48 protein-coding genes, 2 tRNA genes and 3 rRNA genes (2 of these 53 only partly in view) are annotated in these 57,671 nt (G+C 70.5%); 32 read left to right on the plus strand and 21 right to left on the minus strand.

Going from position 1 to position 57,671, the window contains the following annotated elements:
* The 3 genes from NOCA_RS11360 to NOCA_RS11370 all read left to right on the plus strand — a co-directional run.
* Positions 1-263 carry the 3' portion of a hypothetical protein gene (locus NOCA_RS11360; protein WP_011755421.1) on the plus strand. The gene continues 760 nt to the left of window position 1, outside the view, so 263 of the gene's 1,023 nt are visible here — the last part of the coding sequence; the start codon falls outside the window, past its left edge; the stop codon is at positions 261-263.
* Positions 264-294: 31 nt separating this feature from the next.
* On the plus strand, positions 295-1,143 hold the full coding sequence (locus NOCA_RS11365) for a DUF72 domain-containing protein (protein ID WP_011755422.1): 849 nt from the start codon (positions 295-297) through the stop codon (positions 1,141-1,143).
* A 37-nt stretch (positions 1,144-1,180) separates the two neighbouring features.
* Positions 1,181-1,257: transfer RNA gene (locus NOCA_RS11370), tRNA-Ile, on the plus strand.
* A gap of 100 nt (positions 1,258-1,357) precedes the next feature.
* On the opposite strand, the gene NOCA_RS11375 is transcribed toward NOCA_RS11370, so the two are convergent.
* Both NOCA_RS11375 and NOCA_RS11380 read right to left on the minus strand, forming a co-directional pair.
* Positions 1,358-2,569: a tyrosine-type recombinase/integrase gene (locus NOCA_RS11375; protein ID WP_011755423.1), complete on the minus strand. Its 1,212-nt coding sequence runs from the start codon at positions 2,567-2,569 to the stop codon at positions 1,358-1,360.
* Entirely contained in the window at positions 2,569-3,201 is a 633-nt protein-coding gene (locus tag NOCA_RS11380; RefSeq protein WP_011755424.1) for a hypothetical protein, read from the minus strand. The genes NOCA_RS11375 and NOCA_RS11380 overlap by 1 nt, the downstream gene beginning before the upstream one ends.
* Before the next feature lie 135 nt (positions 3,202-3,336).
* On the opposite strand from NOCA_RS11380, the gene NOCA_RS28655 reads away from it, so the two are divergent.
* The 6 genes from NOCA_RS28655 to NOCA_RS27060 all read left to right on the plus strand — a co-directional run bounded on the left by NOCA_RS28655 (position 3,337) and on the right by NOCA_RS27060 (position 8,055).
* The gene (locus tag NOCA_RS28655; protein WP_086000407.1) at positions 3,337-3,582 is read left to right on the plus strand and encodes a helix-turn-helix domain-containing protein; all 246 of its coding nucleotides are present in this window, start codon (positions 3,337-3,339) and stop codon (positions 3,580-3,582) included.
* Positions 3,579-3,863 (plus strand): hypothetical protein, encoded by a 285-nt coding sequence (locus tag NOCA_RS27055; RefSeq protein WP_041546479.1) that lies wholly within the window; start codon positions 3,579-3,581, stop codon positions 3,861-3,863. Before NOCA_RS28655 ends, NOCA_RS27055 begins: the two co-directional genes overlap by 4 nt.
* A complete protein-coding gene (locus tag NOCA_RS11395) occupies positions 3,860-4,894 on the plus strand; it encodes a phage/plasmid replication domain-containing protein (protein WP_011755426.1) in 1,035 nt (344 codons plus the stop codon). The genes NOCA_RS27055 and NOCA_RS11395 overlap by 4 nt, the downstream gene beginning before the upstream one ends.
* A 170-nt stretch (positions 4,895-5,064) precedes the next feature.
* Positions 5,065-6,015 (plus strand): hypothetical protein, encoded by a 951-nt coding sequence (locus NOCA_RS11400; RefSeq protein ID WP_011755427.1) that lies wholly within the window; start codon positions 5,065-5,067, stop codon positions 6,013-6,015.
* Between the two features lie 70 nt (positions 6,016-6,085).
* Positions 6,086-6,514, plus strand: a complete 429-nt coding sequence (locus NOCA_RS11405; protein ID WP_011755428.1) for a hypothetical protein — start codon at positions 6,086-6,088, stop codon at positions 6,512-6,514.
* Positions 6,515-6,672: 158 nt separating this feature from the next.
* A complete protein-coding gene (locus tag NOCA_RS27060; RefSeq protein WP_140403866.1) occupies positions 6,673-8,055 on the plus strand; it encodes a hypothetical protein in 1,383 nt (460 codons plus the stop codon).
* 665 nt (positions 8,056-8,720) lie between these two features.
* On the opposite strand, the gene NOCA_RS11415 is transcribed toward NOCA_RS27060, so the two are convergent.
* Entirely contained in the window at positions 8,721-10,328 is a 1,608-nt protein-coding gene (locus NOCA_RS11415; protein WP_011755431.1) for a methyl-accepting chemotaxis protein, read from the minus strand.
* Between the two features lie 111 nt (positions 10,329-10,439).
* On the opposite strand from NOCA_RS11415, the gene NOCA_RS11420 reads away from it, so the two are divergent.
* Positions 10,440-10,670 carry a DUF3099 domain-containing protein gene (locus tag NOCA_RS11420; protein WP_011755432.1) on the plus strand — a complete coding sequence of 77 codons (231 nt, stop codon included), beginning with the start codon at positions 10,440-10,442 and terminating at the stop codon, positions 10,668-10,670.
* A 40-nt stretch (positions 10,671-10,710) separates the two neighbouring features.
* Here NOCA_RS11420 and NOCA_RS11425 read toward each other — a convergent pair whose 3' ends face one another.
* From NOCA_RS11425 to NOCA_RS11435, 3 genes are all read right to left on the minus strand, one after another.
* The gene (locus tag NOCA_RS11425; protein WP_011755433.1) at positions 10,711-10,926 is read right to left on the minus strand and encodes a hypothetical protein; all 216 of its coding nucleotides are present in this window, start codon (positions 10,924-10,926) and stop codon (positions 10,711-10,713) included.
* An 83-nt stretch (positions 10,927-11,009) separates the two neighbouring features.
* The gene (locus NOCA_RS25765; protein ID WP_011755434.1) at positions 11,010-14,228 is read right to left on the minus strand and encodes a response regulator; all 3,219 of its coding nucleotides are present in this window, start codon (positions 14,226-14,228) and stop codon (positions 11,010-11,012) included.
* A gap of 35 nt (positions 14,229-14,263) precedes the next feature.
* Positions 14,264-15,712, minus strand: a complete 1,449-nt coding sequence (locus tag NOCA_RS11435; RefSeq protein ID WP_011755435.1) for a serine/threonine-protein kinase — start codon at positions 15,710-15,712, stop codon at positions 14,264-14,266.
* 165 nt (positions 15,713-15,877) lie between these two features.
* On the opposite strand from NOCA_RS11435, the gene tyrS reads away from it, so the two are divergent.
* The 9 genes from tyrS to NOCA_RS11480 all read left to right on the plus strand — a co-directional run bounded on the left by tyrS (position 15,878) and on the right by NOCA_RS11480 (position 27,579).
* Entirely contained in the window at positions 15,878-17,149 is a 1,272-nt protein-coding gene (gene tyrS, locus NOCA_RS11440) for a tyrosine--tRNA ligase (protein ID WP_011755436.1), read from the plus strand.
* A 2-nt stretch (positions 17,150-17,151) separates the two neighbouring features.
* The gene (locus tag NOCA_RS11445; RefSeq protein WP_011755437.1) at positions 17,152-18,222 is read left to right on the plus strand and encodes an alpha-hydroxy acid oxidase; all 1,071 of its coding nucleotides are present in this window, start codon (positions 17,152-17,154) and stop codon (positions 18,220-18,222) included.
* A gap of 514 nt (positions 18,223-18,736) precedes the next feature.
* Positions 18,737-20,263 (plus strand): 16S ribosomal RNA (locus tag NOCA_RS11450).
* A gap of 438 nt (positions 20,264-20,701) precedes the next feature.
* Positions 20,702-23,830, plus strand: a 23S ribosomal RNA gene (locus NOCA_RS11455).
* Between the two features lie 130 nt (positions 23,831-23,960).
* Positions 23,961-24,077: ribosomal RNA gene (gene rrf / locus NOCA_RS11460) — 5S ribosomal RNA — on the plus strand.
* Together the 16S, 23S and 5S rRNA genes form the textbook arrangement of a ribosomal RNA operon.
* Positions 24,078-24,176: 99 nt before the next feature.
* Positions 24,177-25,142 carry a hypothetical protein gene (locus NOCA_RS11465; protein ID WP_011755438.1) on the plus strand — a complete coding sequence of 322 codons (966 nt, stop codon included), beginning with the start codon at positions 24,177-24,179 and terminating at the stop codon, positions 25,140-25,142.
* A gap of 32 nt (positions 25,143-25,174) precedes the next feature.
* Entirely contained in the window at positions 25,175-25,981 is an 807-nt protein-coding gene (locus tag NOCA_RS11470) for a PP2C family protein-serine/threonine phosphatase (RefSeq protein ID WP_011755439.1), read from the plus strand.
* Positions 25,982-25,999: 18 nt separating this feature from the next.
* Positions 26,000-26,932: an alpha/beta fold hydrolase gene (locus NOCA_RS11475; protein ID WP_011755440.1), complete on the plus strand. Its 933-nt coding sequence runs from the start codon at positions 26,000-26,002 to the stop codon at positions 26,930-26,932.
* A 113-nt stretch (positions 26,933-27,045) separates the two neighbouring features.
* Positions 27,046-27,579, plus strand: coding sequence for a DUF3145 domain-containing protein (locus tag NOCA_RS11480; protein WP_049774565.1), 534 nt, complete (start codon positions 27,046-27,048; stop codon positions 27,577-27,579).
* A gap of 2 nt (positions 27,580-27,581) precedes the next feature.
* On the opposite strand, the gene NOCA_RS11485 is transcribed toward NOCA_RS11480, so the two are convergent.
* The 7 genes from NOCA_RS11485 to NOCA_RS11515 all read right to left on the minus strand — a co-directional run bounded on the left by NOCA_RS11485 (position 27,582) and on the right by NOCA_RS11515 (position 34,623).
* Entirely contained in the window at positions 27,582-28,067 is a 486-nt protein-coding gene (locus NOCA_RS11485) for a hypothetical protein (RefSeq protein ID WP_011755442.1), read from the minus strand.
* A 50-nt stretch (positions 28,068-28,117) separates the two neighbouring features.
* Positions 28,118-29,548: an acyl-CoA carboxylase subunit beta gene (locus tag NOCA_RS11490; protein ID WP_011755443.1), complete on the minus strand. Its 1,431-nt coding sequence runs from the start codon at positions 29,546-29,548 to the stop codon at positions 28,118-28,120.
* Between the two features lie 26 nt (positions 29,549-29,574).
* Positions 29,575-30,825 (minus strand): beta-ketoacyl-ACP synthase II, encoded by a 1,251-nt coding sequence (fabF, locus tag NOCA_RS11495; protein ID WP_011755444.1) that lies wholly within the window; start codon positions 30,823-30,825, stop codon positions 29,575-29,577.
* A 25-nt stretch (positions 30,826-30,850) separates the two neighbouring features.
* Positions 30,851-31,096, minus strand: a complete 246-nt coding sequence (locus NOCA_RS11500; RefSeq protein ID WP_011755445.1) for an acyl carrier protein — start codon at positions 31,094-31,096, stop codon at positions 30,851-30,853.
* A gap of 33 nt (positions 31,097-31,129) precedes the next feature.
* A complete protein-coding gene (locus NOCA_RS11505) occupies positions 31,130-32,134 on the minus strand; it encodes a beta-ketoacyl-ACP synthase III (RefSeq protein ID WP_011755446.1) in 1,005 nt (334 codons plus the stop codon).
* On the minus strand, positions 32,134-33,333 hold the full coding sequence (locus tag NOCA_RS11510; protein ID WP_011755447.1) for an acyltransferase domain-containing protein: 1,200 nt from the start codon (positions 33,331-33,333) through the stop codon (positions 32,134-32,136). Before NOCA_RS11510 ends, NOCA_RS11505 begins: the two co-directional genes overlap by 1 nt.
* Before the next feature lie 78 nt (positions 33,334-33,411).
* On the minus strand, positions 33,412-34,623 hold the full coding sequence (locus tag NOCA_RS11515; RefSeq protein WP_011755448.1) for a PucR family transcriptional regulator: 1,212 nt from the start codon (positions 34,621-34,623) through the stop codon (positions 33,412-33,414).
* A 133-nt stretch (positions 34,624-34,756) separates the two neighbouring features.
* On the opposite strand from NOCA_RS11515, the gene NOCA_RS11520 reads away from it, so the two are divergent.
* Entirely contained in the window at positions 34,757-35,698 is a 942-nt protein-coding gene (locus tag NOCA_RS11520) for an alpha/beta fold hydrolase (protein WP_238383460.1), read from the plus strand.
* 113 nt (positions 35,699-35,811) lie between these two features.
* Here the strand turns inward: NOCA_RS11520 and aceE are convergent, their stop codons facing one another.
* The gene (gene aceE / locus NOCA_RS11525) at positions 35,812-38,610 is read right to left on the minus strand and encodes a pyruvate dehydrogenase (acetyl-transferring), homodimeric type (protein WP_011755450.1); all 2,799 of its coding nucleotides are present in this window, start codon (positions 38,608-38,610) and stop codon (positions 35,812-35,814) included.
* 175 nt (positions 38,611-38,785) lie between these two features.
* On the opposite strand from aceE, the gene NOCA_RS11530 reads away from it, so the two are divergent.
* From NOCA_RS11530 to NOCA_RS11570, 9 genes are all read left to right on the plus strand, one after another.
* Entirely contained in the window at positions 38,786-39,229 is a 444-nt protein-coding gene (locus tag NOCA_RS11530; RefSeq protein WP_011755451.1) for a DUF3052 domain-containing protein, read from the plus strand.
* A 118-nt stretch (positions 39,230-39,347) separates the two neighbouring features.
* Entirely contained in the window at positions 39,348-40,973 is a 1,626-nt protein-coding gene (locus tag NOCA_RS11535) for an AMP-binding protein (RefSeq protein ID WP_011755452.1), read from the plus strand.
* A 33-nt stretch (positions 40,974-41,006) separates the two neighbouring features.
* Positions 41,007-41,471, plus strand: coding sequence for a peroxiredoxin (locus NOCA_RS11540; RefSeq protein WP_011755453.1), 465 nt, complete (start codon positions 41,007-41,009; stop codon positions 41,469-41,471).
* A gap of 237 nt (positions 41,472-41,708) precedes the next feature.
* Positions 41,709-41,780: transfer RNA gene (locus NOCA_RS11545), tRNA-Val, on the plus strand.
* 154 nt (positions 41,781-41,934) lie between these two features.
* A complete protein-coding gene (locus tag NOCA_RS11550; protein WP_011755454.1) occupies positions 41,935-43,095 on the plus strand; it encodes a universal stress protein in 1,161 nt (386 codons plus the stop codon).
* 63 nt (positions 43,096-43,158) lie between these two features.
* Positions 43,159-45,573, plus strand: coding sequence for an HAD-IB family hydrolase (locus tag NOCA_RS28260; RefSeq protein WP_238383461.1), 2,415 nt, complete (start codon positions 43,159-43,161; stop codon positions 45,571-45,573).
* A gap of 13 nt (positions 45,574-45,586) precedes the next feature.
* The gene (locus NOCA_RS11560) at positions 45,587-46,774 is read left to right on the plus strand and encodes a zinc-dependent alcohol dehydrogenase (protein WP_011755456.1); all 1,188 of its coding nucleotides are present in this window, start codon (positions 45,587-45,589) and stop codon (positions 46,772-46,774) included.
* Between the two features lie 10 nt (positions 46,775-46,784).
* The gene (locus NOCA_RS11565) at positions 46,785-48,365 is read left to right on the plus strand and encodes a lactate racemase domain-containing protein (RefSeq protein WP_011755457.1); all 1,581 of its coding nucleotides are present in this window, start codon (positions 46,785-46,787) and stop codon (positions 48,363-48,365) included.
* A 4-nt stretch (positions 48,366-48,369) separates the two neighbouring features.
* Positions 48,370-49,296 (plus strand): lysophospholipid acyltransferase family protein, encoded by a 927-nt coding sequence (locus tag NOCA_RS11570; protein WP_011755458.1) that lies wholly within the window; start codon positions 48,370-48,372, stop codon positions 49,294-49,296.
* Between the two features lie 10 nt (positions 49,297-49,306).
* Here NOCA_RS11570 and NOCA_RS11575 read toward each other — a convergent pair whose 3' ends face one another.
* From NOCA_RS11575 to NOCA_RS25770, 3 genes are all read right to left on the minus strand, one after another.
* Positions 49,307-50,452 carry a Dyp-type peroxidase gene (locus NOCA_RS11575; RefSeq protein WP_011755459.1) on the minus strand — a complete coding sequence of 382 codons (1,146 nt, stop codon included), beginning with the start codon at positions 50,450-50,452 and terminating at the stop codon, positions 49,307-49,309.
* Positions 50,452-51,000 (minus strand): copper chaperone PCu(A)C, encoded by a 549-nt coding sequence (locus tag NOCA_RS11580; protein ID WP_011755460.1) that lies wholly within the window; start codon positions 50,998-51,000, stop codon positions 50,452-50,454. The genes NOCA_RS11575 and NOCA_RS11580 overlap by 1 nt, the downstream gene beginning before the upstream one ends.
* Before the next feature lie 104 nt (positions 51,001-51,104).
* Complete coding sequence (locus tag NOCA_RS25770; RefSeq protein ID WP_011755461.1) at positions 51,105-51,809, minus strand: hypothetical protein; 705 nt, start codon at positions 51,807-51,809, stop codon at positions 51,105-51,107.
* Between the two features lie 220 nt (positions 51,810-52,029).
* On the opposite strand from NOCA_RS25770, the gene NOCA_RS11590 reads away from it, so the two are divergent.
* Entirely contained in the window at positions 52,030-52,440 is a 411-nt protein-coding gene (locus tag NOCA_RS11590) for a hypothetical protein (protein WP_140404198.1), read from the plus strand.
* A gap of 4 nt (positions 52,441-52,444) precedes the next feature.
* Positions 52,445-53,296: a serine/threonine-protein kinase gene (locus NOCA_RS11595; protein WP_011755462.1), complete on the plus strand. Its 852-nt coding sequence runs from the start codon at positions 52,445-52,447 to the stop codon at positions 53,294-53,296.
* Positions 53,297-53,303: 7 nt separating this feature from the next.
* Here NOCA_RS11595 and NOCA_RS11600 read toward each other — a convergent pair whose 3' ends face one another.
* From NOCA_RS11600 to NOCA_RS11610, 3 genes are read right to left on the minus strand one after another with little or no spacing between them, the layout of a single operon-like run.
* Positions 53,304-53,975 carry a response regulator transcription factor gene (locus NOCA_RS11600; RefSeq protein ID WP_011755463.1) on the minus strand — a complete coding sequence of 224 codons (672 nt, stop codon included), beginning with the start codon at positions 53,973-53,975 and terminating at the stop codon, positions 53,304-53,306.
* Positions 53,960-55,486, minus strand: a complete 1,527-nt coding sequence (locus NOCA_RS11605) for a sensor histidine kinase (RefSeq protein ID WP_011755464.1) — start codon at positions 55,484-55,486, stop codon at positions 53,960-53,962. Before NOCA_RS11605 ends, NOCA_RS11600 begins: the two co-directional genes overlap by 16 nt.
* Entirely contained in the window at positions 55,431-55,808 is a 378-nt protein-coding gene (locus NOCA_RS11610) for a hypothetical protein (RefSeq protein ID WP_011755465.1), read from the minus strand. The genes NOCA_RS11605 and NOCA_RS11610 overlap by 56 nt, the downstream gene beginning before the upstream one ends.
* Before the next feature lie 164 nt (positions 55,809-55,972).
* Between NOCA_RS11610 and NOCA_RS11615 the strand changes: the two genes are divergently transcribed.
* Positions 55,973-57,538, plus strand: a complete 1,566-nt coding sequence (locus NOCA_RS11615) for an AMP-binding protein (protein ID WP_011755466.1) — start codon at positions 55,973-55,975, stop codon at positions 57,536-57,538.
* Here NOCA_RS11615 and NOCA_RS11620 read toward each other — a convergent pair.
* A protein-coding gene (locus tag NOCA_RS11620; protein WP_011755467.1) for a NifU family protein crosses the window boundary here: on the minus strand, positions 57,535-57,671 show its end. It continues 409 nt past the right edge of the window; the window shows 137 of its 546 coding nt (coding positions 410-546); its start codon lies off the right edge, out of view; the stop codon is at positions 57,535-57,537. The two genes, NOCA_RS11615 and NOCA_RS11620, sit on opposite strands and share 4 nt — an antisense overlap.

The raw sequence follows: 57,671 nt of genomic DNA on the forward strand, positions 1-57,671 counted from the left end.
CCCGCGGGCGCGGACTGCCGCCGGACGACCCGCAGCTGGCGCGGGTCGCCGACGCGGCGCTCGAGGTGTGGAGCGAGCACGCCCCGATGGCCGAGCTGCGCGCGGCCCTGCCTGCGGCGCTCCAGCTCGCCCGGCTGGCCCGCACCGAGTCCTGGATCCGCTGCCTCGCCCCGATGGACGACGCGGAGCTGGCCGAGTGGGGCGACTCCGCGGCGTCCTGGTTGGGGTCGATCACGCAGGACTCGCCGTACCGGCCGAGGTGAGCTCCCGCCACCGGAGGGGTACCCACCGCGCATGGGTCGACAGCCGGGCGGGTCGGGTGACATCCGGGTCGGCATCTCCGGCTGGAGCTACGCCGGCTGGCGCGGCGACTTCTACCCGCGCGGCCTGCCCCAGCGCCAGGAGCTCGCCTACGCGGCCGAGCGGATGGGCTCGGTGGAGATCAACGGCTCGTTCTACAGCCTGCAGCGGCCGACGTCGTACGCAGCCTGGCGCGAGCAGACGCCCGAGGACTTCGTCTTCGCGGTCAAGGGCGGCCGGTACGTCACCCACATGAAACGGCTGCGCGACGTCGAGGGCCCGCTGGCGAACTTCTTCGCCTCCGGCGTGCTCGCCCTCGGACCCAAGCTGGGCCCGGTGCTCTGGCAGCTCCCGGAGCGGCTCCGGTTCGACGCCGACCTGCTCGCGTCGTTCTTCCGGCTGCTGCCCCGGACCCTGGGCGAGGTGGCCGCCCTGGCGGAGCGGCACGACGCCAAGGTGCCGGAGGACCGCGCCCTGACCAGCGTCCCGGACGGCCTCGAGGCCCAGCGGGTCCGGCACGCCCTGGAGTTCCGGAGTCCCTCGTTCTGCACCGAGGAGGCGTTCGCGCTGCTGCGCGAGCACGACGTCGCCTGCGTGGTCGCGGACACCGCCGGCCGGTGGCCGCTGGCCGAAGCGGTCACCTCCGACCTCGTCTACGTCCGCCTGCACGGCGACCAGGAGCTCTACACCAGCGGGTACGGCGACGCCGCCCTCGACGCGTGGGCCGAGAAGTGCCGCGGCTGGGCCGAGCGCCCCGACGTCGCGCAGGTGGTCGTCTACTTCGACAACGACGCGAAGGGCTTCGCGCCCCACGACGCCCTCCGGCTGATCGACCGGCTCTGACCCGTTGCGGGGCCGCCTACTAGGCTCCCGTCCGCACGGGGCGGTAGCTCAGTCGGTCAGAGCAGAGGACTCATAATCCTTGGGTCGTGGGTTCGAGCCCCACCCGCCCCACCAGAGTTTGCGCAGGTCAGCGCCGCGTGGGATCCCTTCCGGCTATACCTTCCTGCGTCTCGTGCTAACGGTCTGCTATCGGGAGCCTCGAACACGTGCTCGCCTATGCCCCCCATACGGCGTTCCAGAACACGTCGACGGCGCTCGAATCGTCGTCCGGGATGACGTCGGCGTAGGTATCCAGCGTCACCGAGGGGTCCTTGTGGCCCAGCCGCCTAGCGACGACGTGAACCGGGACGCCCGAGCGCAGCAGGATGGTGGCGTGGGTGTGACGGAGGCCGTGCAGGACGAGTCTCGGCAACGGCACGATCGTGGCCGGGGCATCGTCACCCGGTCCTGCCGCTAGTTCCTTGAGCTTGGTCTGGGCCGTCAGAAAGGTCTTGCTGATGTAGTCGGGCATGACGGGTCGCCCGTCCTCCCATGTGAAGACGATGCCCTCCGCGTCGGCATAGCCTGGGCCGAAGGCCAGGCGTTCGGCGGCCTGTGTTGCCTTCCAGGTCCGAAGGACGGTGACGAGGTCCGGGTCGATGGCGATGGTCCGGCGCTCATGATTCTTGGGCGTTGTCGTCACCCTTCGGTTGTCGAGTTGCGTCGTCGACACCTCGACCCGGATCGTCCCGCCATCCAGATCGACGATGGGGCCGTGAGAATCGCTCCATCGCAGCCCGGCGACCTCGCCTCGCCGCATACCTGTGGAGGCGAACACAGCCCACATCGGGTGCCACCGGTCGCTTGTGGTCGCTGTGAGGAAGGAGGCCACCTGTGCCGCTGTCCAGGTCGTGTGCTTCGGCTTGCCGTCGCGCTTGGCCATCTTTGAGCCGTCGACGGGGTTCACCTGGATGATGCGCTCGACCACCGCGTCCTGCATCGCTGCATGCAGGACGGCGCGAGCGAACTCGACGGTGCGACGCGAGAGCGGTGCCCCACTTCGTCCGCCTGACGCTTGGAGGTCTCGCCAAACCACGGTCAAGCCGCTCGGGGAGAGGCTCTGGAGGCGTGCGGATCCAAGCTTCGGCTTGAGGTAGAGCCGGATCTTGTCCCTGTAGGTCTTTGCGGTGGAGGGTTTCAGCGTCACCTCGTGCCCGTCCATCCATCGGTCGAGCCACTCGGCGACCGTGATGTCCTGCGGGGCGACGTAGGTTCCGCTGTGTAGCGCATGCCGAGCGGCGTCCCGCGCAGCCTTGGCTTCTGCGCGCGTGGTGAAACCCGAGACCCACCGCTGCCGAGACCTTCCTGTTTCGGGATCACGCTCGCGAACCACGTAGGTCCACCCGCGGCCGCGCTGCGTGATGCCGTCCTTCATCTTCGTGGCCATCATTCGTCCTCGGTCTTCGGTAGGAGGTCATGCTCACGACACGCCTCGATCCAGCGATACACGGTGCTGCGATTGATGCCGATCGTCTGTGCAGTGCGGGTCGCGGCTCCTCGACCAGCCAGCCGCTGTCTAGTTAGCTCCCTCGCGAATGCGGCCAACTCCTCCACGGTCGGCGGCGATGCTCCGCGCCCGCGGGGTCGAAGCACAATGTCATCGCCGAGTTCGCGGAGGCGGGCCTCTTCGGCAGCGTCGTGTGCCGCGATCCTGTCGAGCACGGACGCCGTACCGTGCAGGTCCTCTCTCTCCTCGTCCGTGAGCTCCCTGGTGTACTCCTGGTCGACGTGCTCCCGGACGGCGGTCAGCTGTTCCGTTCGCTCGCTGAGGTAGGACGCGAACGCAGCTTCGATCGCAGGGATGCGTGGCTCTCGAAGGTGCCGAGCAGCGACCGGCTGGCCGTCGTCGAACTCCAGCCCCACCAAGCGCGGGGTCCCGGCCACGAGCGCGAACTTGGCTTTGATTACGCGGCTCAAGCCGCCGCCCCGCACCAGGATCCAGTCGGACCGGCCCGACGATCCGTTGAACTCGAAGTCCGAGTCCTCGACTGCGGTCCATTGACCGATCTCCCAGCTCATGAGGCAGGACCGTAGCGAGGGACGGACGTCAATGCAACAGGAATGCACACCGTCTCATTTCATGCACCTTTCTCGATACAGGACATATGTGCACAACGGTTGCGTTTCGGCAGGTCGGCGGGTCTCATTACTCACATGAACGAAGCGCTTGACCAGCAACTGCTCCTGCGAGTGCGCACTCAACGCGAAGCCCCTCCGGTCGAGGAGCTGCGGAGAGTGCGAGAGCTCGCCGGTGTCTCCCGAGCCGAGCTGGCCGTAGCGCTGCAGGTGCACCGGTCGACGGTCTCGCGATGGGAGCGGGGTCTGAGCGTGCCGAGGCCGCAGCGACTCGCCCGCTACGTGACTACCGTCGAGTCTCTGCGGTCGGAGGTCGGAGCATGATCGATGAGATTCGAGGGCGGCTCACTCTCACGGTCCCCGAGGCTGGCCGGATCATCTTCACTGTCGGACGGGATGCCGCGTACGCAGCAGCTCACCGAGGCGAGATCCCTACCGTGACGGTCGGTCGCAACCTTCGCGTGCCGACGCACGCAGCGCTGCGCCAGGTCGGCTTCTCCGACGAGCACATCGCGGAAGTGCTCGGACTGGGCCGGTCGATCCTGTCTTCCAAAGGTGGTGGGCAGGTCGGCATCGCCCTGCTCCAGGTCGACGGTCCTGCATGAGTGCCAGCCTGAAAGTGCCTACTGACAGGGGAGAACCAACCCGCGAATCAGGGGTAGGTATCGATACGCTCGCAGTAGTCGGGCCCGTGCAGCTGCGGACTCTCCAAGAGCTCAGCACCATCTCGCACAAGCGGCTCATCGACCGTGACACCGCCGAGATCACGGACTATGCACCATCGGGATTTCACTCCCTGAACATCGGCGCGGCGCGGGTGGGTGTGTCCGCCTGGGTGTCTGGGGCCGGTCCTCAGATTCGACTGCAGGCGTCGATTCCTCGCATGCTGCTCGGTCACAACTGGGATGGCGTCAGCCCGGACGAGCTCCCTCGGGCTATGGAAGTTCTAATGCGTGGTGTCGCCGAGGCGCTACCGGACACCCCTCGACCTCATGAGGTCGCGGTTACCAGGCTCGACCTGACGCGAGACTTCTACGGGGTCCGCGACGTGCCGGCGACGCTGACTGCAATCGCCCGTCACCCCATGGCCAACGTCAGAGTGAACCGGCGCGACTATCGAGAGGACGGGGTCACCCTTCAAACCCTCACTCGTGGTAATCGGAGCTGGATCGCGCGGGGCTATGACAAGTGGTTCGAGTCGGCCAACTCCAAAGGTCCCGGGCTGCAGCGAGAGCTCGCCAGGACGCGTCCTCAGCAGCTCAGGTTCGAGGTGGAGCTCAAGTCGAAGGCTCTCCGTTACCGGGGAATGACGAAGATCGCGGATCTGCTCCGGTCGGACCTCATCGAGACGGCTCGTTACTACTTCGAGAGGTGCAAGTTCGACGTGAACACGGCGCAAACGGGACTCTCCGACCTGCTTGATCGTCTCGAAAGTGATGGAGTGAGCGCGGCTGATCGTCGAAACCTGGTCCTGTACCTGACCTGCGCCGACATGGGCGTGTCGCTACTCAGCCGTGGACCGTTCGAGCGTGCGCGGGCCCTGGCGAACAGGTATCGACTCGGTCCCAACTCCCTCGGCAAGTCGACCTTCGAGCGACGCCTCGACTTCGACCTAGCGTCCGAGGTGGTGTGCTGAACCTGCGACGCAATCGACGGGCCCCGCGTTCAGTGCGTCGCGCTGACGTTGAGCGCTCCCGGGTCCAGCGCATCACCGAGGAATGCTAGTTCTCAGTCTCGTTCAAGGGAGTGGGTTGGCGGACGGAACTGTTTGCAAACTGCGAGCAGGCGTCCGGGGAGAATAGGCTCGTGTCAGTTGAGGAAACAGAGACGACTTCGACGGATGAGACAAGGAAGCCTCGCGCGTTTCATGTCGGGTTGATGCGTCGAACGAGAGACACGTTTGAGTTCAAGTCCGCTGGTGTCATCGGTCTGTCTCCCGATGGCGGAGTCTTCATCGCACCGATGCAGGCCGGACCGTGGCGATATGGACCTCTGGAAGGGGATATCTCGGCGCTGCCCACAAGCGCGGAGACTCCGTACAGGCCAAAGCTGCACTACCACCGTTCGGGACGGGCCTATGCAACGCTCTCCGGGCAGGACCTTGAGCGCAAGAGTCTCCAGCTCACCCGGCTGCCGCGGTTGCGCTACGCGCAGATCTTCTCGCTGCACTGCATCCGGACCTGGGAGCTTCCGACGCGGGGCAAGGCCCCGAAGCTCGGGGACCAGCTTACGGCCGTCAAGAGGTGGCCCGACGTTGCAGTGTGGACCGTCTTCGTGCTCCGAGCATCGCAGAGCGTACGGGAGGAGATCTTGATCCCTGGCCTGCCGTCCGTTGGCATGCTCGCTGGAGACGGATTCACGCACGGCATCGTTTCTCTGGCGGCGTATGGCCATGAAGCGGTCTTGCTAATCACTGTCCGAATCCATGATGGATGGAAGGGGCTGCCCCATCTTGGAGGGACCACGGTTGCAGCGCTCCCGTGGCATCCCGGGAAGCAGGAAGCGAAGGACCGTTGCTTCGGGCTGTGGAGTAGTCAACTCCGCAATCCGATGATCACTTGGGAACCGGCGGTGCCGTCCAGCCTGACGCCCACGCAAACGACGAGCGCGAAGCGCTTGGAAGACGACTTGGACCGCTTAGCTGACTTCACGGTGCAAGAAGGCGGCCTCCGGCCACGCCCGCCCGTACGGGAGTACGACGACTTTGCTGGCACCCCATTTGCGAAGCCAGAGCGCTGGACAGGCCGAGACGACTGACAGTGTTGTCGAAGTCCGCACGGGGGATTACTGCGGGCTCTTACTGTGTAGGAAGTCTTGAGGACCGGAGGTGGACATGCGGTACATGCTCGCCACAGCGATGCTCGCGATGCTTGCAGCTGGTGTTCCCGCATCGGCCGCCGCGCGAATCGGATCCGCTGGGCAGACGCCCGAAACCGGCACTCACACCTTCTACGGAAAGGGTCGGTGCGCTGGCTCGTCCTGGATCCTGAAGTCCGTCGCGGAGCCTGCGGACCCTCGCGTGAAGACGATCAAGACTGACACCGACGGGGACGGCGTGGTCGACAGGATCGAGTCTTGGGCAGTCACCACGTCGCATGTGCTCAAGGATCGCTCTGACCGCCGTGACGGCTGGGTGGCACGAGGCACCCACTCTTTGCTGCTGTGGGACTTCGATCTGGGGAGATGGGGAGAGATCGTCGTCTTGGGTCACTGGCCCGTGAAGTTCGTACTCACTTGCAAGCACGTTCGTCGCTAGACAATGACCTGAGAGCAAGTTGTTAGCAGGACACCGCTGACCTGCGGAAATGTCGCTAGGAAGGGATAGGTAATCCCCTTCCAAGCCGACATGAATGGCGGGCGAACGCGACAACCGAAGTCACGTCAGTGCAGCGGCCCGGCGCGTATCCTCCCGTCGTGGCACGTTCTGACAAACGGCAGATCCCCACTCGAAGCGACACGGTTGCCGATTTGCTGACCGCATCCGAAGGAGTTGTGGAGGCACCCGATCTTGAGCCCTGGGACTATGGCTGGAGCGTGGAGGACTACCGCAGATCTGCGACAGCCGCGCTCACAGGGCCCCGAGGCGCAGTTGCGCTAACGAATGATGCGCTTGGTGCATTCGAACGCGCGGTGGTGCGCATGCTTGCGGACGCCAGAGTTCAAGCGCGCTGGGACGAGGAGGAGTTCTGGCCTCTAGTCGGCTCCCTAGTCGTGCGTGGGAGTTCGCTTCCTCAGGATCAACGCGAGACCTTCTTCGCCGCCCGCATCGAGTCGCTGCGCACCGCGGGCCGGGCCTTCACAGCTCAACTCGTTGCCAATGTCTCCTGGCATGGGCCTCCGATGATCATCGGGAACGCCGTCATCGGGTTGGCGAATACCGAACTACTCGACGCAGCGCGGTCAGTGGCGGGTACTCGGTGTGTTGTCACCGCAGATGAGGGCGAACGATGGCTCCGGGAGCGCGTTGGGGCGCGACCGCTCGCCACCAGCCAGCCACCGGTCGGACTGTGCTCATGGACAGTCGGTCAGCGTGCGAAGGCTGTGGCGCAGACGGAGCGTTACCTGCGCGATGTGGTTGACCTGCCGCTCTTGCTGGAGCGCGACCTTCGCGGTCACGAGGTCTTTCGTCGGGGTGAGGTGAACCGGCCGGGCGAGCGCGGCCTCACGCTCGACCGCGCAGCGGTTGAGGCGATCCTCAGGGCGGCCGACGCGTCGGTCGAACTGGCGTCCTTCCCCCTCACGGTCACCGACGCCCTTGGGCCATATCTTCCCGTGCAGTGGTATAACGCTGAACCTCTTCCGCTGGGCGATCTGCTTCAGCAGACCTACCTAAGGGATGCTGTGGCAGCCACGCTGGAAGACGACGACCCGGTCGCACGGCGGCTTCGTGTCGCGGCACGCTGGTTCGCCGAGGCGCACTACACGACCGCCTCCGACGACGCGGCGTTGGCGCTCGGCGTCAGCTTGGACGCCTTGTTGACTGGCAAACGGGCGCTACCCGGTGCAGTCATGGCCGACCGCTACGCCCTCCTGTTCGCGGACCCGCTTTCACGTCGACAACGGCGTAGGGAATATCAAAGATTCTTCGGAGTGCGCAGCTCGGTGGCCCACGGCGGTCACAGCGGAGAGTTGCGGCGCATGGACCTTCTGGCTGAGTTCTTCGAGCTCGTTCATCAAGCGGCCTGGCGTCTGCTGGAAGTCAAGCGCGTATTCTCCCCGTCGACCGAGGATGCCGTCGACGAGCTGTTCGACGATCTCCGATTGGGGGTTGTCCAGTGGCCGTCGGAAGGCGATTGACCGTGGAGGGCAAACGGTGCGCCGGGCTCGGCTGAAGCGGGTCGTGCCACCGCGACGTCGATCGCCTCTGGCGTGCTCCACGGACGAAGGAGCCCCCCGGTTTTCCGGCTCGGCCCGTTCGTCGGGAGCGCGGGGTCGCCTGCCTGACGCTCACACTTTTCCACGTTCGCACCAAAGCACCACGACGTGCGTTTTGAGCGTGGCACTGCCCGGCCCGCTGCTAACGCTTTGCAACGCCACCCGTCCGTACCGGCAGCGACCAAGCCGAGTGATGCCGGAGGATGAACCAACGCGTCAGGCTCAACGGCGACCAAGACGTCTGGACCCGACGTCCCTCCAAGCGACTCATAATCCTTGGGTCGTGGGTTCGAGCCCCACCCGCCCCACCAGCCGAACCATCGGCTCGTGCCGACCGCCGAGCGCTCAATGCCGGCGGGCCACGGCCGTCACCAGCTCGTACGCCGGGTCGTCCGGAGCGTCGAGATCGGCTCTGGGCCCGGTGGGCGGAGATCGACAAGAACCTGGAGGCGTACGCCGCGCGTCGGCCGGTCGAGACCGCCGTCGTGGTGCTCGAGCCGAGGGCCGTCGCCGGGGCCTGACCCCAGGACCCGGCCGGGCCGACCCTCGCCCCACACGAGCATCGACCCGGCCGGTGGCGGCCGCGGTCAGTAGCGGAACTGGCCGACCAGGCCCCGCATCCGCATGGAGACCGCCGAGAGCCCGTCCGCCGCCGCCCTCGTCGCGCTCGAGGCGTCGGTGGTGTCACCGGCCAGTCGGGCCACCTCGTCGATGGTCTGCGCGATCGTCCCGCTGCCGGTCGCGGCCTCGGCCACGCCGTGGCTCATCTCGGCGCTCGTGGCGGTCTGCTGCTCGATCGCGGAGGCGATCGCCGCCTGGGTGTCGTTGACCTGGTCGATCACCGCGGAGATGCGGCCGATCGCGTCGGCCGCCCGCACGGTGTCGCGCTGGATCGCCGCGACCTGGCGCTCGATGTCCTCGGTGGCCGAACCGGTCTGGTCGGCGAGCTCCTTGACCTCGCCGGCGACCACGGCGAACCCCTTCCCGGCGTCCCCCGCGCGAGCGGCCTCGATGGTCGCGTTCAGCGCCAGCAGGTTGGTCTGGCCCGCGATGCTCGAGATCAGCTTGACCACGTTGCCGATCTGGGTGGACGACTCCCCGAGCTGCGTGACGAGCTCGGTGGTGCTCTGGGCGATCGTCACGGCCTCGGTGGCGACCACCGCGGCACTGCTGGTGCTCTGGGCGATCTCGCGGATCGAGGCGGACATCTCCTCGGTGCCCGCCGCGACGGCGTGCACGTGCTCCGACACCTGGCCCGCCGCCGTGGACACCTGCAGCGCGCTGGCCGCGGACCCGGAGGCGGAGTCGCTCATCTGCGCCGAGACCCGCGACAGGTCCGCCGAGGAGTCGGCGAGCTCCTGGGCGGCCAGGTCGATGTCGCGGACCGTGGCCCGCAGCCGCTCGGTCGCCCGCTCGAGCGCGGCCGCCATCTGACCGAGCTCGTCGCGGCTGTCGACGTCGGCGTGGCGGGTGAGGTCACCCTCGGCGAGCGCCTCGAGCACGGCGCGCACGCGGTCGAGCGGGCGCACGAGCGAGCGGGTCAGCAGCAGCCCGAGGGCGAGCACGACCACCAGCCCGATCGACGCACCGACCAGCAGCCGGGTGACGGCGCCCCGCTGCGCCTCGACGCCCTGCTGGGCGGCGACCGCGTGCTGCGCGACCGCGTCGGTGACCACGGGCAGGGTGTCCTCGAGGGTGTGGAAGGCCTGCAGGAACGAGGGGTACGCCGCGCGCGCCCGGGCCGGGTCCTCCTCCGCCGTCGTCATCCAGGAGGACGCGGCCGTCAGGTACACCTCGACGATCGGGGTGGCGTCGGCGAGGGCCCGGTCGACGTCCGCGCCCAGGTGCGCGGCGCGCACCTCGTCGAGGCTGTCCTGCAGCGCCGCAGCGTGCTGCTCCAGGTCCGCGGCGGCCGAGAGGCGGGCGCCGGGGTCGTCGGGGTTGCCGAGCACCTGGAGCACGTCGCTGCGGATCGCGTCGTGCATCATGTCGGCCTGCAGCGCAGCCCCGGTGGCCGTGTTCGCGCGCATCAGCACGTCGCCACGGTCGGCGCCGGACCCGATCAGGTGGGCGGCGTACCCGCCGAGGGCGAGCACGACCGCGGCCACGACGCCGACGATGCTGAGCACGCGGGTGCGGATCGACCGGTCGACGAATCGGGGGAGGGAGCGCAGGCGGGGCGGGGCGAGCGACATGGTCCGGTCCTCCTGGTGAGTTGCACCTTCATCGACCGGAGGACGCGGATCTTGAGTTGTCCGCGGGTGCGATCTGGCCCGGTGGCCCGGCCCGGGGCGTAGCGTCGAGGGGTGGATCGACGCCGCCGGCACCGCACCTACTTCGTGCTCATGGGCGCCTGCCTGCTGCTGATCCTGCTCGCCTGGAACGTCGTTCGGCTGTGGTCGACGACCGCGGCGGTCGCGATGAGCGCGCTCGCCGCGCTGCTCCCGCCGATCGCCGCGTTCGTCGGCAACCAGGGCGCGCTGGACTCCTCCGCTGCGCCCACGGTCGACGATGACGAGCCCGGGCGGAGCGCCTGAGCCTGCTCACTCGAACGGCCGGCTCATTCGGACGGCCGGCTCATTCGGACGGCTGGGGGACCTTCACGTCCACGTTGCAGTCGATCTTCGGGTTGACCCCGAGATAGTTCAGCGGCCCGGCGACGATGGTGAGCGCCGTGTCGCCCGCCGACTTGCAGTTGACGTCCTGGTCGTCGCCGAAGTAGCCGCGCTGCCACGCGGCCAGCACGCCGATCACCAGCCAGACGACGACGATGATCCCGATCAGGCTCTTCATGGTTGCTCCCTGCCTCGTTGTCCCCCCGACGCTGTCCCGTACCCAGCGGGCGGCGTCCGGGAAACCTCGAGGACCGAGAGGGCTCAGGTGGCCGAGTACGTCGCCTGGTAGGCCAGCAGGGCGGCGCGGCCGTCCGCGAGCTCCTCGGCCAGCTGCTCGACCAGCTCCGCGGCCCCGTCGGTCGTGCCGGTGTCGGCGATCAGCTCGATCTGCTGCGCGGTGCGCCCGGCCCGGGTGACGCCGAGGTTCAAGGCGCCACCCGCGAGCTTGTGCACGACCTGCTTGAGCGTCGCCGCGTCGTCGGCGGCCACGGCCGCCCGGATCGACTCGAGCGTCCCCGGCGTGTTGGCGACGAAGTTGCCGATCGCCCGGTCCAGGTAGGCCGTGTTGTCGGGGTCGAGGTCCCGCAGCTCGTCGAGCCGGTCGAGGGTCAGCCCCTCGAGCGCGTCGTCGGGTCCGCGGTTCTGCTCCTCGCTCACGACCCGCACGCTACGCGGTACGGACCCGGATCGGGTGCCGACCCACTGGTCGAGCACGGCGGCGAGTGCTCCCGCGTCGACGGGCTTGGTCAAGAAGTCGTCCATCCCGGCCGCCACGCACCGCTCCCGCTCGCCCTCCACCGCGGCGGCGGTCATGGCGACCACCGGCAGGCGGGACCGCCCGTCCGACTCGCCCGCCCGGATCGCCCGGGTGGCGGCGTACCCGTCCATCCGTGGCATCTGCACGTCCATCAGCACCAGGTCGAAGTGCTCCTCGGCGAGCGCCGTCAGCGCCGCTGCCCCGTCCTCGGCGACCCGCGCGCGGTAGCCGAGGGCCTCGAGCAGGCCGACCGCGACGAGCTGGTTGACCTCGTTGTCCTCCACCACCAGGACCCGGGCCCGCGGGCCCGGGTCCGGCCCGACGACGGGCAGCTCGGGCTCGGGCCGCGGCTCCACCCCGGCCAGGTGCCGCAACAGCGCGGCTCGTACCTCGGCCCCGAGCACCGGCTTGGTCAGGCAGGCGACGATGCCGGCGGTCCGCAGGTCCCACGCCGACGGCGTGGACCCCGAGGCCAGCATGATCACGCGCAGGTCGTACGACGGCTCCGCGCGCAGCGATCGCGCCAGGTCGAGCCCGTCGCGTCCGGGCATCGAGAGGTCCAGCAGCACGGCCTCGAACGGGTCACCGGCGGCGTGTGCCGCGGCGACGGCCTGCTCGGCCTCGTCGGCCGAGGAGGCGGCCGCGACCCGGATCCGCCACCACCCGAGCTGCTCCTCCAGGATCAGCCGGTTGTGCTGGTTGTCGTCCACGACGAGCACCCGCCGCCCGCTCAGCCAGCTGCGGGCGTACTCGTCGTCGGCGTCCACCCTGGGCCCGCCCGGGGACTCGAGGTCCGCGGTGAACCAGAAGACGCTGCCGCCGCCGGGGTTGGGCTCCATCCCGATCTCGCCGCCCAGTGCCTGGACGATCTCCCGGGAGATCGCCAGGCCGAGGCCGGTCCCGCCGAACCGGCGGGTGGTGGACGCGTCGGCCTGGATGAAGGCCTCGAACAGCTCGCCGACGTCGTTCGCCGGCACCCCGACGCCCGTGTCGGTGACGCTGACGTGCAGCCGGGTCCGGCCAGCCGGCCCCGGGGACGCGGTCGCCCGGATGAAGACCTCGCCCTCCTCGGTGAACTTCACCGCGTTCGAGCCGAGGTTCGTGATCACCTGCGCGAGCCGGGTCGGGTCGCCGCGGAGCACCTCCGGCACCTCGGAGTGGCAGGAGACGATCAGCTCGAGCCCCTTGGCCCGCGCGGCCTCGCCGAGGAGGCTCGCAACCTGGTCGAACACGCCGCGGACCTCGAAGTCCAGGCGCTCCAGCTCGAGCTTGCCCGCCTCGATCTTGGAGAAGTCGAGGATGTCGTTGATGACGCCGAGCAGCGCCCGGCTGGCGACCTGGACGCCGGAGGCGAGTCGCAGCTGGTCCGGGTCGAGCGGAGTGCGCAGGAGCAGGTCGTTGAGCCCGATCACGCCGTTGAGCGGCGTGCGGATCTCGTGGCTCATGGTGGCCAGGAACTCCGACTTCTGGCGGGACGCGGCCATGGCCACGTCCCGCGCGTCGGCGAGCTCGCGCTGCGCGCGCTCGCGCTCGGCGACCCGGCCGAGCTGCACCCCGACCTGCTCCACCATCGCCTCGATCAGCTCGAACCGGTGCAGCGGCGGGGCGGAGGTGATCGTCAGCACGGCGACGACCTCGTCGCCGTGCGCGACGGTGAACGCGATCGTCAGCCGGTCCTCGTCCCACACCGAGCCGCGCTCCAGGAAGGCTCGGTTGGCAAGAGCGAGGTCGGCGGCCGCCTGCGCGGGTGCCGCGAGGTCGGCGGCCTGGTCCTCGCCGGTGACGTGCAGCGCGACGACCGCACGGCGATCCTCGGTCGGCACGAACGCGCGCCCACGCACCCAGTCGTCGTGCAACAGCACGAGGTGGCGGGCCTGCAGGAGGACGTCCTCGAGGGTGGCCGCCTCGTTGGCGGCCGTCGCCATCGCCTGCAGGAGGACGTTCTGCCGGACCTGGTCCTCCAGCGCGATCTCGGCGAGCTTCGTCTCGGTGATGTCCTGGTGGGTGCCGTACATGGAGGCGACCCGGCCGTCGGCGTCCGCCAACGACACGCCGCGGCCGCGGGTCCACACCCAGGCCCCGTCGGCGGTGCGGACCCGGGCCACGAAGACGAAGTCGGAGGGTGCCTCGAGTGCCCCGCGGACGGCCTCGTCGACCGCACCGCGGTCGTCCTCGTGCACGATCTCGAGGAAGTCGGCGTACGACGCCGGGAACAGCTCGGGATCCAGGCCGTACAGTGCGCACAGCTCCTCGGAGCCCCAGATCTCGTCCGGCGCGAGGTCCCACTCCCAGCTGCCGATCCGGGCGATCCGCTGTGCCTCGGCGAGCCGGCGGCGGCTGCTGGTGAGGTCGTCGACCGTGCGCCGCCGGTCGCTGTAGTCGCTGAGCCGGTGCAGGACCGCCACCGAGCCGTCGGGCCCGGGCACGAGGCTCTCGCTGAGAGTGACCCACATCGTGCCGCCGTCGCGCCGCACGAACCTGCACTCGACGTCGTGCGGGTTCACCTTCCCGGCGCGGAGCTGGTCGAGGTGGTCGGCGAACTGCTCCTTGCCCACCTCGTCGAGCGAGTCGAAGACGGTGAGCTGGAGCAGCTCCTCCGGGCCCACCCCGAAGAACGCCCGCAGTGCCGGGTTCCCGTAGAGGGTCCTACCGTCGAGGTCGAAGACCCAGAAGCCGTCCGGTGACGTCTCGACGATGTCCCGGTACAACCCGGCGAGCTCCATCGCACCTCCCGCGCCAACGATAGGGCCCCGGGCGGTCACGGCTCGGCAGCGATGAGGTAGTCGCCGTCGGTGCCCTCGAGCAGCAGGGTCACGTCGTCGGTGGCCTTCGAGCCGTCGCGGCGGAGGTATTCCACGGTGTAGCTGATCCGCCGGTGGGCCGGGTCCGGCTGGGCCGAGAGAACGTCGGCGGTCTCGATGCTCTTCCAGAACGAGTTGTACTGGCCGAACCCGCCGCTGGCGGCCTGGAAGTCCGGCGTCAGCAGACCCCAGGCGGACTTGGGGTCGGCCGTCACCGTCGCCAGGTAGTCCTCGATGAAGCTCTCCAACCCGTCGGCGGTGACCCCGGCGGGCGCGCCGGTCCCGGACGGGCTCTGCGACCCTCCGCTGCTGCCCTGTCCGGTGCCCGGTGTCGCCGCGGTGCCGTCGCGCTGGCCGTCGGTCCCCGCCGTGTAGGCCAGCCACCCGATGACCGCGATCGCGACGACGGCGGCCACCGCCGCGAGCACCGGCAGCATGCCGCTGCGATCACGTCGGCGCCCGCCGGGCGACGGCGTCGCCGGCGGAGGCGCCGCCGGAGCAGGGGGGTACGCCGGCGGGACCGGCGGCAGCTCCCGCGACAGCACCCGGGTCGGACTCGGGTCGGCCGCCGGTGCCGGCGCGGCCGCCGGCACGCCAGCGAGGACCGGCGTCGAGGGACCGGCGACGAGCACGTCCCGCACCCGGGCCATCGACCAGCGATCGGCCGGCTCGCGGCACATCGTCGCCAGGAGGAGCGGGGCGAGCCAGCCGGCCTCGGGCAGCCGCGGCGGGTCCTCGTGCACGATCCGGTAGAGCGCGCCCAGCAGGTTGTCTCCGACCTCGTACGGCGGGTGGCCGGCCAGCGCGTGGAAGAGCGTGGCCCCCAGCGACCAGACGTCGCTGGCGTCCGTCGCCTGCTGACCCGAGGCGACCTCGGGGGAGAGGTAGGCGGGGGAGCCCGTCACCAGCCCGGTCTGGGTCAGCGAGGCGTCCGCCTCCGCACGGGCGATCCCGAAGTCCGAGAGCTTCACCTGCCCGTCCGGCGCGACCAGGATGTTGGAGGGTTTCACGTCGCGGTGCACGATGCCGGCCGCGTGGGCGGCGGCGAGCGCGTCCGCGGCCTGCCCGAGGAAGGCGGCCGCCCGGTCCGGGGTCATCGCGCCGTCGCGCCGGAGCAGCTCGGCGAGGGTCGAGCCCTCGACGTACTCCATCACCAGCCACTGCTCGGTGTTGTCGGGGCCCTCGATGACCAGGTCGTAGACCGCGACCACGTGCGGGTGGTTGAGGCGCGCGGCGAGCCGGGCCTCGCGCTCGGCGCGGGCCAGGTCGGGGGTGGTGACCCCGGGGGCCAGGCCGACCCGCTTCAGCGCGACCTGGCGCCCGAGCACCTCGTCCCGGCCGAGCCAGACGGCGCCCATGCCGCCGCGACCCACCTCGCGCTCGAGCGTGTACCTGCCAGCGATCACGTGCCGTCCCTTCCCGGATCCGCGCCAGCCTAACCAGGCCCGGTGAGACCCTCGGCGTAACCGGGTGGGCGGCGGCGGCCGCCATGGGGCAGGCTTGACCCGCACGTACCCATCCGAGGATCCACCTCACCGTCCAGGTGACGATCCACCAGCGAAAGGTCCACCGTGTCCATCGACCCGACTCTCCTCGACGACCTCGAGTGGCGCGGCCTGATCGCGCACTCGACGGACCTCGACGCCCTGCGCGAGGCCCTGGCCGGGGGGAGTGTGCGGTTCTATGTCGGGTTCGACCCGACGGCGCCGAGCCTGCACCTGGGCAACCTGGTGCAGATCCTCACCGCCAAGCGGCTGCAGGAGGCCGGGCACACGCCGTACGCCCTGGTCGGGGGAGCCACCGGCATGATCGGCGATCCCAAGGAGTCCGGCGAGCGGACCCTCAACTCGCTCGACACGGTCAAGGAGTGGGTCGAGCGGGTGCGCCGCCAGATCGAGCCGTTCCTGTCCTTCGAGGGCGCCAACGCCGCCACGATGGTGAACAACTACGACTGGACCGCCAGCCTGTCGACCATCGACTTCCTGCGTGACATCGGCAAGCACTTCCCGGTCAACCGGATGCTCTCGCGCGACGTCGTGCGCAGCCGCCTGGACGCCGGCATCAGCTACACCGAGTTCAGCTACGTGCTGCTCCAGTCGATGGACTTCCTCAACCTCTACCGCGACCACGGCGTGGTGCTGCAGTTCGGCGGCTCCGACCAATGGGGCAACCTCACCGGCGGCGTCGAGCTGATCCGTCGTGCCGCCGGTGGCAAGGCGCACGCCTTCGCGACACCGCTGATCACCAAGGCCGACGGCACGAAGTACGGCAAGACCGAGGGCGGCGCGCTCTGGCTGGACCCCGAGATGATGTCGCCGTACGCCTTCTACCAGTTCTGGCTCAACGTCGAGGACGAGAAGGTCGGCGAGCTGCTGCGCGTCTTCACCTTCCTGCCGCGCGCCGAGATCGAGGCGCTCGAGGCCGAGCACGCGGAGAAGCCGTTCCTGCGCGCCGGTCAGCGCGCGCTGGCCGAGCACGTCACCACCCTGGTCCACGGCGCCGAGGAGACCGAGCGGATCAGGGCGGCCTCCGCCGCCCTGTTCGGCGGCGGCGACCTCACGACGCTCAGCGCCGCGACGTTGGGCGCCGCGCTGCGCGAGGCCGGCAGCGCGTCCGTCGACGGGGACGAGGACCTCCCGACGGTGGTCGACCTGCTGGTCGCGACCGGGCTGGCGAAGAGCAAGGGCGACGCGCGCCGGACCGTCACCGAGGGTGGTGCCTACCTCAACAATGCGCGGGTCGAGGATCCCGACCACGTCCCGGCCCCGGAGGACCTGATCGACGGCACCTGGCTGGTGCTGCGGCGGGGCAAGAAGAACTTCGCCGGCGTCGAGGTGCGCTGAGCGTGGCGCCGGCGGCCGAGCGGGATCCGCGCTGGCTCGACACGCTGGCCGAGCGGGCCCGCGACCGGCTGCCGGCGTCCGTCCTGGAGTACGTGCTGCAGGGCGCGCGCGACTCGCTCACCGCCGGGGAGGCCGTGGCCGCGTGGCGCGCCGTGCGGCTGCTGCCCCGCGTGCTGCACGACGTCACCCAGGTGGAGACGTCGGTCAGCCTGCTGGGCCACCCGGCTCAGGTGCCCTGGGGGGTCGCGCCCAGCACGCTGCAGCGTGCCGTCCACCCCGACGGGGAGCTCGCGATGGCGCGGGCCTGTGCCGCGGCGGGGTCGGTCATGGTGGTCTCGAGCAACGCCGGCACGGCCTTCTCCGAGATCGGCGGCACAGGGGTGCACTGGTGGCTCCAGGCCTACCTGCCGGCGGACCGGACGCTCGCCGGGCCGATGCTCGACCGCGCCGTGGCCGCCGGGGCCCGGGCCGTGGTGCTGACCGTCGACACCCCGGTCGTCGGCACCAAGTACGCCAGTCCGGGCACGGCGTTGGTCTGGGAGACGGTCGACCCGGCGCTGCTGCGGGTGAACTTCGAGCCGGGGTACGACGAGCAGCCGGGCGCCGAGAAGGCACTCGACCTCGGGCCGCACGACATCGGCTGGGTGGCTGCCCGCACCGGCCTGCCGGTCGTCGTGAAGGGCGTGCTCCGGCCCGAGGACGCGCTGCGCTGTGCCCAGGCCGGCGCCGGTGCCGTCTGGGTCTCCAACCACGGCGGTCGCCAGCTCGACCGGTCGGCGAGCACCGCCGCATGCCTGCCGGATGTCGTCGACGCGGTGGGGGACCAGGCCGAGGTGTACGTCGACGGCGGCCTCCGGACCGGGCTGGACGTCGTGGCCGCGTTGGCGCTGGGGGCGCGCGCGGTGTTCCTGGGTCGATCGCCGCTCCTGGCGTTGCTCGACGGGGCCGAGGGCGTGGCCCGGCTGCACCAGGAGCTGCTCGAGCAGACCGTCGAGACGCTGCGGCTGGCCGGCTGCCGGACGCCCGCCGACGCGCCGGGACTGGCCGCGGGTGGACGCCTTACCCCTCGCTGACCTGCACAAACGTGGTTGTGGCCCGGGTCACGTGGGGCCGATTTGAACTCCCGGGGTCGGGTCCCCTAATGTTCTCCGGGTCGCCAGGGAGCGGCGGGAGGCAAGACCGCGAGGTCGGGCCTTCGGCCCCGGGCGGCCACCTCTCCCACCAACAACCTCACCGGTGGACGAGTGCGCGCGCTAGCGGCCTCGGACATCATCGAGGTCCACAGGTGTGCGCGGTGGGCACGGAAAACCTGAGGATTTGCTCCTGGGAATTCGAGCCGCTAAGTTTTACGAGTCGCCCCGCAGCGGACACGCCAAGAGCGTGCGAGCACGGTGTGCGTCTGATTCTTGAGAACTCAACAGTGTGTCATAGTCGACGAATTAGTTTGTTATGCCCTGTCTTCCATTTTGGTGGTTGATGGTTTTTTGACAATGATTCTGGCTTTTTTGTCAGGGTTCTTTTTTGTCAGGCATCTCTTTTTCCTCTGTGTCTGTCCCTTTTGGGGGGTGGGTGTGGGGGGTGTTGTTTTCAACGGAGAGTTTGATCCTGGCTCAGGACGAACGCTGGCGGCGTGCTTAACACATGCAAGTCGAGCGGAAAGGCCCTTTCGGGGGTACTCGAGCGGCGAACGGGTGAGTAACACGTGAGTAATCTGCCCTTCACTTTGGGATAACTACCGGAAACGGTGGCTAATACCGGATACGACACAGGTACGCATGTGCTCTGTGTGGAAAGTTTTTTCGGTGGGGGATGTGCTCGCGGCCTATCAGCTTGTTGGTGGGGTAATGGCCTACCAAGGCTTCGACGGGTAGCCGGCCTGAGAGGGTGACCGGCCACACTGGGACTGAGACACGGCCCAGACTCCTACGGGAGGCAGCAGTGGGGAATATTGGACAATGGGCGGAAGCCTGATCCAGCAACGCCGCGTGAGGGATGACGGCCTTCGGGTTGTAAACCTCTTTCAGTACCGACGAAGCACCGGTGATGGTGGTGACGGTAGGTACAGAAGAAGCACCGGCCAACTACGTGCCAGCAGCCGCGGTAATACGTAGGGTGCGAGCGTTGTCCGGAATTATTGGGCGTAAAGGGCTCGTAGGCGGTTTGTCGCGTCGGGAGTGAAAACACTGGGCTTAACTCAGTGCTTGCTTTCGATACGGGCAGACTAGAGGCATGCAGGGGAGAACGGAATTCCTGGTGTAGCGGTGAAATGCGCAGATATCAGGAGGAACACCGGTGGCGAAGGCGGTTCTCTGGGCATGTCCTGACGCTGAGGAGCGAAAGTGTGGGGAGCGAACAGGATTAGATACCCTGGTAGTCCACACCGTAAACGTTGGGCGCTAGGTGTGGGATCCATTCCACGGGTTCCGTGCCGCAGCTAACGCATTAAGCGCCCCGCCTGGGGAGTACGGCCGCAAGGCTAAAACTCAAAGGAATTGACGGGGGCCCGCACAAGCGGCGGAGCATGCGGATTAATTCGATGCAACGCGAAGAACCTTACCTGGGTTTGACATACGCCGGAAAGCGCCAGAGATGGTGCCCCTTTTAGTCGGTGTACAGGTGGTGCATGGCTGTCGTCAGCTCGTGTCGTGAGATGTTGGGTTAAGTCCCGCAACGAGCGCAACCCTCGTCCTATGTTGCCAGCACGTGATGGTGGGGACTCATAGGAGACTGCCGGGGTCAACTCGGAGGAAGGTGGGGATGACGTCAAGTCATCATGCCCCTTATGTCCAGGGCTTCACGCATGCTACAATGGCCGGTACAAAGGGCTGCGATGCTGTAAGGCGGAGCGAATCCCAAAAAGCCGGTCTCAGTTCGGATTGGGGTCTGCAACTCGACCCCATGAAGTCGGAGTCGCTAGTAATCGCAGATCAGCAACGCTGCGGTGAATACGTTCCCGGGCCTTGTACACACCGCCCGTCACGTCACGAAAGTCGGCAACACCCGAAGCCGGTGGCCTAACCCTTGTGGGGGGAGCCGTCGAAGGTGGGGCTGGCGATTGGGACGAAGTCGTAACAAGGTAGCCGTACCGGAAGGTGCGGCTGGATCACCTCCTTTCTAAGGAGCACACGCCCCGATCACTGCCTGGCCCGTTGTGGGTCACGAAGCGTGCAGTGGCGCATGGTGGTGTTCGCTAGTGGAATCGTCGATGAAGGATCATGATCGCGGTGCGGTCGCCTCAGTACTACCTGTCGGTTTGCCGGTGGGTGTGGAACGTGGCGGGTGTGGCGTGGGAGTGGTTGTGACACACTGTTGGGCTTTGAGGGATCAGGCTTTCCTGGTGACAGGGACTGTTCTTCGTGGCCCCCTTGGACCGGAGCGTCGTGGGACGTGATGGCTGTGGTGGGTGTGGATCTTGTGAATTGGATAGTGGACGCGAGCATCTGTGATCGGACCTTCACCAGGGTCCGGTCACTTTCCTGACGCCGCTGGTTGCTCCCGGTGAGGGGGTGGTGGTGGTGTCAGGGTCTTTGTAGTTTTTGTTGAGTGTTTGTGAGACAAGCTATGAAGGGCACATGGTGGATGCCTTGGCATCAAGAGCCGATGAAGGACGTAGGAGCCTGCGATAAGCCCTGGGGAGTTGGCAACCGAGCTGTGATCCGGGGGTGTCCGAATGGGGGAACCCAGCACGAGTCATGTCGTGTTACCCGCGCCTGAATATATAGGGTGTGTGGAGGGAACGCCGGGAAGTGAAACATCTCAGTACCGGTAGGAAGAGAAAACAATAGTGATTCCGAGAGTAGTGGCGAGCGAAATCGGAGGAGGCTAAACCTTATGCGTGTGATACCCGGCAGGGGTTGCGCATGGGGGGTTGTGGGACCACTTGGGGGAGTCTGCCGGCTTCTCAGACAGTAAGAAATCGGAAGTGAAGTTGAAGTCCATTGGAAAGTGGCGCCGGAGAGGGTGATAGCCCCGTAAGTGTAAGCTTCCGACTGTTGAGTGGTATCCCAAGTAACACGGAACCCCTGAAATTCCGTGTGAATCTGGCGGGACCACCCGTTAAGCCTAAATACTCCTTGATGACCGATAGCGGACAAGTACCGTGAGGGAAAGGTGAAAAGTACCCCTGGCGGGGAGTGAAATAGTACCTGAAACCGTGTGCCTACAATCCGTCGGAGCTTCTGCCTTGTGTGGGGGTGACGGCGTGCCTTTTGAAGAATGAGCCTGCGAGTTTGCGTTGTGTTGCGAGGTTAACCCGTGTGGGGGAGCCGTAGCGAAAGCGAGTCCGAATAGGGCGGTTGAGTAGCACGATCAAGACCCGAAGCGAAGTGATCTATCCATGGGCAGGTTGAAGCGCGGGTAAGACCGCGTGGAGGACCGAACCCACTTAGGTTGAAAACTGAGGGGATGACCTGTGGATAGGGGTGAAAGGCCAATCAAACTTCGTGATAGCTGGTTCTCCCCGAAATGCATTTAGGTGCAGCGTTGTGTGTTTCTTGCCGGAGGTAGAGCACTGGATAGCCGATGGGCCCTACCAGGTTACTGACGTTAGCCAAACTCCGAATGCCGGTAAGTGAGAGCGCAGCAGTGAGACTGCGGGGGATAAGCTCCGTAGTCGAGAGGGAAACAGCCCAGACCATCAGCTAAGGCCCCTAAGCGGTGACTAAGTGGAAAAGGATGTGGAGTCGCATTGACAACCAGGAGGTTGGCTTGGAAGCAGCCACCCTTGAAAGAGTGCGTAATAGCTCACTGGTCAAGTGATTCCGCGCCGACAATGTAGCGGGGCTCAAGTCATCCGCCGAAGCTATGGCATTCACGCCCACCTTGTGTGGAGCAGCCCTAACGGGTGTGTGGATGGGTAGGGGAGCGTCGTGTCGCGAGTGAAGCCTCGGAGTGATCCAGGGGTGGATGCGACACGAGTGAGAATGCAGGCATGAGTAGCGAATCAGGAGTGAGAAACTCCTGCGCCGAATGATCAAGGGTTCCAGGGTCAAGCTAATCTGCCCTGGGTAAGTCGGGACCTAAGGCGAGGCCGACAGGCGTAGTCGATGGACAACGGGTTGATATTCCCGTACCGGCAAAGTAGCGCCCATGACGAACCCGGTGATGCTAACCGCCCGAAGCTCATTCGACCGATCCCTTCGGGGTGAGGCGGGTGAGGGGAGCGCGGGACCCGATCTGGTAGTAGTCAAGCGATGGGGTGACGCAGGAAGGTAGCCCAACCGTGGCGATGGTTGTCCACGGGTAAGGATGTAGGGGGTGGTCCAGGTAAATCCGGACCGCTGGCTTGGATGCCGGCCCTGAGATCCGATGCCGATCCGTATGGAGTAGTGGGTGATCCTATGCTGTCGAGAAAAACCTCTAGCGAGCTATGCGCCGCCCGTACCCCAAACCGACTCAGGTGATCAGGTAGAGAATACCAAGGCGATCGAGCGAACCATGGTTAAGGAACTCGGCAAAATGCCCCCGTAACTTCGGGAGAAGGGGGGCCGGATCCGTGACCGGACTTGCTCCGGGAAGCGGTGATGGCCGCAGAGACCAGGCCCAAGCGACTGTTTACTAAAAACACAGGTCCGTGCGAAGTTGTAAGACGATGTATACGGACTGACTCCTGCCCGGTGCTGGAAGGTTAAGGGGACGAGTCAGCACGCCTTGTGTGTGCGAAGCTCAGAACTTAAGCCCCAGTAAACGGCGGTGGTAACTATAACCATCCTAAGGTAGCGAAATTCCTTGTCGGGTAAGTTCCGACCTGCACGAATGGAGTAACGACTTGGGCGCTGTCTCAACCGTGGACTCGGCGAAATTGCACTACGAGTAAAGATGCTCGTTACGCGCGGCAGGACGGAAAGACCCCGGGACCTTTACTATAGTTTGGTATTGGTGTTTGGTTCGGCTTGTGTAGGATAGGTGGGAGACTGTGAAACCTCGACGCCAGTCGGGGTGGAGTCAACGTTGAAATACCACTCTGGTCGTACTAGATGTCTAACCTAGGACCATTATCTGGTTCAGGGACAGTGCCTGATGGGTAGTTTAACTGGGGCGGTTGCCTCCTAAAATGTAACGGAGGCGCTCAAAGGTTCCCTCAGCCTGGTTGGCAATCAGGTGGCGAGTGTAAGTGCACAAGGGAGCTTGACTGTGAGACAGACATGTCGAGCAGGGACGAAAGTCGGAACTAGTGATCCGGCCACGGCATGTGGAAGCGTGGTCGCTCAACGGATAAAAGGTACCCCGGGGATAACAGGCTGATCTTCCCCAAGAGTCCATATCGACGGGATGGTTTGGCACCTCGATGTCGGCTCGTCGCATCCTGGGGCTGGAGTAGGTCCCAAGGGTTGGGCTGTTCGCCCATTAAAGCGGCACGCGAGCTGGGTTTAGAACGTCGTGAGACAGTTCGGTCCCTATCCGCCGCGCGCGCAGGAAACTTGAGAAAGGCTGTCCCTAGTACGAGAGGACCGGGATGGACGAACCTCTGGTGTGCCAGTTGTCCCGCCAGGGGCACGGCTGGTTAGCTACGTTCGGAAGTGATAACCGCTGAATGCATCTAAGCGGGAAGCACGTTTCAAGATGAGGTTTCCCACCCCCTCGAGGGGGTAAGGCCCCCAGCAGAACACTGGGTTGATAGGCCGGAGGTGTACAGCAGCAATGCCCAGCCGACCGGTACTAATAGGCCGAGGGCTTGTCCCACAAACCCTCAACCAAACCTACAAGACAACTGTCTCGCGTCCACATCCAACACCCACCATGATCATTCAACTGAACAATGGCTTGGACGATGCCCGCGTGCACACACCCGCGGCACATCATCCGCAAGAGTTACGGCGGCCATAGCGAAAGGGAAACACCCGGTCCCATCCCGAACCCGGAAGTTAAGCCTTTCAGCGCCGATGGTACTGCAACCGAGAGGCTGTGGGAGAGTAGGACGCCGCCGGACATACACTCCGTAGGGGCCACCGTCAGGTGGCCCCTACGTGCATTTCCCGACCGTGATCGAGGAGCGCCGCCCAGCGGTGCAGGAGCAGGAGCAGCAGTCGTGGCCGAGCAGCGCCGAAACCCCAGGTCGCAGGGCGGCGGCAAGCCCGCCGGCCGGCCGAGCGGCAAGCCCGCGGGCAAGCGTCCGACCGGAACGGGACGACCCTCGTCCGCGAAGTCCGCCGAGCGGGGCCAGCGCTGGAGCCCGGAGGGGCGCTCCGAGGGCGCCGAGCGCAAGGACCGGCGCGGCTCCTCGCCGCGGTCCTCGAAGCCCGCGGAGCGGCCGGGCCGCAAGAACGACTGGAAGCGCCCCGCCGACAAGCAGGCGGCCCGCACCGCGGAGCAGGCTGTGTACGACGGCCCGGATCTTCCGGAAGGGATCACCGGGCGCGAGCTCGACCGCTCGGTGACCGCCCAGCTCAAGGGCCTTCCCGAGAAGCTCGCCGCCCGCGTCGCGCGGCACCTGGCGGCCGCCGGCGCGCTCGTCGACGACGACCCGGAGACCGCCTACCAGCACACCCTGGCCGCCCGCGCCCGCGCGCCCCGGCTCGCGGTCGTGCGCGAGGCGACCGGCGAGGCGGCGTACGCCGCCGGACACTACGCCGAGGCGCTCGCCGAGCTGCGCGCGGCGAAGCGGATGAACGGCGCCACCGCCTACCTGCCCATCATGGCCGACTGCCACCGCGCCCTCGGTCGGCCGCAGGAGGCGCTCAAGCTCGCGAAGAGCCCCTCGGTGGCCAACTTCGCGGCCGAGGCCAAGGCCGAGATGACGATCGTCGGGGCCGGTGCCCGCCGCGACCTGGGCCAGGTCGACGCCGCCCTGCGCACGTTGGAGCTGGCGCCGCTGGCGTCGAAGAGCCGGGCGCCCTGGGTGGTCCGCCTGCGCTACGCCTACGCGGACGCACTCGAGGCCGCCGGGCGGGACCAGGACGCCCTCGCGTGGTTCCACCGGACGCACGCCATCGACAGCGAGGAGCTGACCGACGCCGACGCGCGCGCCGAGGCCCTCGAGCGGAAGCTCGGTTAGACTCTCCGCACTTCGCGAGGAGGACCTGCACGATGCTGCGATTCTCGGGTGCCGGCGTCAGTGACGTGGGGCTGGTGCGCCCTCAGAACGAGGACTCCGCCTTCGTCGGACCCTACGTGGCCGTCGTCGCCGACGGAGTCGGTGGTGCCGCGGCCGGGGAGGTCGCGTCCGCGACCGCGGCGTACGCCGTGGCGGCGACCGTGCTCGGGCGGCCGGGCGAGCAGCCGGAGGAGCTGCTCCTCGACGGCTTGGAGGCGGCTCGCGCCAACATCCGCCGGGGCGTCCAGGGCGACCTGACCCGGCTCGGCATGGCCACCACCCTCACCGCGGTCGTCTGCGACGGCCGGCGGGCGGTGCTCGCCCACATCGGCGACTCGCGGGCCTACGTGCTCCGTGGGGGCGAGCTCACCCGGCTCACCACCGACCACACCTATGTGCAGCGGCTGGTGTCGCAGGGCGAGCTGCGGCCCGAGGAGGTGATCCGGCACCCGTGGCGCAACGTCGTGCTGCGCTCGCTCGACGGCGACCCCGTGCACGACGGTGTCGACCTGCTGCCGCTCGCGGTGCAGCCCGGCGATCGGCTGCTGCTGTGCAGCGACGGGCTCTCGGACCTGGTTCCGGAGCCGGTCATCGGGGAGCTGCTCGCGGTCGCGGACCCGCACTCCGCCGCCGCGGTGCTCACCCGCGCGGCGCTCGATGCCGGCGGCCGCGACAACGTCACAGCGGTCGTCCTGGACGTGGTGGAGGGTCCGATGGTCGTCGGCGACGGCCAGCTGCTCGGCGCGCTGCGCGAGGTCGCCAACATCGTCGACCCGGGTGCGGTCCGCCTGGCGCAGTGACGTGCGAGACTCCTGCGCGTGGGGAACGTCAGGAGACCGGCACTCGAGGGCACCGTCGCGGTCCGCGACGACCGCCGGCTGAGCTTCGCCGAGTACGGCCCGCGGCACGGGCCGGCCATCATCTGGATGCACGGCACTCCGGGCGCCCGCCGTCAGATTCCGCTCGAGGCGCGCGCGTACGCCGACCGGCGCGGCGTCCGGATCATCGGCATCGACCGGCCCGGCATCGGCTCCTCGACACCACACCTGTACCCGAACGTCCTGGACTGGACCCAGGACCTCGAGCTGTTCCTCGAGACGCTCGCGATCGACACGGTCCGGCTGATCGGGCTGTCCGGAGGCGCGCCGTACGCGCTCGCGGCCGGCGCGGCCCTGCCCGACCGGGTCCACGGGATCGGCATCCTCGGTGGGGTCGCCCCGACCCGGGGACCGGACGCCGTCGCCGACGGCCCGATCCAGCTCGCCGTTCGGCTCGCCCCGCTGCTCACGGTGGCGCGGGTGCCGCTCGGCGTGACGATCACGCAGGCGATCCGGGTGATCAAGCCACTCGCGGGCCCGGCTCTCGACCTCTACGCGGCACTGCAGCCGCCGGGGGACAAGAACCTGCTCTCCCGGCCGGAGTTCAAGGCGATGTTCCTCGACGACCTGCTCAACGGCAGCCGGTTCCAGACCACGGCGCCGCTCGCCGACCTGATCCTGTTCACGAGGGCCTGGGGCTTCGAGGCCGCCGACGTCCGGGTCCCGGTGCGCTGGTGGCACGGCGACGCCGACCACATCGTGCCGTTCCGGCACGGCCAGCACGTCGTCGACCGGCTGCCGGATGCGAGGATCACCGCGATCGACGGCGAGAGCCACCTCGGCGGTCTCGGTATCGCCGAGGACGTGATCGACACCCTGCTCGACCTGGGCCCGCGGCGGGCCCGACGCACCGGCACGGCCCGCAAGCGCTGAGACTGGCGCTGGAACGCCTCATGGGTCACAATGGTGGCCACAACTACACCGCTGTCACTCTCACCTCGTCCATCTCCGCGAGCTCGCTGGGGAAGGCGCATCTCGCGCCGGAGATGAAGGAGGTCACGGTGACCGCACGCACTGCCCCCCGCGCCGCGACGCGAGGCGTCCTGTACGTCCACTCGGCGCCCTCCGCGCTGTGCCCGCACATCGAGTGGGCCGTCAGCGGAGTCCTCGGCGTGCCCGTGAGCCTGGACTGGACGCCGCAGCCGGCGCAGCCGGGCACCTACCGCGCCGAGTTGTCCTGGACCGGTCAGGTCGGCGCTGCGGCCTCGGTCGCCTCCGCGCTGCGCGGCTGGAACCACCTGCGCTTCGAGATCACCGAGGAGCCCACCGCCGGCTCCGAGGGGGCCCGCTACTCCTTCACCCCCGAGCTCGGCGTCTTCCACGCCGTGACCGGCCTGCACGGCGACATCATGATCCCCGAGGACCGGCTCAAGGCCGCGGTCGTCAAGGCCGCTCTGGGTGACACCACCCTGCTCGGCGAGATCGACAAGCTGCTCGGCCGGCCGTGGGACGACGAGCTGGAGACCTTCCGCCACGCCGGCGACGGGGCCCCGGTGCGCTGGCTGCACCAGGTCGTCTGAGGTCAGGGTCGGCGCAGCCGGAAGTAGGAGGGCGCCAGCCAGACCTTGTGGTCCTCCCCGGCGCCGCCGTACCAGTGCACCTTGGCCCGGATCTTGAACTTGCCGGCGTAGGTCCCGTAGCGGCAGAACCGGAAGTGCGTCCGGTTGCGGGCCGGGTCGGAGTCGGAGAAGAACGTCCCGGAGGCGATGGTCTCGCCGGTGCGGTCGTCGAGGAACGTCTCGAGGGTCCAGTCGTTGCTCGGCGTGGTGATCACGTAGCGGTAGGCGTAGTCGTGGCAGCCGCGGCGCAGGACCCCGTCCTTCGCGCTGGTATGTCCGTAGTCGGCCCGGTCGCGGCGCTCGTGGTGCTGCGGCTGGCCGAGCAGCCCGCCGACCAGCCCCGAGACGGGGTCGGAGGGCTCCGCGGCCAGCGCAGGGACGGCCGGGAGCACGCCCGCGGCCAGCGCGGCCGCGGCGAGAACGGAGCTCAGGCGTGTGACGGGCGTCATGCCTGGTCCAACGCACCAGCCGCCGAGCCGTTACGCCGGCGTACGGGCGCTCAGAGCGGGATGTTCCCGTGGGCGCCGCGGCGGACGCCGTCGGCCTGCACGGCGTCGTCGATCGCCCGGGCGAGGGCGCTCCGGGTCACGGCCGGCTCGACGACCTCGTCGACCACGCCGATCTCGACCGCCTTGTCGACCCCGCCGGCGATCCGCTCGTGCTCGGCCGCCAGCTCGGCCTCGACCTGGGGACGGATGTCCGGGGCGACCTCGGCCAGCCGGCGCCGGTGCAGGATCCGGATCGCCGCGACCGCGCCCATCACGGCCACCTCTGCGCCGGGCCACGCGAAGACCTTCGTCGCGCCCAGGGAGCGGGCGTTCATCGCGATGTACGCGCCGCCGTAGGTCTTGCGGGTCACCAGGGTGACCCGGGGGACCACGCACTCTCCGAACGCGTGCAGGAGCTTCGCGCCGCGGCGGACCACGCCGTCCCACTCCTGCCCGACCCCGGGCAGGTAGCCGGGCACGTCGACGACCACCACGAGCGGGACGCCGAACGCGTCGCACATCCGCACGAAGCGGGAGGCCTTCTCGGCGGAGAGCGAGTCGAGGCAGCCGCCCAGCCGCAGCGGGTTGTTCGCGACCACGCCGACGGTGCGGCCACCGAGCCGGCCGAGTGCGGTCACGATGTTGGGTGCCCACCTGGCGTGCAGCTCCTGGGCGGTGCCCTCGTCGAGGATCGACTCGACCAGGGGGTGCACGTCGTACGCGCGCTTCTTCGACTCCGGGAGCAGCGCGGCCAGGTCGCGGTCCTCGACGTCCTCGACGACCAGCGAGCCCTGCGAGCCGAGCAGCCCGGCGACGTCGCGGGCGCGGTCGAGTGCGTCGCGCTCGGTGTCCGCGAGGATGTGGACCACTCCGGAGCGCCGGCCGTGGGGCTCGGGACCCCCGAGCCGCAGCATGTCGACGTCCTCACCGGTCACGGATCGGACCACGTCGGGCCCGGTCACGAAGATCCGGCCCTCGGGGCCGAGGATGACGACGTCGGTGAGGGCCGGGCCGTACGCCGCGCCGCCGGCGGCCGGACCGAGCACCACCGAGATCTGCGGGATCCGTCCGGAGGCCTGGGTCATCACCTGGAAGATCCGGCCGACCGCGTGCAGGGAGAGCACGCCCTCGGCGAGCCGGGCGCCGCCGGAGTGCCATAGGCCGATGACCGGGATCCGGTCGGTCATCGCCCGGTGGTAGGCGTCGACGACCACGCGGCAGCCGAGGTCGCCCATCGCGCCGCCCATCACCGTGGCGTCCGAGCAGAACGCCACCACCCGGGTGCCGTCGACCTGGCCGACGGCGGCGAGCATCCCCGAGTCGTCGTCGGGGGTGATCAGCTCCAGCGTGCCCTCGTCGAGGAGGGCCGTGAGCCGGTGCACCGGGTTGCGCGGGTCCTCCTCGCGGGGGAGCTTCGCCGGCTTGGTGGCAGTGGCAGTCACAGTGGTCCGTGTCCTTTCGGGGCGGCTCAGACGGACCCGAACGCGACCGCGACGTTGGCGCCGCCGAACCCGAAGGAGTTGTTGAGCGCGGCGATGTCGCCGAGCGGCAGGTCGCGGGCCTTGGTGGCGATGTCCAGCTCGACCTGCGGGTCCTGGTTGTCCAGGTTGATCGTCGGCGGGGCGACCCGGTGGTGGAGCGCCAGCACGGTCGCGATCGCCTCCAGTGCGCCGGCGCCGCCGAGCAGGTGGCCGGTCATCGACTTGGTGCTGGTCACGACGACGTCGGTCGCGTGCGCGCCGAGCGTCGCGTGCAGCATCAGGCCCTCGGCGATGTCGCCCTGCGGGGTCGACGTGGCGTGCGCGTTGACGTGCGCGATGTCGCCCGGGCTGATGTCGGCCTCTGCGAGCGCCCGCAGGATCGCGCGGGAGCCGCCGCGGCCCTCCGGGTCGGGCTGGGCGATGTCGTGGGAGTCCGCGGTGATGCCGGCCCCGAGCACCGTGGCGTAGATCCGGGCGCCCCGGGCGCGGGCGTGCTCCTCGGACTCGAGGACCAGGACGCCGGCGCCCTCCCCGAGCACGAAGCCGTCGCGGGCGACGTCCCACGGCCGCGACACGGCGGTCGGGTCGCCGCCGTCGGGGCCGCTGGCGGTCTTCGAGAGCGCCATCATGTTCGCGAAGGCCGCCATCGGCAGCGGGTGGATCGCCGCCTCGGTGCCGCCCGCGAGCACGACGTCGGCCCGGCCGAGCCGGATCTGGTCGACCGCCAACGAGATCGCCTCGTTGCCGGAGGCGCACGCCGAGACCGGCGTGTTGACCGCCGCGCGCGCTCCGACGTACAGGCTCAGCTGCGCTGCCGGCGCGTTGGGCATCAGCATCGGGACCGCGAGCGGCGAGACCCGGCGCGGCCCCTTCTCCCGCAGCGCGTCGTAGTTGTCGAGGAGCGTCGTGACGCCGCCGATGCCGGAGGCCATGGCGACGCCGAGCCGGTCCCGGTCGACGTCCGAGCCCTCGAGACCGGCGTCCTTCCAGGCCTCCATGGCGGCCACCATCGCGAACTGCGAGGACCGGTCCAGCCGACGCGCCTTGACCCGTTCGAGGATCTCGGTGGGCTCGACGGCGATCCGGCCGGCGATCTTGACCGGCATCTGCTCGGCCCAGTCGTCGGTCAGGAACCGGACGCCCGAGCGTCCGTTGACCAGCGCGTCCCAGGTGCTGGGCACGTCACCGCCCACGGGGGAGGTGGTCCCGAGGCCGGTGACGACGACTCGCTTCGACATGCTGCTCCTTGAGTTCCGGGCGGCCTCAGGCCTGGGCGCGCTCGATGAACGCGACGGCGTCGCCGACGGTCTTGAGGTTCTTGACCTCGTCGTCGGGGATCGACACGCCGAACTTCTCCTCGGCCGCGACGACCACCTCGACCATGGACAACGAGTCCACGTCCAGGTCGTCGACGAAGGACTTGTCGAGCTGGACGTCGTCGGCGTCGATGCCGGCGACCTCGTTGACGATGTCAGCGAGGTCGGCGCGGATCTCTTCGGTCGTTGCCATCGGGGTACTGCCTTTCGGTTGGGTTGCTGGGAACTACGGGACGATGACGACCTGCGCGGCGTACGCGAGGCCGGCACCGAAGGCGATCAGGAGGGCCTTGTCGCCGCTGCGCGCCTCGCCCTCCTCGATCATCCGGTCGAGGGCGAGCGGGATGGAGGCGGCCGAGGTGTTGCCCTGCTCGGCGATGTCGCGGGCGATCTTGACCCGCTCGGGCAGCTTCATGGCCCGCGCCATGGCGTCGGTGATCCGCATGTTGGCCTGGTGGGGGACGAACACGTCGAGGTCGTCGATGCCGATGCCGGCACGGTCGAGCGCGAGCTGGCCGATCTTCGCCATCGAGTACGACGCCCAGCGGAACACCGCGTTGCCCTGCATGACCAGGTGCGGCATCTCGGGGCGCTCGCTGGCCACGACGTCGCGCCAGTCCTCGCGCTGGCGGATCAGCTCGAACTGCTCGCCGTCCGAGCCCCAGACGACCGGGCCGATGCCGGGGGCGTCGGTGGGGCCGACCACCGCGGCGCCGGCGCCGTCGGCGAAGATGAAGGCGGTGCCGCGGTCGCCGACGTCGGTGAGGTCGGAGAGCCGCTCGACGCCGATCACGAGCACGTGCCCGGCGCTGCCGCCACGGATCATGTCGGCCGCCATCGCGACCCCGTGGCAGAAGCCCGCGCACGCGGCGGAGATGTCGAACGCGGCGGCCTGGTCGGTGCCGAGCTCGTAGGCGATCGCGGTCGCGATGGCCGGCGTCTGGATCATGTGGGTGACGGTCGCGACGATCACGCAGTCGATCTGCCGGGGGTCGACCGAGGCGCGCTCGAGCGCCTTGCGCGCGGCCGCGACCGACATCACCTGCACGGTCTCCTCGGGCGTCGCCCAGCGGCGCTGCTTGATGCCGGAGCGCTGCTGGATCCACTCGTCGCTGGAGTCGATCGCCTCGACGACGTCGGCGTTGGGGATCACCCGGGACGGCCGGTAGGAGCCGACGCCGAGGATCCCGGCGTGCCGGGCCCCCTCGGCCTGCTCGATGATCGTGGCCATCAGGCTCCTCCCTCGGGGTGCAGACGCAGCAGTGGTTGGCCCGGCGAGACCAGGTCGCCGTCCTCGACGAGCCACTCGACGACGGTGCCGCCGTGCGCCGCGGTGATCCGGCTGCGGTCGCGCAGGCTGGCGACCTCGCCGATGGCCGCGCCCGGCACGAGCACGTCGGTGCCGGCGGCGGCGCCGTCCTGGTGGAAGGTGCCCTTGGCGGGTGAGACCACCATCCGCCAGGTCGGGCTGATGCCGAGGCCGGAGGACTCGCCGTGCTTGGCGCAGAACGCGCGGGCGTCGTCGAGCTGGTCAGGAGTCTTGAGCGCGAACGTCTCGACCCCGCGCAGGGCACTCCCCGAAAATCGGCGCCGTGCGATCCCGGTCAGCGTCCCGGCCGGCGGCATCTCGAGGATGCCGGTCACGCCGAGGTCCTCCATGGTCTCCAGGCACAGGTCCCAACGCACCGGGCTGGCGATCTGGCCGACGATCCGGGCCAGCACGTCGCGGCCGTCGTGGACGACCCGGCCGTCGCGGTTGGAGATCACCCGGGTGCGCGGGTCGTGCACCGAGACCGAGCGGGCCAGCGCGGCCAGGTGGCCGACCGCGGGCTCCATGTGGTGGGTGTGGAAGGCGCCGGCGACGCTCAGCGGCATCAACCGGGCCTTCGCCGGCGGGTGCGCGGCGAGGGCCTCGAGCTGCTCGAGGGTGCCGGCGGCGACCAGCTGGCCGGCAGCGTTGTCGTTCGCCGGGGTCAGGCCGTGCTCGGCCAGGGCCGCGAGGACCTCGTCCCGGTCGCCACCAAGGACGGCGGTCATGCCGGTCGGGGTCGCCGCGGCCGCCCGCGCCATCGCGTTGCCGCGTTCGCGGACCAGGACCATGGCCTGCTCGGCGGTGATCACCCGGGCGCCCGCCGCCGCCGCGATCTCGCCCACGCTGTGGCCCGCAACGGCGCCGACCTGCTCGAAGGCGTCGGCCGGGCTCGGGAACAGCTCCAGGGCCGCCACGAGGCCGGTCGCGACGAGCAGCGGCTGGGCGATCTCGGTCGCGCGGATCGTCTCCGCGTCGGCCTCGGTGCCGTAGTGGGCCAGGTCGAGGCCCGCGACGGTCGAGAGCCAGGCGAACCGGGAGGCGAACGTCGGGTCCTCGAGCCACGGCCGGAGGAAGCCGGGGGACTGGGCACCCTGGCCGGGAGCGACGATGACGAGCACCCGTCCACTGTGCCGGGAAGCTGGGGCCGACCTGGCCTCCGGCCCGCACCAATCGGTCGGCGATCCTTTGTGGGGTTCCTACAAAGACGCCTCAGGTGTGCGGGCGCTGCGGCCGGACTGGCGGCCGAGCACGAGGGCGATCTCCAGGGTGAAGGCGTCCCGCGCCCGGCCGGGGGCGAGGCCGGTGAGCTCGGCGACCTGGCGCAGCCGGTAGCGCACCGTGTTCGGGTGGACGAACAGGGCGCGCGCGGTGGCCTCGATCGAGGAGCCGTGCTGGTAGTAGGCGCCGATGGTCTCGATCAGGGTGCCGCGGGCCCGGACCAACGGCAGGTACACCTCGTCGACCAGGTGCCGGCGCGCGTGGCCGTCGCCGGCGAGCACCCGTTCGGGGAGCAGGTCGGCGCTGCGCACCGGACGCGGCGCCTCGGGCCAGCCGGGCGCGGCGCGGTGGGCGGACAGGGCCGCCCGGGCCGAGACGTGGGCCTGCGCGAGGTCGGCCGCGACCGGGCCGACGACCACGGGCCCCTCGCCGAACAGGTCGCTGACCGCCTCGGCGGCCGCCCGCGGCTCGCCGACGCCGCCGAGCAGGACGACCAGCCGGTCACCCTGCACCGCGCACAGGGCGTCCATCCCGGCCGCCCGGGCCACCCGGCGTACCTCGTCGAACGTGTCGGACTCGCTGCGCGCACCGGGCACGCTGCCGAGGACCACCGCCACGTCCCCGCGGGCCGCCCAGCCCAGGGCGCTGGCGCGGGAGAGCAGCGCCTCGTCGGCCTCCGAACGGAGCACGGCGTCGACGACCAGGGCCTCCAGCCGGGCGTCCCAGGCGCCGCGCACCTCCGCGGCCCGCGCGTAGACCTCGGCGGTCGCGAAGGCCACCTCGCGGGCGTAGCGGAGCACCGCCGCCCGCACGTCGGCCGCGTCGGCCGGGTCGAGCAGCTGCTCGACGTTCGACTCCACGACCTCGATCGAGAGCCGCACCAGGTCGACGGTCTGCTGGAGGTTGATCACGCCCGCGAGGGCGCGCGGGGCGGCGCCGAAGACGGAGGCGACCATCTCGGTGGAGCCGGGCGCGGGCTGGTCCACGGCCTGGCGGTACCAGTCGACGAAGCCGCGGATACCGGCCTGGACGATCATGCCGACCCAGGAGCGGTCCTCGGCGCTCAGGTCGCGGAACCATGGCATGTCCTGCTCCATGCGGGCCATGGCGGCGGTGCTCAGCGCCCCGGTCGCGCGCTGGAGCGCGTCGGCGGCCCGGCGGTGCGGGCCGGCGCCCTGCCCTGGATTCACCGTCCGAGGCTAGTGGAGTGCTCCGACGGACGTAAAACCCCGGTAAATCAAGGCGATCCGGCTCCCGCGGCGGCGATCGGCGTGGTTGAATCGCGGCCTACGTCCACATGGGCCCGCGTGGGGAGGCGCCGTGGTGAGCAAGCGGTACGACGTCGAGTTCGTGACCATCCACGGCTACCGGCGCGCCTACGTGAAGGCCGGCAGCGGCCCGGTCGTCCTGCTGCTGCACGGGCTGGGCTGCGACCACACGACGTGGGAGCCGGTCATCGAGGCGCTCAGCCGCCGCTACACGGTGATCGCCCCGGACCTGCTCGGCCACGGCCGGTCCGACAAGCCCCGAGCCGACTACACGCTCGGCGGCTACGCCAACGGCATGCGGGACCTGCTGACCGTGCTCGGCATCGACAAGGTGACCGTGATCGGGCACAGCTTCGGCGGCGGGGTCGCGATGCAGTTCGCCTACCAGTACCCCGAGCGCACCGAGCGGCTGATGCTGGTCGCCTCCGGAGGTCTCGGGCCCGAGGTGTCGCCCGGCATCCGCGCGATCAGCACCCCGGGCTTCCACCAGGTGATGGGCTTGCTGACCTTGCCCGGCGTACGCCACCTCGGCATGGCGGGCCTGCGCACGGTGGCCAAGGGCCCGTGGAGGCTGACCCGCGACCTGGACGAGGTCGCCGACATCTACGACACGTTCAAGGACCCGCAGGCCCGGCACGCGATCCGGCACGTCGTGCGGGCCGTCGTCGACTGGCGCGGCCAGATCGTGACGATGACGGACCGGGCCTACCTCACCGAGGAGATGCCGATGTGGGTCGTCTGGGGCCGCGACGACCGGGTCATCCCGGTGCGGCACGCGAACACCGCCGCCGCCCTGGCCCCGAATGCCCGCGTCGAGGTGATCCCGGACGCCGGCCACTTCCCGCACAAGGACCACCCGCACCGCTTCGCCCGGATCGTGCAGGACTTCATCCGCTCCACCGAGCCGGCCAAGTACTCCCGCGCCCGGTTCCGCTCCCTGCTCCGCTCCGGCGGCACCGCCCCGCGCCTGCGCTCGGTCTCCTCCGACACGGCGTAGGCGCGGCGGCGGTTTCCCCGGTTACCCGGGGAAACCGGAACTGTTGGGCCGAAGTTTCGGGCCAGAAGTTCCAACTTCCCCGGTGAACCGGGGAAACCGCCAACGCGGAGCGATCAGGCGTCGCCACCTTCCTGCTTGACGCCGGCGACCGCGGTGGGGTCGTCGATGCGGTACTTCGCGAACGCCTCCTCGACCTTCGAGCGGTCGATCTGGCCGGCGTCGGCGAGGGCCTGCAGGGTCTGCACGACCACCGACTGGGCGTCGATGTGGAAGAACCGGCGGGCGGCGGGCCGGGTGTCGGCGAAGCCGTAGCCGTCGGCGCCGAGCACGCGGTAGTCGGCCGGGACCCAGCGGGCGATCTGCAGCGGCACCGCGCGCATGTAGTCCGAGACCGCCACGACCGGACCGGACGCGCCGGCCAGCTTGTCCGTGACGTACGCCGTGCGCGGGGTCTCGCCCGGGTGCAGCAGGTTCCACTCCTCGGCGGCCGCCCCGTCCCGGGCCAGCTCGTTCCACGAGGTGACCGACCAGGTGTCGGCGCGCACGCCCCACTCGTCGGCCAGGATCTGCTGGGCCTCCTTGATCCACGGGAACCCGACACCGGAGGCGAGCAGCTGTGCCCGCGGTCCCTCGCCGTCCGCGGAGGAGACGTGGTGGATGCCCTTGAGGATGCCCTCGACGTCGACGTCCTCGGGCTCGGCCGGCTGCTGCACCGGCTCGTTGTAGACGGTGATGTAGAAGATCACGTCCTCGGCGTCCGGGCCGTACATCCGCTCCAGGCCGGAGCGCATCACGTGGCTGATCTCGTAGGCGAACGCCGGGTCGTAGTGCACGACCGCCGGGTTGGACGCCGCGAGCAGCGGCGAGTGGCCGTCGGCGTGCTGCAGGCCCTCGCCGGTCAGCGTGGTCCGGCCGGCGGTGGCGCCGATCAGGAAGCCGCGGGCGAGCTGGTCGCTCATCGCCCAGATCGAGTCGCCGGTGCGCTGGAACCCGAACATCGAGTAGAAGATGAAGAACGGGATCATGTGCTCGCCGTGCGTGGAGTACGCCGAGCCCGCGGCGGTCGCGGACGCGACGCCACCGGCCTCCGAGATGCCCTCGTGGAGCAGCTGCCCCTGGGCGGACTCCTTGTAGGAGAGCAACAGTTTCCGGTCGACCGACTCGTACTGCTGGCCGCCCGGGTTGTACACCTTCGCGCTCGGGAACATCGAGTCCATGCCGAACGTGCGGTACTCGTCCGGGGCGATCGGCACGATCCGCTTGCCGATCTCGGGGTCCTTCATCCAGTCCTTGAGCAGCCGCACCAGCGCCATCGTGGAGGCGATGGCGTGCTTGCCCGAGCCCTGCTTGAGGTCGGCGTACATCGCGTCGCCCGGCAGCTGGAGCGGCTTGGCGCGCTGGACCCGCTGGGGGATCGACCCGCCGAGCTGGCGGCGACGCTCGAGCATGTACTCGATCTCGGGGGACTCCATGCCGGGGTGGAAGAACGGTGCGGCGCCGGTCTCCTCGTAGGTGCGCTCCAGGTCGCGGTCGGAGATCGGGAGGTAGAGCCGGTCCCGGAACTTCTTCAGGTCGTCCTGGGTCAGCTTCTTCATCTGGTGGGTCGCGTTGCGGCCCTCCAGCGCGTCGATCGTCCAGCCCTTGACGGTCTTGGCCAGGATCACGGTCGGCTGGCCGACGTGCTTGGTGGCCGCGTCGAAGGCGGCGTACACCTTGCGGTAGTCGTGGCCACCGCGCGGCAGCTTGCGGATCTGGTCGTCGCTCATGTGCTCGACCATCTTGCGCAGCCGCGGGTCGGCCCCGAAGAAGCTCTCGCGGACGTACTCGCCGGACTCGACCGAGTAGGTCTGGAACGCGCCGTCCGGCGTGGAGTTCATCCGGTTGACCAGGACGCCGTCGACGTCGCGGGCCAGCAGCTGGTCCCACTCGCGGCCCCACACGACCTTGATCACGTTCCAGCCGGCGCCCCGGAAGTTGGCCTCGAGCTCCTGGATGATCTTGCCGTTGCCGGTCACCGGTCCGTCGAGCTGCTGCAGGTTGCAGTTCACGACCCAGACCAGGTTGTCCAGCTCCTCGCGGGCGGCGACCCGGATCGCGCCGAGCGACTCCGGCTCGCCCATCTCGCCGTCGCCGAGGAACGCCCACACGCGCTGCTGGGCGGTGTCCTTGATGCCGCGGTTGTGCAGGTAGCGGTTGAACCGTGCCTGGTAGATCGAGTTGAGCGAGGTCAGCCCCATCGACACCGTCGGGAACTCCCAGAACTCCGGCATCAGGCGCGGGTGGGGGTACGACGAGAGGCCGGCGTGCGGGCCGTGCTGGACCTCCTGGCGGAACCGGGAGAGCTGGGTCTCGGTCAGCCGGCCCTCGAGGAACGCGCGAGCGTAGATGCCGGGGGAGGCGTGGCCCTGGATGAAGACCTGGTCGCCGCCACCGGGGTGGTCCTTGCCGCGGAAGAAGTGGTTGAAGCCGACCTCGTAGAGGCTCGCGGAGGACTGGTAGGTGGCGATGTGACCACCGACCTCGAGGCCCTTGCGGTTGGCGCTCGACACCATGACCGCGGCGTTCCAGCGGATGAACGCGCGGATCCGACGCTCGGTCTCCTCGTCCCCGGGGAACCACGGCTCACGCTCGGGCGGGATGGTGTTGATGTAGTCGGTGCTCCGCAGGGCGGGCACGCCCACCTGCATCTCCCGCGCACGTTCGAGGAGGCGCAGCATGACGTAGCGGGCACGTTCGCGGCCGCGTTCCCCGACGAGTGAGTCGAAGGAGTCGATCCAGTCGGTGGTCTCGTCCGGGTCGGTGTCGGGCAGCTGGGTCGGCAGTCCTTCGTGGATGACGGTCGGGATCGCGCCGCTCCGCTTGGTGTCCGTGCCAGGGGTGGGGCCAGAAGCAGGGGTTGGGTCTTCGGTCACGGGCCCATCGTCGCACGCGCCCGGGAGGCGGCGAATTTACCCACCGGTAGACCCACGGTGCGGTCCGTCGTAGGGGGCGGTTCGAGCGGGACGGGTTGCGCGGGCCCCGCCTTCTCCGGTGGACTACTCCCCAGTTCGTCCACGCGAGACACCACGCGAGACATGGAGGCAGCACTTGAGCTCGACCCCGGGTGGCGGGTCCACCCAGACAGACGGACCTGCTGCAGGTCCGGCCGACCGGCTGGGCCTGAAGCCCGGCATGGTCGTCCAGGAGCTGGGCTGGGACAGCGATGCCGACGACGAGCTGCGCGTCGCGATCGAGGACCGCATCGACGCCGACATGGTCGACGGCGACTACGGCAACGTCGTCGACGCGGTGCTGCTCTGGTGGCGCGACGAGGACGGTGACCTGGTCGACGGGCTGGTCGACGCCCTGACCGACCTGGTCGGCGGGGGCGCCATCTGGCTGCTGACCCCGAAGGTCGGTCGCCCCAACGCCGTCGACCCCGCCGACATCGCGGAGGCCGCCCCGATCGCCGGGCTGTCGCAGACGACGACGGCCGCGGTCAGCAAGGACTGGTCGGCGACCCGGCTGATCGCGCCGAAGACCCCGGCGTAGGCCGGGCGCAGGCCCGGCGTCACACCGCAGTGCCCGGGACCTTCGGGCGCCGCGGTCGTTGCACCGGTCGTCGTCTCGGGCGTGGTCCCGGTCCGTCCGTCTGCGAGAAAGTGACTCCGTGCTCCAGGTTGTGCTCCAGAAGGCCCGCGCCGGCGCCACCGCGACCGGCACCACCCTCAAGGTCCTCGGCGAGGCCGGGGTCATCCGACCCCGCAACCCCGTCGCCCTCGCCAAGGTGGCCAAGGCGCTCAAGGACTGGGGGACCGGCCCGGCCGGGGGCTTCACGGCCGCGGCGCTGCTCGACCCGCGGCGCACCGCGATCATCGACGAGCTCGGCTCGCTGACCTTCGCCGAGCTGCAGCGCCGGTCGAACGCGCTCGCCCGGGCCTTCGCCGAGCTCGGTGTCTCCGAGGGCGACAGCGTGGCGCTGATGTGCCGCAACCACCGCGGCTTCGTCGAGGCGAGCATCGCCGCCGCCAAGCTCGGCGCGGACATCTTGTACCTCAACACCGCGTTCGCGGGCCCCCAGCTGGTGGAGGTGCTCGAGCGTGAGCAGCCCGCCCTGGTGGTCCACGACGAGGAGTTCACCCGGCTGCTCGCCAAGGCCGACGTCGGTACGTCGGTCCTCGCCTGGACCGACTCCGCCGACTCCGACGACTCTGCCGACCCCACCCTGGAGTCCCTGATCGCCGGCCGCTCCGGCGCCGACCTGGAGCCCACCGGGCGGCACGGCCGGATCGTGATCCTGACCTCGGGCACCACCGGCACCCCCAAGGGGGCGCCGCGCAGCGAGGCCGGCATCGACGCGGCCGTGTCGCTGCTCTCCCGGATGCCGCTGCGCTACGGCTGGCGCACCCACATCGCCGCGCCGCTGTTCCACACCTGGGGTTTCGCGCACCTGGCGCTGGCGATGCTGCTCGGCTCGACGATCGTGCTGCGCCGCCGCTTCGACCCGGAGGCCTGCCTGCGCGCCACCCAGGACGAGCGGTGCGACTCACTGGTGGTGATCCCGGTGATGCTGCAGCGGATGATGGCGCTGCCCGAGGAGACGCTCGCCCGGTACGACCTCTCCCGGGTGCAGGTCGTCGCGTCGTCGGGCTCGGCGCTGCCGGGGGATCTGGCCACCGACTGGATGGACCACTTCGGCGACCACCTCTACAACATCTACGGCTCCACCGAGGTCGCCTACGCGTCCATCGCGACGCCCCTCGACCTGCGCGAGGCACCGTCGGCCGCCGGGAAGCCGCCGTACGCCACGATCGTCAAGATCCTCGACCCCGACGGCCGCGAGCTGCCGCAGGGGGAGACCGGGCGGATCTTCGTCGGCAACGGGCTGTTGTTCGAGGGCTACACCGGCGGCGGGCACAAGGAGGTCGTCGACGGGCTGATGTCGACCGGCGACGTCGGGCGGTTCGACACCGACGGGCGGCTGCACGTCGAGGGCCGCGACGACGAGATGATCGTGTCCGGCGGCGAGAACGTCTTCCCCAAGGAGGTCGAGGACTGCCTGATGCGCCACGACGCGGTCGTCGAGGTCGCCGCGGTCGGCGTGGACGACCCCGATTTCGGCAAGCGGTTGCGCGCGTTCGTCGTCGTCAGCCGGGCCGTGCCCGAGCAGGAGCTGAAGGACTGGGTGAAGGAGAACCTGGCCCGCTACAAGGTCCCGCGCGACGTCGTGTTCCTCGACGAGCTGCCCCGCAACGCCACCGGGAAGGTGCTCAAGCGCGACCTCGACACCGCCTGAGGGACCGTTCGTCCCGGGTGGGAGGATGGCACCATGACCGGACTCGAGCTGGGCGGTCCCGCCCCCGACTTCACGCTGCGCGACCAGTTCGGCCAGGACGTCACGCTCTCCTCGTTCCGGGGCCGCAAGGCGGTGGTGATGTTCTTCTACCCGTACGCGTTCTCGGGGGTGTGCACGGGCGAGATGGCCGGCATCCGCGACCGGCTCGCCGAGTTCCTCACCTTCGAGACCGAGGTGCTCGCGATCTCCTGCGACCCGGTCTACTCCCTGCGCGCGTTCGCCGACCAGGACGGGCTCAACTTCCCGCTCCTCTCGGACTTCTGGCCGCACGGTGAGGTGTCTCGCGCCTACGACGTGTTCAACGAGGCCAAGGGCTCCTCGCGGCGCTCGTCGTACGTCGTCGACAAGGACGGCCGGGTCCGGTGGGCGGTCCACAACGCGATGCCCGAGGGCCGTGACCTCGACGAGCACCTCAAGCAGCTCACCGGGGTCCTCTGACCCGGCCGGGCCACCGGTCTAGACCGGGGTCACTGAAAAGCTGCGGAATTGCCGGGAACGAGCGACATCGCTTGAGCGCCCCCTCTACAGTTGGACTTGTTGAACCGCAGGTGACCCGAGACGCCTGCGGTTCAACTCTATTTCGGGGTCGTTCCGCGTCCGGCTCGGGCCGTTTCAGCTCGGGCCGCCTCGTTGCGTAGTCTGTCCCCCGCTCCGGAGGCCCTCCGTGAGTGTGACGGGCGTATAGCTCAGCGGTAGAGCACCTCCCTTACAAGGAGGTGGTCGGGGGTTCGATCCCCTCTGCGCCCACCCCTGCTCGCCCGGCCGGTGCTCGCGCACCGCCTGCCGACGAACCGGTCCAGACGGCCTCGCCTCGGTCGGCCCGACGATTAAGGACCGGCTTCTGCTCGCCGAAGGGACCTTCGTCAGGAACCGACGACGAGCGCGGCAGGAGGTGGCGGCCATGGAGAGCGAGACGATCCCGGGCGGGACCATCGTCGTGGGCGTCGACCAGACCCCCGCCGCGAGGGACGCGCTGGCCTGGGCGATCCAGGAGGCCGTGCACGAGGAGACGCCGCTGACGCTGGTCCACGGCGTCGGTGCGGCGCTGTCCGCGTGGGTCGACTTCTCGACGATCGACTTCCGCGACGTGATCGACGCGACCACCGCGACCGGGCGGGAGGTCCTCGACGCCGCGCAGGCCCAGGTCGACCGGGTCGCGCCCGCGGTCGAGGTGCACCACGTGCTCCGCCTGACCGACCCGCACCAGGCGCTGCTCGACCTCTCCGAGGACGCGGCGATGCTGGTCGTGGGGTCCCGGACCGCGCCGCACGAGCGCGAGTCGCTGATGTCCTCGGCGCTCGGCTTCGTCCGCGACCGTGCCGGCTGCCCGGTGGTGGTCCCGCGGCTGCGCCGCAGCCCCGGCGTCGGCGTGGTCGTGCTCTGCGACGGCTCGCCGGAGTCCCAGTCGATCCTCGCCTACGCGTGGGGCCAGGCCGACCGCCGCGGCCTCCCGCTGACCGTCGTGCACTGCCTGCCCGACCCGCCGGCCGACCTGCACCCCCGCGACATCAGCCTGATGGACGCAACGGCTCGCATGGAGGCCAGCCTCGGGCCCTCGCTGCTCGGCTTCGAGCGGCTGCTGCTCAGCGACCTGGTCCGTGACATGCGGTCGCGCTGGCCGGGCGTGGACGTCCGCCTGGTCGTCGAGGACGACGCGATCGACAGGTGGCTCGAGCGCGCCCGGCAGCAGGCCGACCTGCTCGTGGTCGGCGCCAGGCACGCCCGCCGGCTGTCCGAGCTGGTCATCGGCAGCTCCACGCCGGAGGAGGTGGAGTGCGTCACCGTCGTCCTGCCGTTGGAGGACCGGCTCGATCCCGACGCGGACGCGGCGCGGGTGACCATCCAGCGGCTCCATGGCTGTGCCCAGCGGCTGGTCCGGCTCAACATCCCCCTCGACCAAGCGGTGGCCGAGATCCGCTCGGTCACCATGGACACCGACCTGCTCGCCGAGGCCGCCCTCACCGCGCTGCGCGGCTGGGGCGCCACGACCGCCAAGAGCTGGCAGACCCGCGAGGTCACCGAGCTGCTGGTACGGGCCGGAGCCCGCCGCGTCTGGCCCTGACGCAGGCGCGCCCCAGCGCACGGCTACTCGCCGGTACTCGCCGGACAGGGCACAATCCCTCGCGTGACGGTGGCATCGGTGGCCGAACGACTCTCGGGACGGCATGTCCTGCTGACCGGCGTCACCGGGTTCGTGGGCGAGGCGTTGCTGCACCTGCTGCTCTCCGACGTGCCCGGTGTACGGGTGACGGTGCTGGTCCGGCCCAAGGGCTCGACCAGCGCGTCGAGCCGGACGGCGGCGCTGCTCGGCAAGCCGATCTTCGCGGGGATCGTCGAGGCCGCGGGCGGGGTGGAGCAGCTGATGGCTGCCCGGGTGGGCGTGCTCGAGGGCGACCTCGCCGACGTGCCCCCGCTGCCGGGCGGGCTGGACGCGGTGGTGCACTGCGCCGGCGACGTGTCCTTCGACCCGCCGGTCGACGAGGGGTTCCGCACCAACGTGCTCGGCACCCGGGACCTGATCCGCAGGATCCAGGAGGTCGACGGCCCGGACCGACCCGACGACCAGCGGGTCCACTACGTGCACATCTCCACGGCGTACGTCGCCGGCCGGCGCCGTGGGTCGATCCCCGAGGGGCCGGTCGAGCACGACGTCGACCTCGAGGCCGAGCTCGCCTGGGGGCTGGCGCAGCGCCGGCAGATCGAGCACCAGAGCCGCACCGCGTTCGTGCTCGAGCGGGAGCGCCGGAAGGCGGAGAAGGCGCACAGCCGCGCCGGCATGCTCACCGCGGCGAGCGCCACCGAGGCCGCCCGCAAGGAGTGGGTCAAACGCGAGCTGGTGCGGGTCGGCACCGAGCGGGCCCGGAGCCTGGGCTGGACCGACTGCTACACGTTCACCAAGGCGCTCGGCGAGCGGGTGGTCGAGGCGCACGCGGCCACGGCCCGGGTCTCGATCGTCCGGCCCAGCATCATCGAATCGGCGCTCGTCACCCCGCACCCCGGGTGGATCGAGGGCTTCAAGATGGCCGAGCCGCTGATCCTCGCCTATGGGCGCGGCGAGCTGCCGGAGTTCCCCGCGGCCGCGGACACCATCGTCGACATCGTGCCGGTCGACCACGTCGTGGCGGCGGTCGTCGCCGTGCTCGCCCACCCGCCCGAGGTCGGCGCGCCGGCGTACTTCCACGTCTCGTCCGGCGACCGCAACCCGCTCACGTTCCGCGAGCTCTACGGCAACGTGCGCGCCTACTTCGACGAGCACCCGTTCGCCGCCGGCGACCGCGGCGCCGCGCGGCTGCCGGACTGGCGCTTCCCGGGCGCCCAGTCGGTCGAGCGGCTGCTGAGCACCAGCGAGCGCGCGCACCGGGTCGCCGACTACCTGGTCGGGCGGACGCCGCGCAGCGACCGGGCCCGCGAGCTGGCCCGCAAGCTGGACCAGCAGGGCCGGCGCCTGGAGTTCCTGCGCCGCTACCTCGACCTCTACCACGAGTACGCGCAGGCCGAGCTGCGGTTCTCCGACACCCGCACGGTCGCGCTCTACGCGTCGCTGTCGCCCGAGGACCGCGAGCGGTTCGCGTTCGACACCGCCGTCGTCGACTGGGCGCACTACCTGCGCGAGGTGCACTGCCCGGCGGTCACCGCGCCGGTGCGGCGGATGGACGAGGCCCGCCGGGCCCGCAAGCGCAACGCCGACCTCGGCCTCAAGCCACTTGAACCCCGCTCCGCGCCAGCGGAGCCCGACCGACGGCGAGCGGAGCGAGCCTGGTCGGTCGGAACGGAAGGCACGGGGAGCGAAGCGACCTCCACGCCTTCGGGGGGTCCACGGGGGGCGGAGCCCCCCGTGTGTGCAGCCTTCTTCGACATGGACGGCACCCTGCTCTCGTCCAACGTGATCGAGACCTACCTGTGGCTGCGGCTGCGCGAGCAGTCCGGCTCCGAGCGGCTCACCGAGATCGGCCGGGTGGCGGGTCGGCTGCCGGCCCTGGTGCGCGCCGAGCGCCGCGAGCGCAGCGCCTTCCTGCGGGCCGTCTACCGCGAGTACGCCGGGGCCCGCCTGGCGGACCTCGAGGCGGTGGCGGACGCCCACCTGACCGACCACGTGCTGGCGCGCCTGTCCCCGGACGCCGTGCGCCGGATCCGCGAGCACCGGGCGGCCGGCCACCACACGGTGCTGATCACCGGCGCGATCCGGCCGCTGACCCGGCCGCTCGCGCCGCTGTTCGACCACATCGAGGCCGCCGAGCTGGCCGTGGACGACCGCGGGGTGTGCACCGGCCACCTCGCGGCCTCGCCGCTGGTGGGGGAGTCGCGCGCGGCCTGGATGCGGCAGTACGCCGCCGCCCGGGGGCTCGACCTGGCTGCGTCGTACGGATATGCGGACTCGCACTCCGACCTCCCGCTGCTGGAGGCGGTCGGCCGCCCGGTGGCGGTGCGGCCCGACGTGCCGCTGTTCCGGCATGCGCGCAGGCACCGGTGGACGATCGTCGACTGGGCCAGCTCGACCTCCAGCACCCGCACCCTCAACCCGGCCGGCCCCCGGTCATGAGGAGCCTGTCGTGATGCTCGCGCTGGAGATGTTCCGGTCGGTCTCGCGGACCATGGCCGGCAAGGCGATCGGCGGCCGGATGCCCGGCGTGCTGTCCGGCTTCGCCGCGCCGCTGCGGCTGGTCACCATCGACGAGCCGCGGGTCGAGCGGCCCGGCTGGGCGCGGCTGCGCACCCGGCTCTCCGGCATCTGCGGCTCCGACCTGGGCGCGCTCTCGGGCCGCACCAGCCTGTACTTCTCCGCGGTCGTGTCGCTGCCGTTCGTGCCCGGGCACGAGGTGGTCGCCGAGCTGCTGGACGACTGCGAGGACCTGCCGGCCGGCACCCGCGTCGTGGTCGACCCCGTGCTGGGCTGCGCCGCGCGGGGTGTCGAGCCGTGCGAGGCGTGCGCGGCCGGCGCGACCAACCGGTGCGCCCGGATCACCGTCGGGCACCTCTCACCCGGCCTGCAGACCGGGTTCTGCCACGACACCGGCGGCGGCTGGGGCCAGCAGCTGGCCGCCCACCGCAGCCAGCTCCACCCGGTCCCGGAGGGCTTCTCCGACGAGCAGGCGATCCTGATCGAGCCGGTGGCCTGCGCCGTGCACACGGCGCTGCGCGCCGGGGTCGCCGCCGGCGACCGGGTGCTGGTCAGCGGGGCCGGGTCGGTCGGGCTGTTCGCCACGCTCGCGCTGCGCGAGCTCACCGAGGCGGGCGAGATCATCGTGGTCGCCAAGCACCCCCACCAGCGCGAGCTGGCCCGCGAGCTGGGCGCGACCGAGGTCGTCGCGCCGGGCGAGGTGCTGCGGCGGGTACGCCGCTCCACGGGCGCCTTCCAGCTCGAGCCGGAGTTCTCCACGCCGTACCTCCTCGGCGGCGTCGACGTCGCCGTCGACGCGGTCGGGAGCAAGCAGTCGCTGGAGAGTGCCCTCCAGGCCACCCGGGCCGGGGGCCGGGTGGTGCTGTCCGGCATGCCCGCCGCCGCCGACCTGTCCGCCGCCTGGTTCCGCGAGCTCGAGGTGGTCGGCACCTACGCCTCGTCCCGCTCCGACGACGCGTTCGGGAGGGCGACCGAGCTGGTCGCCACCGACGCCGTCCAGCAGCTTGCCAAGAGCGTCGCCAGCTATCCGCTGCACCGGTGGCGCGAGGCGCTCGACCACGCCCACTCGGCCGGCCGGCTCGGCACGGTCAAGGTGGCCTTCGACCCCCGCTCGTCCCACTGAGGAGCACACATTGAGCAGGCCAGGTTTCGTCCTCGAGGTGGACGACCGCACCCCGCCGTTGGTCGTCCACGAGGGCCTCGGCTTCCGGCTGGAGAGCTTCCCGCTCGGGACCCGCGTGGTCTACCCGCCCGAGTCGATCCCGGCCGTGCCGGACGTCGAGGAGGCGATCCGCGAGGCGCTGCTGCACCCGCACGACAGCGAGCCGCTGCCGGCGCTGCTGCGGCCCGGCATGCGCCTGACGATCGCCTTCGACGACCTCTCGCTGCCGCTGCCGACGATGCGGGCGCCCGACATCCGCGGCCGGATCATCGAACAGGTGCTCACGATGGCCGCCGAGGCCGGCGTCGACGACGTGCAGCTGATCGCCGCCAACGCGTTGCACCGCCGGATGACCGCCGCCGAACTGCAGCACATCGTGGGGGAGCGGGTGTTCCGCTCGTTCTACCCCCAGGGCCAGCTCTACAACTTCGACGCCGAGGACCGCGACAACCTGGCGCACCTCGGCACCACCGACAAGGGTGAGGACGTCGAGATCAGCAGGCGGGCGGCGGAGTCCGACCTGCTCGTCTACGTCAACGTGAACCTGGTCGCGATGGACGGCGGCCACAAGTCGGTGGGCATCGGGCTGGCGTCGTACCGGTCCCTGCGCCACCACCACAACGCCAAGACCATGGTCCACTCGCGCTCGTTCATGGACCACAAGCACTCCGCGATGCACCACTCCGCATGGCGGATGGGCCGGCTGATCAAGGAGCACGTCAAGGTCTTCCAGATCGAGACCACGCTGAACAACGACGTCTTCCCCAAGCCCTTCGACTTCCTCCAGAAGCGCGAGTGGGAGTGGTCGGTGAAGGACCAGGCGACGATGCTCGGCGTGCGGCGCGGCCTGTCGGTCGCGCCGCAGCGGATGCGGCACAAGATGTTCCACGACCTGCGGTCGGTCTACGGGCTGACCGGCGTCAACGCCGGCGAGGTCGAGGCCGTGCACGAGCGGACCCTGCAGAAGGTGCACCAGCAGCACCTGGTCGAGGTGCAGGGCCAGTCCGACGTGCTGGTGATGGGGGTGCCCTACCTGGGCCCCTACAACGTGAGCTCGTCGATGAACCCGATCCTCGCCACCTGCATGGGCCTGGGCTACTACTTCAACTCCTACCGGGGCCAGCCGGTCGTCCGGAAGGGCGGCGCGGTGATCCTGTACCACCCGCTCAACGAGGGCTTCAACCAGCTGCACCATCCCTCGTACGTCGACTTCTACGAGGAGGTGCTCGCGGAGTCGACGGATCCGGCGGTCGTGGGGGAGAAGTACGAGCAGCAGTTCGCCCAGGACCCCTGGTTCATCCACCTGTACCGGACCTCGCACGCGTACCACGGCGTGCACCCGTTCTACATGTGGTACTGGGCGGCGCACGCGATGGACCACCTCGACGAGGTGATCTGGGTCGGCGCCGACCGCCGGGTCGCCGCGCGGCTGGGCTTCCGCGCGGCGTCGACCCTGGCCGACGCGCTCGAGATGGCGTCCGGCACGGTCGGCACCAGCCCGTCGATCACCTACCTCCACAACCCGCCGCACCTGCTCGCGGACGTCCGGTGACGCGATGAGCTTCCTCAAGGAGACCGCCGACGACGTCCGGCTCGTCGCCCGGGGCTGGCGCTGGGGCCGGCGCCCCCAGGTGCCCCGCTCGGCCGAGGAGTGGGTGCTCCCGGCCCGGTCGACGGTGTTCGGCACCGAGTGGTCGCGCCGCCGCCCGGCGATGGCCGCCCGCGAGGTCGCCCAGAAGGTCGGGCTGGAGCCGCTGTTCCGCTCCCAGGTGCGCACCCGCGTCGAGGGCCTCGACGTGCTCGAACGGGTCGACGGTCCGGTCATCTTCGTCGCGAACCACGCCTCCCACCTGGACACGCCGCTGATCCTGCTCTCGCTGCCCGACGAGTGGCGCCGGCGTACGGCGGTGGCCGCCGCGGCGGACTACTTCTTCGACACCTGGTGGCGCGCGGTCGGCTCCTCGCTGCTGTTCAACACCTTCCCGATCGACCGCCGCGGCGGCACGATGGCGGCGACCCCGGGCGAGGTGCTGGCCGAGGGCTGGAGCCTGGTGATCTACCCCGAGGGCACCCGGTCGACCGACGGCTGGCTCGGCCGGTTCCGGATGGGGGCAGCCTTCCTCGCCAAGGAGTACGGCGTCCCCGTCGTGCCGGTCGCCCACCGCGGGACGTTCGCCGCGATGCCGCGCGGGCAGGGCTGGCCCTCGGCCGGCCGGCGCCAGCTGACCATCCGGTTCGGCGAGCCGCTGCTGCCCGGGGCCGACGAGACCGTGCGCGACTTCGCACCGCGGATCAAGGACGCCGTCGCCGCGCTGCTGGACGAGGACTCCTCCACGTGGTGGGAGGCCCGGCGGCGGGCCGCGACGGGGGCGACTCCCGACCCGACCGGGCCGAAGGTCGCCCAGTGGCGGCGCGTCTGGCAGCAGACGCAGTCGCCGCAGGCGGACGCCCCGGCCCGGCGGCTCACCGCCTGGCGGCGCTGAGCGCGCGCCCTCATCGCAGCACCGTCGACCCCAGCCAGTCGCCGCGCTCGAACCCGGGCAGCACCACGAACACCGCCGAGCCGGTCGCCGTGGTCCAGGTGTTGAGCGCGTCCGCGCGGTCCAGGGACCGCTGGATCGGCACGAACTGCCCGGCGACCGAGGCCTGGAAGCTGCAGAACAGCAGGCCGCTCTCCTCCGCGGTGGCGTAGCTGGCGCCCTTGCGGAAGATCCGGGCCCCGGCGTTCTCCATCGGGTGTGCGAGCCGGGCGTGCGCGTGTGGACCCGGGCCGTCGAGCCGGGCGCCGTCGTCGAGGCTGCGGCCCAGGGCCCGCTCCTGGCGGTCGCGGGTGAGCTCCGCCCAGGTGTCCAGGTCCATCGCGATCCGGCGTACGACCAGCGTGCTGCCGCCGGTCCACGGCGGCTCGCGCAGCCACACGGTCTCGTCGAAGGTCCCGGTGCCCGGCGCCGGGTTGGCGGTCCCGTCGACCTGCCCGAACAGGTTGCGCCCCGTCATCGGCCGGCCCTCGGCGTCGACGCCGTTCCAGAACCCGGCCTGGCGCCAACGCTCCCGGGCGAACGGCCGGGCGTCGCGGACCAGCTGGCGCACCGCGTGCGCGACCGTCGTCCCCTCGCGGCCGCCGACGACCAGCACCAGGTCCCCGCCCGACCAACGCTCCTCGAGCCGGTCGTGGCGCATCGGTGGCACCGGCTCGAACCCGCGCGGCGGCTCGATCCGCCCGGCGGCCAGGGCGCCCGGGCCGAGCCCGACGGTGATCGTCAGGTCGGCGCGCGCCGCGGCCAGCCACGGCTCGGTGTCGCCGGGGGTCGGACGCCCGGTGGTCAGCGCCTCGACGTCGCCGGTCCACGCCCGGAGCAGCCGCCCGAGAGCGTCGCGGTCGGCGTCGGGCAGCAGGTCGAGCGCGACCAGCTCGACCACCGGCGGGGTCGGCGCGGCGACGCCCGGCTGGTGGACGCCGTACGGCGAGAGCTCCGCACCCGGTCCGCTCCGCGTCGGGTCGTCGCGGCGGTCCCGACCGGCGCCCCAGGCGGCACCGCCGGCCGTGCCGGCGGCCGCACCCGCGACCGCTGACCCGGCGTACCCGAGGAACCGCCGCCGGCCGAATCCGGACCGGGCGGATGTCTCGGATCCGGCCATCAGTGCTCGTGCTCCCCGGTGCCGGGCGCGTGGTAGTGGCCGCCGTCCTCGGTGAACTCCTTCACCGGCGCGGTGACCTCCAGGGTGGTGCCGTCGGAGAAGGTCAGCGCGAGGTCGACCTCGGCGCCGGCGGCCAGCTCGTCCTCGAGGTCCATCAGCATCAGGTGGTAGCCGCCGGGCTGCAGCAGCTGGCCACCGCCCGCGCGGACCAGGACGCCGTCCTCGGCCTCGCGCATCACCATCTCGCCGTCCACCTCGGCCATCTCGTGGATCTGGACCATCGGCGCCGCCGGGGACGTGGCGCTCTCGAGGGTGACGTCCTCCTCGGTCTCGTTGTCGATGACCAGGAACGCGGCCGTCATGGTCGGGTCCTCGGTGCCGGTGGTGGCCCGGACCCAGGGGTCCTCGATCGTCAGGGCGCCGGCCTCCGCGGCCGCGGCGGGGGCCTCGTCCTCACCGCAGCCGGTGAGCAGGGGCAACGCGAGCGCGAGCGCCAGCGCGGGCATCAGGGTGCGCGTCCAGGGGCGGCGCGCAGCAGGGTTCGTCATGGGTACTTCTCTCCCGGTGTCTGGGGTGTCTGGGGTGTCTGGGGATGGGCGCGCGGGTGCGCCGGACCGGCGCCGTGGGGCGGGTCCGTGGGACTCAGCGACGGTCAGGAAGCGAGGAGCGCAGGTGGGCCGCGGTGCGAGAGCGCCGGTCGGTCCAGGCGGGGGATCGGGGTGAAGCCGGCCCGTCGAGGCCGGGGCCGGGGCGCGGTCGCGGCGCCGCGCAGGACCGCCAGGGTCGCGGCCGCGCTGCGCCGGGCCGCGGCGAGCACGACGACGCGGGCCGCCGCCAGGTGCAGCAGCGCCCACAGGGCGCGCTCGCCGACGGCCAGGAGCAGGCCGAGGGCGACGGCCGCGGCCAGGTGGGCGGCCAGCATGAGGGGGCCCTGGTCGGCCAGGTGGTGCAGCAGGTGGGTCAGCGGCGCGGTGGGTACGCCGGGCCGGTCGTGGCCCGCCATCGCGGGCATGGACGTGTAGGCGTCGAGGAGCGACCCGACCCGCCGGCCGTCGGCGTCGACCGGCAAGCTCGTGGCGGGGACGGACAGGTGCCGTGGGGCCGCCGTACCTCCGTCGTCACGGTGGCCGGCGAGGGCCGAGAGCGCCGTGTGGGCCAGGCCCTGTCCGGCGACGACGAGGACCACGATGCGGCGGGTGGACGCCGGCCCGAGCAGGAACCGCCCGGCCAGCACGACGAGCGCCGCGGTGAGGACCAGCAGCGCGACCGGGTGGGGGATCCGGCCGCCCGCCGACGCGTGCGAGACCGTCCCGGTGCCCAGCATCACGGCGCCGAGCACCAGGGCGCGCGCCCACACCAGGAACGGCGGCGCGGTGGCTGCAGGTGCGACAGCGGTCGCGGGAGCGGGCGGGATCGCGGTTCTCCGGGAGGGCTCGGGTGGCTCGGGAGCGGGCGCGCACAGGATACGGGGAGTGCGCGTCCGCTGCGTGAGAGGTCTCTCACGCGGTGCTCATCCGCACCTCACCACCCGCCGAGAGGCTCCTGGCGACAGCAGTTCCCATGACGAGGAGACGATGATGAACAAGCTGATGACCTCCGGGACCCTCGGGCTCGCGAGCCTGGTCACCACCGGGCTGATCGCCTGGCAGGCGCCGCTGGCGCTGGCCGACCAGGGATCCGACGACTCGGGCCGCGACGACCGGCACCACAGCAAGGCGTTCAAGCGCGACGACGACAGCCAGGCCGTGGTCACCACGGTCGACGACGACGACGATGACGACACCGGGTTGGACAACGGGACGAACACCGGGACCAACACGGGTGCGGACGCCGGCACCAACACCGGGACCCGGACCCGCGGCGGCGACACCGACCACAGCCGCGACGCCAGCGTGCGCGACCTGACCAGCGACGGTCCGGGCAGCGGCAACGTGGACCACTCGCGGCACCACACCAACGACGGCACCCGCCACAACACCCGGGGCTGACGTCGTGCCGAACCCGTCCTCCTGGGGCTTCGCCGAGGGTGACGCGATCACCGCCGAGCTGACGGCCGTCCGTCGGCTCGGCGGTGGGTCGGCCTACGAGGCCTACCTGGCCTTCGACGAGCTGACCTACCTCCCGGTGGTCGTGAAGCTGGTGCGTCCCGACCTGGTCCGCGACGAGCACGCCCTGCGCGGGCTGACCCGCGAGGTCGAGGCGCTCGCGACGGTCAACCACCCGGTCGTGGTGCGCGGCCTGCGGCACGAGCCGGGTGGGCCGCGCCCCCACGTCGTGCTCGAGCAGGTCGACGGCCCGCGGCTCTCGACGCTGCTGCGCCGCTACGGCCCGCTCCAGGAGCAGCAGTACCTCCCGCTCGCGATCGAGGTCGCCAGTGCGCTGCACTACCTGCGCCACCTGGGCTGGGTGCACCTCGACGTCAAGCCCAGCAACGTGATCATGGGCGCCCCCGCGCGGCTGATCGACCTCTCGGTCGCCCGGCCGGTGGCCGACGCCGCCGACACGCGGCAGGTCGGCACCGACGCCTACATGGCGCCCGAGCAGGCCGACCCCGAGCGGTACGGCGCGCCCGGGCCGGCCAGCGACGTGTGGGGGCTGTGCGCCACCTTGTTCGAGGCGGTCGCCGGCTACCGCGCCTTCGACGGCCACGGCTTCCCCCAGCTCGACGAGGACCCGTACGAGCTGCCCGACCGGACGCCGACCGAGGTGGTCAAGGTCCTGTACGCCGGCCTCGACCGCGCCGCCGCCAACCGCCCGCTGCCCCACGAGCTGGCCGAGGCGCTCGAACCGGTCCTCGACCGGCTCCCGGCCGCGCGGCTGGCCGGAGCCTTCAAGGCCTCCTGAGGCCGAGTCAGCGGTTGAAGCGGTACCCCATGCCCCGGACGGTGGCGATGGTGTCGGCGCCGAGCTTCTTGCGCAGATAGCCGACGTACACGTCGACCACGTTCGAGCCGGGGTCGAAGTCCATCCCCCAGACGTGGTCGAGCAGCTGCTCGCGGGAGAGCACCTGGCCGGCGTTGACCATGAAGATCTCCGCGAGCGAGAACTCCCGGGCCGACAGGTCGACCTGCCGGTCCTCGACCACGGCGCGCCGGGTCCGTACGTCCAGCTTGACCCGGCCGGACTGCAGCACGTCCTCTCGCGACGCCCCGCCCGCGTCGGCGCTCTGCCGCAGCCGCAGCCGGACCCTCGCGAGCAGCTCGGCGAAGCGGAACGGCTTGGGCATGTAGTCGTCGGCGCCGCCCTCGAGCGCGGAGACGGTGTCGCCGACCGAGTCGCGGGCGGTCAGCACGATGACCGGGACCGTGGAGCCCTGGGAGCGCAGCTGGTCGAGCACCTCGAAGCCGTCCATCCCGGGCAGCCCGATGTCGAGCACGACCAGGTCGACGTCGCCGCCGAGCGCCAGGTCGAGCCCCTCACGGCCGTCCGCCACGCAGGTCGTCACGTGGCCGTCGGCGCGCAGCCCCTTGGCCAGGAACGACGCGATCCGCTCCTCGTCCTCGACGATCAGGATCCTGGCCACGGGTCCTCCTTCGGTGGCGCGGGCAGCGTCATGACGAACCGAGCACCGCGGGGGGCGGTCTCCTCGGCGTCCTCGACCTCGACGCCGCCGCCGTGCGACCGCGCGATGGCGGACACGATCGACAGGCCGAGGCCGAAGCCCTCGTCACCAGGCATTACGGCGCCGCGGCCGAATCGTTCAAAGATCAGCCCGCGCTGTTCGGGCGGTACGCCGGGTCCGGTGTCGCGGACCCACAGCCGCGCGCGGCCGTCGTCGTACGACGACCCGATCGCGACCGTGTCTCCGGGGCCGGTGTGCTTGACCGCGTTGTCGGCGAGCTGGAGCAGGGCCTGGGTCAGCCGCTGCTCGTCCCCGACGACCACCACGTCGGCGGCCGCGTCGAGCTGCCAGTCCCGGTCGCCGAGACCACGGGCCTTGGCGAGCACGTCGGCGGTCAGGCCGGCCAGGTCGACCGGCCGGAGCTGGAGGAAGTCGGGCCGGTCGCTCTTCGCCAGCAGGATCAGGTCGCCGACCAACCGGGACATCCGGTCCACCTCGTCGAGCAGCAGCTCCTTGGTCTCGGCGACCTCGGCGGGGTCGCCGGTGTCGAGCAGCTCGAGGTGCCCCCGGAGCACGGTCAGCGGGGTCCGCAGCTCGTGCCCGGCGTCGTCGAGGAACTCCCGCTGGCCGACGAACGCGGCCTCGAGCCGGTCGAGCATCCCGTTCACGGTACGGGTGAGGGCCGTGATGTCGTCGTGCCCGGTGACGGGCAGCCGGCGGGAGAGGTCGGACCCGGAGATGTCGTCCGCGGTCTCGCGGAGCGTGCGCAGCGGCGCGAGCAACCGACCGGACAGCCAGGCCGCGGCTGCGGTGACGAGCAACAGCGAGAGCAGCGCGACGGTCGCGTAGGTGCGCATCGTGTCGCGCAGCTCGGCGCGGGCCTCGGTCAGGTAGGTCACGATCACCAGGGCCCCGGCCTCCCGCGTGCTGCGCACCGGCTGCACGGTGATCAGCGCCTCGCCGTACCCGGGCACGTCCACCCGTGCGGAGCCGCCGCCGTCGTCGACCAGCGCGCCGGCGGTGTCGCGGAACAGCTGGGTCTCCGCGAACGCGGCCGTGGGGGAGGCCTTCTGGGGGCGGCCGTCGAACCAGCTGACGAGGATCTCGTTCTCGTCCGGGACGTTGCGGACCAGGAAGGTGTCCAGCATGGTGCCGACGCTGTCGAACGGCCGGCCGGTGTCGGGGTTCAGCCCCCGCTTGTGCAGCTTGCCCAGCTCCGCGAGCTCCTGGTCGATCTCGGCGAGCTGTTGCTCCTCGACCCGCTGCCCCTCGACGGCGTAGACGATCGCGCCCGCGCCGGTCAGCGCCAGGGCGCCGAGGAGCGCGACCGCGGCGGTGATGCGGACCCGGACGGAGACGCCCGGCCGGGACGTCGGCCGGGCGCTGCGTCGGGGGTCCGTCCCCTCCGTCGTCGGGTCAGTCGTCGCTGCTCCCGTGGCCGCTGTCGTCGCTGCCGCTGCCGCTGTGGTCATCGCCGCCTCCGCCGGGCCCGGAGTGGTCGTCGTCGCCGTGGTCGTCGCCGTGGTCGTCGAACCGGTCGTCGTCGCGCCCGAAGTCGTCGCTGTCGTCGTCGAGGTCGTCGGGGTCGAGCTCGACCTCGCCGACGTCGTCCGACGCCGACGGCGAGGACGAGGGGGTCTGCGACGGCGCTGCGGACCGGCCGGCGTCCTGGATCACGATCGGCGGCCGGGGCGCGGGGTCGTCCGCGGCGGAGGCGACGAGCGAACCCGTGACGTAGGCCGCCAGCGGCACGACCAGCGCGAGGGCGAGCAGCACCTTCCACAACGTCTTCATGGTGACCACCATCCTCCCCGATGGTGGGGTGCGGGTGAGAGCCCGATGAGAGGACTCTCATCGACGCGGGCCTCGAGACGCGACCAACCCGTCACCAACCCGCCGGCGGCACCGCGTCAGTACAGTGACGGGAGAGTGGCGTGGCTCGGAGCACAGGAGGCAGCATGATCGTCCCGTTCAGCGTTTCGGACTTCATCGACCGTGCCGTGCAGGTGTACGGCGAGCGGGTCGGCGTCGTCGACGAGCCGGACCAGCCGGCCTCGCCGCTCGGTGCGGGTGGCCAGCTCACCTACGGCGAGCTGGGCTCCCTGGCCCGCCGTCAGGCCGCGAGGCTCGACGAGCTCGGGCTCGACGTCGGCGACCGGGTCGCGATCGTGAGCCACAACAGCGCCCGGCTGCTCACCTCCTTCTTCGGGGTCAGCGGCTTCGGGCGGGTGCTGGTGCCGGTGAACTTCCGGCTGCGACCCGACGAGGTGCACTACATCGTCAAGCACTCCGGCGCGCGGGTGCTGCTGATCGACCCCGAGCTCGAGGAGACCCTCGAGGACGTGCCGGCGGAGTTCAAGTTCGTGCTCGGCCGCGACGAGGACATGTTCGCGGCCGCCCCGGCCGACGGAGGTGTGGAGCCGCGGCCCTGGGAGCCCGACGAGAACGCCACCGCCTGCATCAACTACACCTCCGGCACCACCGCGCGCCCGAAGGGCGTGCAGATCACCCATCGCAACATCTGGGTGAACGCGGCCACCTTCGCCATGCACGCCGGCGTCACCGACCGCGACGTCTACCTCCACACGCTGCCGATGTTCCACGCCAACGGCTGGGGGATGCCGTACGCGATGACCGGCCTGGGCGTGAAGCAGGTGGTGATCCGCAAGATCGACGGCGCCGAGATCCTGCGCCGGGTGCGCGACCAGGGGGTCACCGTGATGTGCGCCGCGCCCGCCGTCGCGGCCGCGGTCCTCGACGCCGCGCAGACCTGGGAGGGCGAGATCCCCGGGCGCGACCGGGTCCGGATCATCATGGCCGGCGCGCCGCCGCCCACCAAGACCGTGATCCGGGTCCAGGAGGAGCTCGGCTGGGAGTTCATCCAGATCTACGGCCTCACCGAGACCTCCCCGCTGCTCACGATCAACCGGACCCGCGAGGAGTGGGACGACCTCTCCGCCGAGGAGCGGGCGATCCGGCTGACCCGGGCGGGCGCGCCCGCGCTCGGCGTACGCCTGGCGATCTCCGACCACGAGGAGAACTCGGGAGAGGTGCTGGCCCGCTCCAACGTCGTGCTCGACGGCTACTGGCAGCAGCCCGAGGAGACCGAGCGCGCCCTGGCGGACGGCTGGTTCCACACCGGTGACGGCGGGAGCCTCGGTGACGACGGGTACCTGACGATCAGCGACCGCAAGAAGGACGTGATCATCACCGGCGGCGAGAACGTCTCCTCGATCGAGGTCGAGGACGTGCTGTTCTCGCACCCGGCGGTGGCCGAGGTCTGCGTGATCGGCGTGCCCAGCGACAAGTGGGGCGAGACGATCAAGGCGCTGGTCGTGCTCGCCGAGGGCGCCTCCGCCACCGAGGCGGAGCTGATCGCCTGGTGCAAGGAGAAGGCGGCCGGCTACAAGGCGCCCACGTCGGTGGAGTTCCGTGACGAGCTCGCCCGCACGGCCACCGGGAAGCTGCAGAAGTTCAAGCTGCGCGCGCCGTACTGGGAGGGCCGCGACCGCCAGGTCAACTAGCGCGCCTCCACGGCGACCAGTCCCGGGCACTCCGCGCGGAGCCGGCGCTCGAACCGCGCCCGCAGGGTGAACGCGGAGGCCGGGCAGCCGTGGCACGCGCCCCGCAGGCGGACGCCCACGACCCCGTCGCGCA

It is taken from the genome of Nocardioides sp. JS614 (genome assembly GCF_000015265.1).
In the GTDB taxonomy this organism is placed as follows: domain Bacteria; phylum Actinomycetota; class Actinomycetes; order Propionibacteriales; family Nocardioidaceae; genus Nocardioides.

Excerpts from the sequence above, each read along its gene's own strand:
- NOCA_RS11605 (WP_011755464.1), bottom strand. The coding sequence starts at position 55,486 with ATGACCACAGCGGCAGCGGCAGCGACGACAGCGGCCACGGGAGCAGCG.
- NOCA_RS11560 (WP_011755456.1), top strand. The coding sequence starts at position 45,587 with ATGCTCGCGCTGGAGATGTTCCGGTCGGTCTCGCGGACCATGGCCGGC.
- NOCA_RS11575 (WP_011755459.1), bottom strand. The coding sequence starts at position 50,452 with ATGGCCGGATCCGAGACATCCGCCCGGTCCGGATTCGGCCGGCGGCGG.
- NOCA_RS11590 (WP_140404198.1), top strand. The coding sequence starts at position 52,030 with ATGAACAAGCTGATGACCTCCGGGACCCTCGGGCTCGCGAGCCTGGTC.
- NOCA_RS11425 (WP_011755433.1), bottom strand. The coding sequence starts at position 10,926 with ATGAAGAGCCTGATCGGGATCATCGTCGTCGTCTGGCTGGTGATCGGC.
- NOCA_RS11480 (WP_049774565.1), top strand. The coding sequence starts at position 27,046 with ATGAAGGAGGTCACGGTGACCGCACGCACTGCCCCCCGCGCCGCGACG.
- NOCA_RS11500 (WP_011755445.1), bottom strand. The coding sequence starts at position 31,096 with ATGGCAACGACCGAAGAGATCCGCGCCGACCTCGCTGACATCGTCAAC.
- NOCA_RS11580 (WP_011755460.1), bottom strand. The coding sequence starts at position 51,000 with ATGACGAACCCTGCTGCGCGCCGCCCCTGGACGCGCACCCTGATGCCC.
- NOCA_RS11365 (WP_011755422.1), top strand. The coding sequence starts at position 295 with ATGGGTCGACAGCCGGGCGGGTCGGGTGACATCCGGGTCGGCATCTCC.
- NOCA_RS11375 (WP_011755423.1), bottom strand. The coding sequence starts at position 2,569 with ATGGCCACGAAGATGAAGGACGGCATCACGCAGCGCGGCCGCGGGTGG.
- NOCA_RS27055 (WP_041546479.1), top strand. The coding sequence starts at position 3,579 with ATGATCGATGAGATTCGAGGGCGGCTCACTCTCACGGTCCCCGAGGCT.
- NOCA_RS11570 (WP_011755458.1), top strand. The coding sequence starts at position 48,370 with ATGAGCTTCCTCAAGGAGACCGCCGACGACGTCCGGCTCGTCGCCCGG.
- NOCA_RS11395 (WP_011755426.1), top strand. The coding sequence starts at position 3,860 with ATGAGTGCCAGCCTGAAAGTGCCTACTGACAGGGGAGAACCAACCCGC.
- NOCA_RS11550 (WP_011755454.1), top strand. The coding sequence starts at position 41,935 with ATGGAGAGCGAGACGATCCCGGGCGGGACCATCGTCGTGGGCGTCGAC.
- NOCA_RS11610 (WP_011755465.1), bottom strand. The coding sequence starts at position 55,808 with ATGAAGACGTTGTGGAAGGTGCTGCTCGCCCTCGCGCTGGTCGTGCCG.
- NOCA_RS11470 (WP_011755439.1), top strand. The coding sequence starts at position 25,175 with ATGCTGCGATTCTCGGGTGCCGGCGTCAGTGACGTGGGGCTGGTGCGC.
- NOCA_RS11540 (WP_011755453.1), top strand. The coding sequence starts at position 41,007 with ATGACCGGACTCGAGCTGGGCGGTCCCGCCCCCGACTTCACGCTGCGC.
- NOCA_RS25765 (WP_011755434.1), bottom strand. The coding sequence starts at position 14,228 with ATGGAGCTCGCCGGGTTGTACCGGGACATCGTCGAGACGTCACCGGAC.
- NOCA_RS11485 (WP_011755442.1), bottom strand. The coding sequence starts at position 28,067 with ATGACGCCCGTCACACGCCTGAGCTCCGTTCTCGCCGCGGCCGCGCTG.
- NOCA_RS11380 (WP_011755424.1), bottom strand. The coding sequence starts at position 3,201 with ATGAGCTGGGAGATCGGTCAATGGACCGCAGTCGAGGACTCGGACTTC.
- NOCA_RS11615 (WP_011755466.1), top strand. The coding sequence starts at position 55,973 with ATGATCGTCCCGTTCAGCGTTTCGGACTTCATCGACCGTGCCGTGCAG.
- fabF (WP_011755444.1), bottom strand. The coding sequence starts at position 30,825 with ATGTCGAAGCGAGTCGTCGTCACCGGCCTCGGGACCACCTCCCCCGTG.
- NOCA_RS11505 (WP_011755446.1), bottom strand. The coding sequence starts at position 32,134 with ATGGCCACGATCATCGAGCAGGCCGAGGGGGCCCGGCACGCCGGGATC.
- NOCA_RS11415 (WP_011755431.1), bottom strand. The coding sequence starts at position 10,328 with ATGTCGCTCGCCCCGCCCCGCCTGCGCTCCCTCCCCCGATTCGTCGAC.
- NOCA_RS28655 (WP_086000407.1), top strand. The coding sequence starts at position 3,337 with ATGAACGAAGCGCTTGACCAGCAACTGCTCCTGCGAGTGCGCACTCAA.